This window comes from Kitasatospora sp. NPDC004531 (genome assembly GCF_053602195.1).
Window position 1 is genome coordinate 1 of the sequence record NZ_JBSGDD010000023.1, and the last position, 57671, is coordinate 57671.

Below are 57671 nucleotides of genomic sequence, written 5' to 3' on the forward strand. Positions count from 1 at the left end.
CTGGACACCGTCGACCTGTACCTGATCCACTGGCCCACCCCGGCCCGCGACCTGTACCTCGACTCCTGGCGGGCGATCGAGCGCCTCGCCGCCGAGGGCCGGATCCGCGCCGCGGGCGTCTCCAACTTCCAGCCCGCCCACCTCACCCGGCTGATCGACAACGGCGGCCTGGTGCCCGCCGTCAACCAGGTCGAGCTGCACCCCGGCCTCCAGCAGGCCGAACTGCGCGCCTTCCACGCGAAGCACGGCATCGCCACCGAGGCCTGGAGCCCGCTCGCCCAGGGCGCCGTCCTCGACGACCCGGCGATCACCGCGATCGCCGACCGCACCGGCAAGTCCCCCGCCCAGGTGGTGCTGCGCTGGCACCTGCAGCTCGGCAACCTGGTCATCCCCAAGTCCGTCACCCCGGCCCGGATCCGCCAGAACCTCGACGTCTTCGACTTCACCCTCACCGACGACGAGATGACCGCCGTCGCCGCCACCGACCGCGGCCTGCGCACCGGCCCGAACCCCGACGAGTTCAACGCAGCCTGACCGGCCCCGCATCTCCGGAAGCCCGCTGCCGGCCGGCCCTTCCCCGGCCGGCCCGCAGCGGGCTTCGTCCGTTCCACCGCTCCTGAGGACCGAATCACCCATGGCACCCCGTCACCCCGCCCTCGCCCGCCTCGCCCCCGGCGAAGGCCGGCTCACCCTCGGCCTGGAACTGCCCCTCGACAACGACTGGGGCCCCTCCCGGCAGACCGCCGACCGCGCCGCCGGCCGCCCCCACGGCGTCCCGGACCTCGCCGACCACGCGCGCCTCGCCCGGCTCGCCGACCGGCTCGGCTTCGCCGGCCTCTGGGTGCGCGACGTCCCGCTGTTCGACCCCGTCCGCTTCGGCGACGCCGGGACGGTCTTCGAGACCTTCACCCACCTCGGCCACCTCGCCGCCGTCACCGAGCGCGCCGTCCTCGGCACCGCGGCCGTCGTCCTGCCGCTGCGCGAACCGCTGCTCGTCGCCAAGGCCGCCGCCACCGTCGACGCGCTCTCCGGCGGCCGGATGCTGCTCGGCCTCGCCAGCGGCGACCGCCCCGTCGAGTACCCGCTCTTCGGACGGGACTTCGAGGCCCGCGGCACCGCCTTCCGCGAAGGCCTGCACACCCTGCGCGCCGCCTGGCGACCCGGCCCGCTGGAGCTGCCCGCGGCGGGGCTCGGCCCCGAGTTCCAGCTGGAGGTGCTGCCGAAGCCCGCGCAGCAGGGCATCCCGATCGCCGTCGCCGGCGGCGCCCAGCAGAAGCCCGAGTGGGTCGCCGAGCACGCCGACGCCTCGCTCAACTACCCGCGCGACCTGGGCGCGCTGCGCCTGCGGACCCGCCAGTGGCGCGAACTCGCGGGCGACAAGCCGTACTTGACCCCGATGGTGCTCGCCCTCCAGGAGGACCCGCAGGCCCCGGCCCGTCCGATCCGGCTCGGCCTCAGCACCGGCCGCGACGCCCTGATCGAGCACCTGGGAACGATGGCGCAGCTCGGGGTCTCGCACGTCTCCTTCAACCTGCGGCCCAACGACCGGCCGGTGGAGGAGGTCCTTCAGGAGCTCGCGGAGCACGTCCTGCCGCACTTCGCCGGGCCCGAGGCATAGCGCGTTTGCATTAGCCCGCGCATGCAACTATTGTCTAAGCATGTAAGGCGCGTTCGCATCTTCTGACTCCGTGCGTCGCGCACCCTCCGTTCGAAAAGGCACCGCCATGACCCTCAAGAACCTCCTCCCCGGCAAGCTCGGCTTCGGCACCGCCCCGCTGGGCAACATGTTCCGCGCGATCCCCGACGAGGAGGCCCGCGCCACCGTCGAGGCCGCCTGGGACCAGGGCATCCGCTACTACGACACCGCCCCGCTCTACGGCGCGGGCCTGGCCGAGGAGCGCCTCGGCGAGGTGCTCTCCGGCAAGCCGCGCGACGCGTACGTGCTGTCCACCAAGGTCGGCCGCGTCATCCTCGACGAGCACGAGAGCGACAACCGCGACCTCGGCGAGAAGGGCGGCCTGTTCGAGCACGGCAACCCCAACAAGATCCTCCACGAGTGGACCGCGGAGGCCACCGAGCGCTCCATCGAGGGCAGCCTCAAGCGCCTGGGCACCGACCGCCTGGACATCGTCTGGGTCCACGACATCGCCCAGGACTTCCACGGCGACGCCTGGCTGGCCAAGTTCGAGGAGGCCCGCACCGGCGCCTTCCGCGTCCTGTCCCGGCTGCGCGACGAGGGCGTCATCAAGGCCTGGGGCCTGGGCGTCAACAAGACCGAGCCGATCGAGCTCACCCTCGCCCTCGACGAGCCGCAGCCCGACGGCTTCCTGCTCGCCGGCCGCTACACCCTGCTCGACCACGAGCACGCCCTCCAGCGCCTGCTGCCGATGGCGCAGGAGCAGGGCGTCGACATGGTCGTCGGCGGCCCCTACAGCTCCGGAATCCTCGCCGGCGGCGCCCACTTCGAGTACCAGCAGGCCCCCGCGCACATCATCGAGCGCGTCACCCGGCTGAAGGGCCTGGCCGCCGACCACGGCGTCTCCATCAAGGCCGCCGCCCTGCAGTTCTCGCTCGCCCACCCCGTCTCCGCCGCCGCCGTCCCCGGCGCCACCCGGCCCAGCCGCATCGCCGAGGACGTCTCCGCACTGAACGAGACCGTCCCGGCCGCGTTCTGGCAGGAGCTGCGCGCCTCCGGCCTGGTCAGCCCGGCCGCCCCGCTGCCCGCCGGCGCCTGAACCGCAACCCCTTGATCCGAAAGGACCGACCATGGCTTCCACCTCCGTCAGCCGCACCGTCCCCGGCACCCCCGAGCAGGTCTGGGCCCTCATCGGCGGCTTCGACGCCCTGCCCGACTGGCTGCCCTACATCCCCGAGAGCGTCGCCGTCGAGGGCGGCCGCGTCCGGCAGTTGAAGAACCCCGAGGGCGAGGTGATCGTCGAGCGCCTCGTCGACTTCAACGAGACCGAACGGCAGTACAGCTACGCCATCCTGCAGGCCCCGTTCCCGGTCGACGGCTACGTCTCCACCATCCGCGTGGACGCCGTCCCCGGCCGCGACGACCTCGCCGAGGTCCAGTGGTCCGGCCGCTTCAACCCCGTGAACGCCACCGAGCAGGAGGTCGTCGACCTCTTCCACGGCATCTACGCCGACGGCCTCGACGCGCTGGACAAGACCCTCGCCGGCTGACGCCACGCCTCCACCCGCACGGCCCGGACACGCACCCACGTGGCCGGGCCGCGGCATGTCCGCAAGGACCGCTCACCGAGGTGACACCTTTCGGCGTGCCGACGCGTGGATCATTACGGGCCGGCCATCGGGGCCGGCGGGGAAAGGGGAAACGACATGCGACGGTGGACCACCGCGCTGGCTGCCGTGGTGCTCGCCGCGGGGGTGGCGGCGACCGCGGTCCCGACGGCCTCGGCCGTCACCGCCACCACCGGCTGCTCGACCGGCTGGGGGAGCCTCGACCGGCAGGACCGGAGCGTCCCGTACCAGCCGCAGGCGCTGACGAACGTCCGCACCGGCACCCACGAGTGCTTCGACCGCCTGGTGATCGACGTCCCGGGCACCTCGCCGACGAACCCGCTCGCCTACCGGGTGCACTACACGGACGGCAACACCGTCTACCAGGCCGGCTCCGGCAAGCCGATCCAGGTGGGCGGCGGCGCCGTCCTGGAGATCGTCGTCGGGGCGAGCAGCTACGATCCCGCCACCGGGCAGAGGGTCTACCCGGCCCGGTCGGGCGACCCGCTGCCGGGCGTCGACCTCACCGGCCACCGCACCTTCGTGGACGCCCGCTTCGCCGGCAGCATGGAGGGCGAGAGCCAGTTCGGCCTCGGCGTCCGGGCCCGCCTGCCGTTCGAGGTCTTCCAGCTCGACAACCGGCTCGTCATCGACGTCGCCCACAGCTGGAGCACCGCCGGCTGACCTCGGGGGGCGGCGCAGGATCGGCACCCGGGGGAGTGGACAATGGGGCGGTGCTGGAGATTCTGCCGGGGATCGGCGTCGCCCTGCCGGCCGGGGCCGGGACGCTCAGGTTCGGAACGGGCCCCGAGGAGGTCCGCGCGCTGCTGGCGGCCGCCACCCGGGTCCACCTGGAGCGGCAGTGCATGTCGCTGACGCGCGCCGGCTACCCGGAACTCCGGCACGCCCACGCCGCGTGGCTCTCCCGCATGCTCTTCGACCCCGCGTGGAACACCGCCGCCGCCTTCGGCGACGTCGTCCTGACCGTCGCGGGCGGCGGCCCCGGCCGCCCGGACCGCCTCACCCGGATCGCCGTGGACCGCAAGCGCACCGGGAGTGCCACTCCCGTGGTGTGGGACGGCGTCGACCTGTTCGAGAACCCCGCCCAGGACGTCCTGTCCGTGCTGCCGGGACCCGCCCGCCCGTCCGCGCCGCCGCCCTCGGAGGTGACGGTGGAGTCGCTCGGGCTGCGGCTCCACCTGCCGGCCTCGGGAGCCGGCGACCACTGGTCGCAGGCGGTGCTGTTCGGGGCGCCCGACGGGTGGGAGCGGTGCTGCACGGGCGCCTTCGCATGCGCCGAGGGCGGCGACCCGCTCGTCGGGATTTTCCGGTAGCGGGCAGCCGCTCCCGCCGGGAGACCCGGGTGAACCGCGCGGACGGCGCGGGCGGGAGCTCCGGAGGCGGGGCGCCGGCCGCCGTCCGGGTCAGCTCCTGCCGCTGCCGGGCAGGAACTCCTGCATCTTCGACTTGACGCCCTGGCGCACCACCGCGGTGCGGTCGCTGTCCCCCTTGAGGACGGACAGCGCGGCCGCCTTGATCTGGTCCCAGGTGGCGTGGGGCGGGATCGGCGGCACGGCCGGGTCGGTGCGGAAGTCGATGACGAACGGCCGCTGCGCCGCCAGCGCCCTGGTCCAGGCCGGTCCCACGTCCTCCGGCCGCTCGACCCGGACCCCGTCCAGCCCGAACGTCCGGGCGATGTCGGCGTACGGCACGTCCGGCAGGCTCTGCGACGGCTCGAACTGCGGCGCGCCCTGCATCGCGCGCATCTCCCAGGTGACCTGGTTCAGGTCGCGGTTGTTCAGCACCGCGACGACCAGGCGCGGGTCCGACCACTCCCGGCAGTACTTGGCGGCGGTGATCAGCTCGGCCAGGCCGTTCATCTGCATCGCCCCGTCGCCGACGATCGCGATCGCCGGCCGGTCCGGGTGGGCGAACTTCGCGCCGATCGCGTACGGCACCCCCGGCCCCATGGTGGCCAGCGTGCCCGACAGCGAACCCCGCATGCCGTCGCGGAAGCGCAGGTGGCGGGCGTACCAGTTGGCCGCCGACCCGGAGTCCGCGGTCACGATCGCGTCGTCCGGCAGCAGCGCGTCCAGCGAGTGGACGACGTACTCGGGGTTGACCGGGTCGGCGCCCACCTCGGCGCGGCGCTGCATGACCTCCCACCAGCGCGCGGCGTTGTCCTCCACCGTCTTTCGCCAGGAGCCGTCCGCCCTGGCCTCCAGCAGCGGGACGAGCCGGCGCAGCGACTGGGCGGCGTCGCCGACCAGATTGACCTCGAACGGGTAGCGCAGCCCGACCATGGCCGGGTCGAGGTCGATCTGCACCGCCCGGGCCTGGCCGAACTCGGGCAGGAACTGGCTGTACGGGAAGCTGGAGCCCACCACCAGGAGCGTGTCGCAGTCGCGCATCATCTCGTACGAGGCGCGGGTGCCGAGCAGGCCGATCGACCCGGTGACGTACGGCAGCGTGTCGGGCAGCGCGTCCTTGCCGAGCAGCGCCTTCGCCACGCCGGCGCCGAGCAGGTCCGCCACCCGCATCACCTCGGGCCGGGCGTGCCGCGCGCCCTGGCCGACCAGCATCGCGACCTTCTGCCCGGCGTTGAGGACCTCCGCCGCCCTCGCCAGCTCCGCGTCGGTCGGGATCGGCGCGTACTGCGGCACGCCGAGGCTGGACGGGACCTGCTTGAACGCGTGCGCGGGCGGCTCGTGGTCCAGCTCCTGCACGTCGCCGGGGATGATCAGGGCGGTGACCGTGCGCCGCGTCGCGGCGATCCGCATCGCCCGGTCGAGCACGTTCGGCAGCTGCGCGGGGACGGTGACCACCTCGCAGTACTCCGAGGCCACGTCCTTGTACAGCGCGGCCAGGTCGACCTCCTGCTGGTAGGAGCCGCCCATCGCGGTGCGGTCGGTCTGCCCGACGATCGCCACCACCGGGACGTGGTCGAGCTTCGCGTCGTACAGCCCGTTCAGCAGATGGATCGCGCCCGCGGAGAACTTCGCGTACCCGACGGCCTCGAAGGCGGCCATCTCCTCGTGCCGGGCCTGCACGAACCGGGGCCGGTCCCCGGCGCGGCCCCACGCGGCGAGCAGCCCGTTGATGCCGTCGCCCGGGTAGGCGAAGACGTACTCCACCTGCCACTCGCGCAGCCGTTCGAGAACGTAGTCGGAAACCTTCATCACCAGCTCCTCCGCAGCGCGGTTGCGACCCCCGAGGCCCGGCCGGCCCAGCCACGCGGCTAACCGCTCGCGCCCGCGCAAAACCACCGGCCCGGCCGGCCGACTCCGGCGACCCCCGCGGCCGGACGGCGGCAGGTGCCGGGTGGACGGATCCGACCAGGGCTAGCAGCGTGGAAGCCGGACGGACCACGCCCCCGGTGAAAGCTCTGGTGAATCCCCGTGGCCTTCGACCGAACACCCCCGGCCGCGCACCCCGCTCCGGCCCCCCGCGGGCCCGGGCCCCCGTGGCGGCGGCCGGGACCGGACGAGATCCGCAGGCGCGTCGACCGGGTCCTCGCGGAGTTCCTCGCCGCCAAGACGGCCCGGGCGCGCAGGGCGGGGCTGCCCGACGACGCGCCGACCGCGCTGGCCGACTTCGTCGCCGCCGGCGGCAAACGGATCCGGCCCGTGCTGTGCCTGCTGGGCTGGCAGGCCGCCGGCGGCACCGGCGAGCAGGGCCTGACGCGGGCCGTCCGGGTCGGCGCCGCGCTGGAGATGTTCCACGCCTTCTGCCTGGTCCACGACGACGTCATGGACCACTCCGACACCCGCCGCGGCCGGCCGACCGTGCACCGCGCCCTGGCCGCCCGCTACCGCGAAGGACGCACCCGCGAGCTCGCCGACGACATCGGCACCAGCGTCGCCGTCCTCACCGGCGACCTCGCCCTACTGTGGTCCGACGAACTCCTCCAGGAAGCGGCGGCCGGGCTCGCCGGGCACCGCCGCGCCGGGCTGCGCCCGCTGGTCGACGCCATGCGCGAGGAGGTGATGTACGGGCAGTGCCTCGACCTGGTCGCCACCGGCCGGCCCACCGCCGACACCGGGCCGGCGTGGACGGTGATCCGCTACAAGACCGCCCTGTACACCTGCGTGCGGCCCCTGCAGATCGGGGCAGCCCTCGCCGGGGCCGACCAGGCGCTCCACGAGCGGCTGAGCGCGTTCGGGACACCGCTGGGCGAGGCGTTCCAGCTCCGCGACGACCTCCTCGGAGCGTTCGGCCGCCCCGAGGAGACCGGCAAGAGCGCGCTGGACGACCTGCGCGAGGGCAAGCACACCGTCCTCGCCGCCCTCGCCCACCGCGGCGCGACCCCCGCCCAGGCGCCGCTGCTGCACGCCCTCTACGGCAACCCGCTGCTCGGCGACGCCGACGCCGAGACCCTGCGGGCGCTGCTGCGCGACACCGGCGCCGACCGGGAGGTCGAGCGGATGATCGCCGACCGGCACGAGCGGGCGACGGCCGCCCTGGCGGGCCTGCCGGCGCCCGACGAGGTGCGGGAACAGCTGCGGGCGCTGGCCGACCGGGTCGCCTGGCGGACGTCCTGACCTCGCCCGGTCGGGTTCAGCGGGTCGCGCGGATGCGGGTGGTGAACGCCTCGAAGCCGGCGGCGCGAAGAGCCCGGACGACGGCCTGCGGGGCATCGGGGGCGAGGGCGACGATCGCGCCGCCGCCTCCGGCGCCGGTCAGCTTCGCGCCCAGGGCCCCGGCTGCACGGGCGGCGGCCCGCGCGCGGTCGAGCGCGGGCGTGGACAGGCCCAGGCCGGCCAGCTGTGCGTGGGCCTCGTCCAGCAGCACGCCCAGCGCGGGCAGATCACCTGCGCGGAGGGTGTCGCGCCCGGCGGCGGCGAGGGCGCCGAGCCGGCGGAACGCGTGGCGCGCCGTGTCGGGCCTGTCGTTCTCGTAGCGGCGCACGCGCCGGATCTGGTCGGCGGTGGAGCGCCGGTCGCCGGTGGCCGCCACCACGAGGGCGAGGTCGCGTCCGACCGCCAGCGGCACGGCGCGGGGCCGGGCGGCCGGGTCGAACCAGACGGGCACGTCGAGGACGACCGCGGCGACGTCCAGGCCGGAGGACGTTCCGTGGAAGGCGGCCTCGACGGCGGTGGCGCGCTCCCACAACTCGTCCCGGCCCAGGCGCCGGCCGGTGAGGTCGGCCAGCGCCCGCAGCAGGGCGGTGCTGAGGGCGGCGGAGGAGCCGAGTCCGCAGCCGGCCGGGACCTCGGAGTCGACGTGCACCGCGACCTCGTCCGGATCGAGGCCGAAGCCGCCCGCGGCCAGGGCGATCGCGGCCCCGAGGCGCGGATCCGCCGGCGCCCCGGCCGTGCGGGCGCCGGCGGGGCAGTGGCGCAGGGTCGCGGTGAGAGCGAGCGTGCGGTCGAGGGGGACGGCGACGGCAGGACGGCCGCGGCCGACGGCGTGCTCGCCGAACAGGATCACCTTGCCCGGCGCGCTCGCCGTGGCGGCCCGCGCCGTCACGGTGCGGGGCCGCGGGTGCGGCGGTGCAGCGCCATGTGGCCCTGCTGGATGCCCTCGTCGGCCAGCGCGCGCAGCGCGGCGAGGTTCTGGGCGAGGCCCACGGCCGCCATCACGGCGGCGAGTTCCCGGGCGCCGGTGACGCCGAGCAGGCGCAGCGACAGGCCGGCGCGGGGGTTGCCGGTGATCCGGGCGCCGACGGTGCCGACGGCGAGGGGGAGCTCGATGCGGCCGGTGAGGTGGCCGTCGGTGTGGTGCCAGGTGGCGAGCGGCTGGTAGGCGCCGGTGCGGGCGGCGTAGGCGTGGGCGCCGGCCTCGATGGCCCGCCAGTCCTGGCCGGTGGCCAGTGCGAGGGAGTCGATGCCGTTCATGATGCCCTTGTTGTGGGTCACGGCCCGGTGGGGGCTCGCCGCCGCCAGGTCGCACGCCCGGGCGATCCGCCGGGCCACGTCGCGGCCCGGGCGCTCGCGGGTGTGCAGCAGTTCCTCGGGCAGGCAGGCGCGGGCGCGGGCGAGGCGCCGGTCGGCGAGGTTGGAGACGATGCGGATGTTGGCGGTGCCGCCGGTGACCTCCAAGAGGCGCGGGGCCATCTCCTCGACCAGGGCGTTGACGGCGTTGGCGCCCATGGCGTCGCCGACGTCGGTCTCCAGATGCACGAGCAGGCTGCCGTCGGGCAGGGCGGTGGCGGTGACCGCGCGGGCCCCGCAGCCGCGCGCCACCATGCGGGGCTGCAGTGCCCTGGCCTGCTCGACCAGGCGGCCGGCCGCCCGCTCGACCCGCTCCGCGGCCGCCCGGGCGTCCGCCAGGTCGATGACGTGGATCTGGCCCGTCATCAGCGAAGGCGCGGCCTCGGCCTCGATGCCGCCGGCCCGGCGGACCAGGCGTGCGGCGTTGGACGCGGCGGCGACCACGGACGGCTCCTCGGTGACCATCGGAACGAGGCGGTCACGGCCGTTCACCAGGAAGTTCACGGCGACGCCGTAGGGCAGCGCGAACACGCCGACCGCGTTCTCGATCAGCAGGTCGGCGTGCGGCGCATCGAGCGGGACGTCGCTCGCGAGTGCCTCCAGATCCGCCGGGCACAGCCCCGCGGCCTCGGCAAGGGCGTCTCGGCGTTCCTGCAGAGGCAGCCGGTGGAAGCCCGGCAGTCGGGACGTCATGGCAGGTCGTCTTCTTCCCCGGACGGCACCATAGCGGGCACATTTCATGCTAGGCCCGCCCGTGGAAGGGCGGAATCCGGGACGGGCAGCGCCCTTTTGCGGGGCCCCGCCCGGGGCGCGCACCATCGACGTATGGCAGGGTTCGCGCGAGCGCCGGCCCCGAGCGGCGCAGGGCGGCCGGCCGTGGTCCGGGCCCGGGCCCAGGCGAACGTCGCCCTGGTGAAGTACTGGGGAAAGGCGCCGGGGCCCGGCCACGGACCGGCCGGGCCGAGCCTGTCCCTGACCCTGGACGGCCTCTCCTCCTCCGCCCGCGTGGCGGAGCGCACCGGCAGGGCCCGGGTGGACCTCGCCCGCTGGGAGCCGCCCGCGCCGAACGGGGACCTCCTCCGGTTCGTCGCCGGCACCCGCGCCCGGCTGGGCATCGCACGCCCGGTGGAGGTCACCGTGACCTCCGACTTCCCGGTCGCCGCCGGCCTCGCCTCCTCCGCCTCCGCCTACGCGGCGCTCACCCACGCGCTCGCCGAACTCGCGCCGACCCGCCCGCCGCCGGACGAACTCGCGGCGCTCGCCCGGTACGGCTCCGGGTCGGCGTGCCGGTCGATGCTCGGCGGATTCGTCCAGTGGCAGCCCGGCGACGGCGGCGGCAGCGTCACCCAGGTCGCCCCCGCCGCGCACTGGCCGCTGACGGTCCTGGTCGCCGTGACCCGCACCGGCCCCAAACGCGTCCCGTCCCGCGAGGGCATGCACCGCACCAGGGAGACCTCGCCGTTCTACGACGCCTGGCTCACCGCGGGCGCGGGCGACCTCGACACCGTGCGGGAGGCCGTGCTCGCCCGCGACCTCGGCGCCCTCGGCCCGGCGGCGGAGCGCAACGCCCTGCGCATGCACGCCGCCATGCTCGGCGCCGACCCGCCACTGCTGTACTGGGAGCCCGCCACCGTTGCGGTGATCCGCGAAGTGTGGCGGCTGCGCGAGCGCGGCGTGCCCGCGTACTTCACCGTCGACGCCGGGCCGCAGGTGAAAGTGCTGTGCGAGGCCCCCGACGCCCGGCGCGTGCTGCGCGCACTCGCCCGCGTCCCCGGCGTCCTGCACGTCCTGCGCACCCGCCCCGGCGGGCCGCCCCGCACCCTCGCCGGGCCCCCGCCCCGGACCGCCCGCGGCACGGCGGGCCACCGGGGCGGTGCGCGGTGAACGACGTGGCGGTGTTCGCACCCGGCAGCCTGTACGTCATCGGCGAGTACGCCGTCCTGCACGGCGGCCGGGCCCTGCTCGCCGCCGTCGACTCCGGCATCGAATGCCGCACCGAGCCCAGCCGGCGCGGCTGGCGCCTCCACGCCCCCGACCTCCGCCTCGACGCCCCCCTGGACGAGGTGCCCGCAGGGACCGGCGGCGCGCTCCTCGCGGCGGCGGCCAGGGCCGGACGCACCGCATTCCCCGGCCCGGGCCCGCTGCGGATCACCGTCCGAGGCCGCGGCCGCCACGCCCACCGCAAAGTCGGCCTCGGCGGCAGCGCCGCCGCCACCGTCGCCGTGCTCGGCGCGCTCGCCGCCACCGCCGGCCACGACACCACCGCCCCCGCCCTGCGCCGCGCCCTGCTGCCGCTCGCCGTCGACGTCCACCGCGCCCACCAGCACGGACGCGGCAGCGGCGGCGACATCGCCGCCTCCCTCACCGGCGGCTGGACCGCCTACCGCACCGCCGGCCGGCACCCCCGGGCCGAAGCCGTCGACCTCCCGCCCCGGCTGCGCCTCACCGCCGCCTTCAGCGGCATCACCGTCGACACCCCCACCGGCATCGACCGCTTCCACCGCCTGGGAGAAGGCGCCGACGCGTTCCTCGCCGGCCTGCACGCGGAACTCGACCGGTTCTGGAGCGCCGCCCGCACCGGCGACTGGGACGCGCTGCGCCGCCCGATCCTCGCCTACGGCGTCCTGCTCGACCGCCTCGCGCACCGCATCGCCCCGCGCGAGGCCGCCGACCGCACGGCGCTGCTGACGGCGGCGGCCGCCCACCGCGGCGCTGCCGCCAAGACCTCCGGCGCGGTCGGCGGCGACTGCGTCATCGCGCTGGCCACCGACCACGCGCTCCTCGCCGACATCCGCGCCCGCTGGCGGCGCCTCGAAGCCGAGCCCCTGGACCTCGCGCCCGACACCGAAGGCCTGCGTCCCCTCACCGCCGTGCCGCCGGCCGGCGGAGCACGCGCGGCGGCGCCGGACCGGACGGAACAGCCGGGCGACCCGGGATGAGCGGGCCGCCCCGTCCGGCTGTCCCGGCCGTTTCGGCCGACGGTCAGCGGAACACGGCGCGGGTCTCGCGGTAGCGGGGGCTGCGGAGCTGCCACAGCCAGGTCGCCCGCAGGACGTCCTGGACGCCGTGGGTGAACTCCTCGATCCCGGAACGCGGTTCGCCCGGGGCGAGGCGGGCGGCGGCGGACCGCAGGGCGGCCGTCGCGGCCAGGAACTCGACGGTGTGGCGCCGGACGCGGGCCATGGTGGCGGCGATCGCCTCGACCAGGGTGAGCGAGGGGCGGACGAGGGCCTCCACGGCGACGGCGTTGGCGTCGCAGCCCTCGCGGAACTCGCGGGGGAAGGAGAACACGTCGTTGGACAGGCAACTGGCGGCGCAGATCCGGTGGGCGGCCCGGTCCAGCGGAGCGGCGGCGCCGCAGTCCTCGACGGCGCGGCGGCATGTCGAGGTGCTCCACCCACTGCCGGACGAACAGCTCGTACCACTGCGGCGTCGAGTCGGCCCGCAGCTCGTCGAGGACCAGGAGCATCGCCTCCTCCACGCCGTCGGTGGCGTCAACGGCCCCGCTGCCCGCGGCTGTTCGGCACAGCGCGACGATCCGCTCCCGGACGCGGGCGGCCGCCAGGCGCTCCGCCGGCGTCATGGCCGCGAACTTCTCGCGCTCGATGGTGTCGTCGAGGTACCAGTTGATCGCGTACAGCTCGTTCAGGACGGTGAGTCGCTCCCGGCTCGCCCCCGGGTAGAGGTACGCCGACATGTCGCAGACGTGCTCGCTGAGGCCCGGCAGCCAGACGCCCTGCCGCCGGGCGAAGCGTTCGGCCGCCGAACTGCTCGCCGCCGCATGCCGGTTGGGGGTGAGGCGGCGGCAGTAGGCGTCGATGGAGAACCCGTCGTGGTCGAACATGTCCCGCAGGGCGAGCGGCTGCCGCCCGCGTGCGGCCAGCAGCTCGCCGCACTCGTCGCGGAGCCGGGCGAAGCGTTCGGCGTGCACGGCCGTGTACGGGACGGCGCCGGTCATCTCGGACCCTCCTCCACCCGCGTCAGTCCAGCTCCCACCACCAGGACACCGCCGGGTAGGGGAGCGGGCGGTCGTCGGACGGCGGGGTGTCGGTGAACCCGTTCCACACCAGCTCGACGGTGTCGGGCCCGCAGCGGGTGTAGCGGGCGGCGCTCCGGCCCCAGTACAGGTCGTTGCAGACGACGGCGAGCGAGATGTCGATCATCGTGCGGGTGTCGCGGCTGAGCGGGCGCCGGGCGGTGCGCTCGGCCAGCCGGAACGCCCGGTGGGTCATCCGGTCGCGGATCGAGGCGAGCCGCCGCGCCGCCTCGTCGGCGCGCTCCGCGTGTTCGCGCATCAGGATCGGGACGGGGGCGGGCTCGGCGAGCGGGTCGCGGCCCGCCCGCCGGGCCGCCCACTCCTCCTTGGGAAAGGAGTACAGGTCGTTGTCCAGGGCGATCAGCAGACCGCAGGCCTGGGTGACGGCCCGGACCAGCGGATCGTGGCGTTCGTCCTCGGGCACCCGCAGCCCGGCCGCGATCTCGGCGCAGGTGAGGGTGCCGGGGCCCAGGCCGAGGTCCGGGCGGACGGTCAGGAAGGTGGCGAAGTCGGCGGGCCGGCCGGTGCCGCGGTACGCCGATTCGCACAGCGCGGAGAAGGCGGCGGCCTTGCTGTCGGTGAGCCAGCGCGACCAGAGCGCGGCCGTGGTGGCGGCCCTGATCCGGGCGGAGAGGTCGGCGACCGCCGGGTAGAACGGGTCGTCGGGAAGCGCACCGGTGTCCGTCGTGGTCGCGGCGTAGTTGAGCCCCTGGAACCACAGGCACAGGGCGGCCGTGTCGGCGGACACCGGGCCGGCATCGGTGCGCCGGTCGTCGAACGAGAACGCCAAGTAGGCCCATTCGACGCCGAGTTCGACGAGGTCCGTGGGGGCGTCCGGCGTCATCCGGCTCATCAGCTCGTGGGAGCGGGTGTCCGCGGCCCGCGCCCGGTCGGCCGCGTCGGCGAACAGCCCGGCCGCGTCCAGCCGGTCCAGGGCACGCCGCTCCAGCAGCGCCTCGTCCGGGTGCGGGCGGGGCGGCGGCAGCGGGCAGTACAGCGGCGGTACCTCGAACCGGGCGCTCACCGGACACCAACTCCCTCGATCGCCCCCGACCGCCGGACGACCGACCCGCCCGGGCCCGCGTCCCCAACCGCGGCCCGGCGCACGGACGGCGCCGGGCCGGCGCTCCTACACCGATGATGCGCGCCCCGAACAGGGCCGTGCAAAGCGGCGGGGGGCCGCGGCAGTGACCGGCCGCCGGTCGGCCCGGCGGGCGGCGCTCAGCGGTCGGGCCGGTCCGTGGCGGTCAGTCGGGCGACCAGTTCGCGTTTGAGGACCTTGCCGCTGGGGCCGAGGGGGAAGGCGTCCACGAACTCCACCCGGCGCGGGTACTTGTAGGGCGCCATCCGCTCGCGGCACCAGGCGGTGATCTCGGCGCCGAGGGCCGGGCCCGGCGTGGTGCCGGGGCGGGCGCGGACCACCGCGCAGACCTCCTCGCCGTGGACGGGGTGGGGGAGTCCGACGACGGCCGCCTGGGCGATCGCCGGGTGGTGGGCCAGGACGTCCTCCACCTCGCGCGGGTAGACGTTGTAGCCGCCGCGCAGCACCACGTCCTTCTTGCGGTCGACGATGGAGAGGTAGCCCTCGGCGTCCTTCACGCCGAGGTCGCCGGAGCGGAACCAGCCGTCCACGACGGCCTCGGCGGTCGCCTCCGGCCGGTTCAGGTAGCCGGCCATCACGTTGTGCCCCCGGATGACGATCTCCCCGGTCTCGCCGGCGGGCAGCAGCTCGATCCGGTCCGCCACCTCGGCCCGGGCGATCTCGACCTCGACGCCCCAGATCGGCCGGCCCACCGTGCCGGGCCTGAGCGGCCACGCCTTCTGGTTGTAGGCCACCACCGGGGACGTCTCGGTCAGCCCGTACCCTTCCAGGACGGGGCAGCCGAACGTCTCCCGGAAGGCGTCCAGGACCGCCACCGGCAGTGCGGCGCCGCCGGAGAACGCGCGGTCGAGCGCGGGCCTGCGCGGGTCGGCGCGGGCCGCCTCCAGGAGCGCCGTGTACATCGTGGGGACCCCCATGAACACGGTGCAGCCCTCGCGCACCATGAGGTCCAGCGCGCCCGGCCCGTCGAAGCGCGGCATCAGCACCATGGTGGCCCCCGCCCGGAAGCAGGTGTTCATGCCGCAGATCTGGCCGAAGGTGTGGAACAGCGGCAGGCAGCCGAGCAGGACGTCGTCCGCGGTGAAGTCGAACGGCGACAGCATGGTGGTGTCGACGTTCATCACCACGTTGAGGTGCGTGAGCTGGGCGCCCTTGGGCCGGCCGGTGGTGCCGGAGGTGTAGAGGACCAGCGCGACGTCCCCGGCCTCGCGCGGCACCTGGCGGTCGATCGGGGCGCTGCGCGCCGCGAGCGCGTCCAGCCGCCGATCGGGGTCGCCCCCCTCCTCGTCCTCCAGGACGGTGAGCAGGGGGGTGCCGACCGCCTGCGCCGCCGGGCCGCCCTCGGCCAGCAGCGGGGCGGCGCAGACCAGCGCCGCCGCCCCGGAGTCCCGCAGCACGTACGCGATCTCCTCCGCCCGGAGCAGGGCGTGCACCGGCACCGCGACCGCGCCGAGCGCGAGCACGCCGAAGTAGGCCAGCGGGAAGTGCGGGGTGTTGGGCAGCAGCAGCGCCACCTTGTCGTCGGGGCCGATGCCCCGCGCGCGCAGGGCCGCCGCGTACCGCCGCGCCCCGTCCCACAGCTCGCGGTAGCTGATCCGCCGGGCGCCGGAGACGATCGCCGGGTGCTCCGGCCGGCGCAGCGCGGACTCGGCGAGGACGGCCGCCACGGAGAGCGTCACCGGGGGCTCACCCGCTCGCTTCCGCGGCCAGCCGCGCCTTGTCGGGCTTGCCGACGCCGGTGAGCGGCAGCGCGGCGCGGACCCGGATCCGCGCGGGCACGTGCTTGGGCGAGACGGTGGCCCGGACGTGTTCCGCCAGTTCGTCGGGGCCGGCCGTGCCCCCGTCGCGCAGCACCACGGCGGCGTGCAGGTACTCGATCCGGTCCGCGTCCCGGACGCAGAAGGCCGCGGCCTGCACGACGTCCGGGTGGGCCAGCAGGGCGTTCTCCACCGTCACCGGATGGATCTTGATGCCGTTGGTCTTGATCACCTCGCCGAGCCGGCCGCGCAGGTGGAGGTAGCCGTCCGGGTCGACGAAGCCGAGGTCGCCGGTGTGCACCCAGCCGTCGCGCACCGTCCGGGCGGTGAGTTCGGGCTCGGCCACGTACGCGCTCATCGTGAACGGCGAGCGGACGACGACCTCGCCGGTCTCGCCGGGCGGCAGGTCGCGGTGGTCGTCCGGATCGGTGATCCGGACCCAGTCCGGCATCGGGCGGCCGACCGTGGCCCGCAGCCGGGCGTCGAGGTGCTCGGCGGGCGAGAGCATGCTGACGAAGCCCGCCTCGCTGGTCGCGTACACCTGGAGCAGCACGTCGCCGAAGACCTTGACCGCCTCGGCGAGCCGCTCGGGGGACGCGGGGGAGCCCAGGTAGGTGACCATCTGCAGGCTGGACAGGTCGGTCGCGCCGACCTCCGGGTGGTCCATCAGCAGGTACAGCTGCGGCGGGGAGAGCAGCATCCGGGTGACCCGGTGCCGCGCGACGGCCCGCAGCACGTCGCCCGGGTCGAAGCCGTCCTGCAGGACCACCGAGCCGCCGGACGCGAGCGAGTCGTCGGCCGTGGCGCCGCTGGAGTGGCTGAGCGGGAGGAAGGCCAGGTAGACGGACTTCCACCGCATCTGGAGACCGGCGGAGATGAAGCCGTTGCGGGCCCGGAAGTCGAAGGCGATGCCCTTCGGTTCGCCGGTCGTCCCGCTGGTGTACGTCACCACCGCGGGCCGGTCGGGCGCGATGTCGATGCCGGAGGTGTCCAGCGCGTCCGCGTCCCCGGCCGTCAGGTCCAGGACGTCGGGGCCGAGGTCGCCGAGCGCGACCAGGGTGAGCGGGGCGCCCAGCCGCTCGCGCAGTTCGCGGGCGGCCGCGAGGTTCTCCGCGTCGACGGCCAGGTGCGTCGCCCCGGTGTCCCGGAGGATCTTGAGCTTGGCGCCGGCGGCCAGGCGGTCCGCCGGGTCGACCGCGTTGGTGGTGTGCAGGTGGACCACCGTGGCCCCGACCAGGTTCGCGGCGTACCGCAGGACCAGCGTCGGCGCGGTGTTGGTGACGGTCAGCACGGCGACCACGGTGTCGGCGCCGCTCCCGCCGGCCTGCCGGTGCAGGGCCTGCGCGGCCGACCGGACCAGGGCGGTCAGCTCCGCCGCGGTGAGCGTCCGGTCGCGCCAGGACAGGACCACTTTCTCCGGGTCCGCGGAGATTACCTCAAGGATTTGGCTGACGTACGTTTCTTCCGACGGCATGGGAAACTCCAGTCGTGCCGGTCCGAGGAATTTCCGCACAGCGTACAACAGGCAATGCGGGCCCACCAGGGAGGGAATCGGTAAATCGAGAGGACATCGATTGTCGCAGCCCGCGCCATCGAAATGATATTTCGCCCTGAGACACTTTCCTCCGCCGGTCCGGGCCCCGCATCGGTGCAGCCTTCGGAGAAAAGGGTCGTCATGAACCAATACCTGGAGCTCTTCTCGCTGCGCATGACGGAAGGTGGAGCGCCGAACGCGAAACGGGAGTTCCTGGAGATCGGCCGGATCGCCGGGAAATTCCCGGCGGCCCGGAGCCTGCGGGACGGGGTCGCCGCCGAGATCAGCGTGTGGTGCAGCAACGACTACCTGGGAATGGGCCAGCACCCGCTGGTCCTGGCGGCGGCCCGGGAGGCCCTCGACGAGTACGGCGCTGGCTCGGGCGGCTCCAGGAACATCGCGGGGACCAACCACTACCACGTGCTGCTGGAGAACGAACTGGCGGACCTGCACGGCAAGGAGGACGCCCTCCTGTTCACCTCCGGCTACACCGCCAACGACGGCGCCCTCACCGTCCTCGCCGGCCGGCCGGGGGACTGCGTCGTCTTCTCCGACGAGATGAACCACGCCTCGATCATCGACGGACTCCGCCACAGCGGCGCCGAGAAGCACATCTTCCGGCACAACGACACGGCGCACCTGGAAGAGCTGATCGCCGCCGCCGACCCCGACCGGCCGAAGATGATCGTCGTGGAGTCGGTCTACTCGATGGGCGGCGACGTCGCCCCGCTCGCCGAGATCGCCCGGATCGCCCGGAAGTACGGCGCGATGACCTTCCTCGACGAGGTCCACGCGGTCGGGATGTACGGGCCGGAGGGCGCCGGCATCGCCGCGAGCCTGGGCATCGCGGACCAGTTCACCGTCATCATGGGCACGCTCGCCAAGGGATTCGGCACCACCGGCGGGTACATCGCCGGCCCCGCCGCGCTGGTCGACGCGGTGCGCGGCCTGTCCCGTCCCTTCATCTTCACCACCGCCCTGCCGCCCGCGGTGGTCGCGGGCGCGCTCGCCGCCGTCCGGCACCTGCGCACCTCGGACGAGGAGCGCGAGCGGCTCCACGCGAACGCGCGGCTGACGCACCGGCTGCTCACCGAGTACGGCATCCCGTTCGTCTCCGACGGCTCCCACATCGTCTCGATCTTCGTCGGCGACGACGCGCTCGCCCGGCGGATCTCCGCCCTGCTGCTGGAACGCCACGGCATCTACGTGCAGGCGATCAACGCGCCGAGCGTGCGCGCGGGCCAGGAGATCCTGCGCAGCGCGCCCGGCGCCGTCCACCAGCCCGCGCAGGTCGAGGCGTTCGTCGCGGCGCTGGACGGGATCTGGCGGGAGCTGGGCGTGCCGCGCGCCCAGGACCCGCGGCCCGGCCGAACGGACGGCTGACCCGCCCCCCCGGGGTGCGCGCGCGGCCCCTGCGGCCGCTGCGCGCCCCTTCCGCTCCCCCCTGCCCGCGCCGTGTCGCGGCCTGCGCTATCGGGCCGCTATGCGGCGTCGGAAAGATCGACGTCGCAGGTCCGGTGACGGTTCGCACCGGGCCTGACGAAGGCGTCCCGTTGCGAACCGTCACCGGACCCGCGAGTGCGGGGCGCGCGCCACGGTTCGGCGACCGGTGGTCCCGCTCGCCGTGAAGGAGTCCGAAGACACGATGGCGCACCCCGACGGTACGGAAGCACCGCTGCTGTGGACACTGGCCGGCAGCGGCAGGCAGTCGCTGGCGGCCGGCGCCCGCGCCCTGCACGGGTACCTGGCCGGTCGTGACGACTGGAGCCCCCAGGACGTCGCGACGGCCCTCGCGCGCACCGCCTCGGAGGGGAGCCGGCGGGCGGCGCTGGTGGCCGGCGACCGGGACGGGTTCCTGCGGCGGCTGGACGCGCTCGCCGACGGCCGGAGCATGCCCGGCCTGGCGGAGGGCACCGCCGGCCCGGACCGCCGGGTCGCCTTCGTGTTCCCCGGACAGGGCGCGCAGTGGCCCCGGATGGCGGTGGACCTGCTGGACGCCTCCGCGGTGTTCCGCGACCGGATGGACGCGTGCGCGCAGGCCCTGGAACCGTTCGTCGACTGGTCGCCGATCGACGTGCTCCGCGACCCCGACGCGCCGGGCGCGCCCGCCGCCGACCGGGCCGACGTGGTGCAGCCCCTGCTGTTCGCCGTGACGGTGTCGCTCGCCGAGCTGTGGCGCTCGCACGGCGTGGAACCGGCCGCCGTGCTCGGGCACAGCGTCGGCGAGGTCACCGCCGCCGCGGTCGGCGGCGCACTGTCCCTGGACGACTCCGCGCGGGTGGTCGCCCTGTGGAGCCAGGCCCAGGCGACCCTGGCCGGGCAGGGCGACATGGTCTCCGTCCTCGCCCCGGCCGACGAGATCGAACCGCGGCTGCGCCGCTGGGACGGCCGCCTCGTCGTCGCCGCGCACAACGGCCCGCGGTCCGTGATCGTCTCCGGCGACCGCGACGCCGCGGCCGAACTCCTCGCCGACCTGGCCGCGGACGGCGTGCACGCCCGGCGGATCGCGGTGGGCCTGGCCGCCCACTCGCCCCACATCGACGCGATCGTCCCCCGGATGCGCGCCGACCTCGCCCCGATCCGGCCCCGCACCCCGCAGGTGCCCTACTACTCCGGACTGACCGGCGGACGACTGGACGCCCCGGTCCTGGACGCCGACTACTGGTGCCGCAACCTGCGCAACACCGTCAGGTTCCACCAGGCGGCCGACGCCCTGCTGCGCGACGGGTACGACGTCCTGCTGGAGGTCAGCCCGCACACCGTGCTGACCTCCGCCCTCACGGACTGCGCGGAGGGACACGGCGCGCGGGCCGCCGTCCTCGGCACGCTGCGCCGGGACCAGGGCGGCCCGGGCCGGTTCCTGGCCTCGCTCGGCGACCTGTACGTGTGCGGCGCCGCCCCGGAGCGGGAAGCGCCGTCCGCCGGGCCGCACACCCGGGCACCGGAACTGCCGGCGGCCGTCCTGGCCGCACTCGCCGAGCCCGCCCCGGCGGACCCGGACGGGCCGGACGGAGCCGGCGGCAGCCCGGACGCGGGCAGCGCGTACCGCGCGGAGCTGGCCGCCCTGGACGCCACCGAGCGGCTCGCCGCGCTGACCCGGCTGGTGGACGAGGAGATCGCCGCCGTGACCGGGCGCTCCGAACCGGTCCCCGCCGACGCGGCCTTCCTCGACCTGGGCTTCGACTCCGTCACCGCCGTGGAGCTGCGCAACCGGCTGAGCGCGGCGGTGGCGCTGCGCATCCCGGCGACGGCCGTCTTCGACTGCCCGACGCCGGCGACGCTCGCCGCCTACCTGTCCGCCCGGATCGGCGGCGACCGGCCCGACGGGAGCACGGGCGCGGAGCAGCCGGTGCGGCGGGCCGCGGACGACGACCCCGTGGTGATCGTCGGCATGGGCTGCCGCTACCCCGGCGGGGTCGGCAGCCCCGACGAGCTGTGGGAGCTGGTGTCGGCGGGCGTCGACGCCGTCTCCGCGCTGCCCGACGACCGCGGCTGGGACACCGCCGGACGGTACGACCCCGCGCCCGGCACACCGGGCCGGTACTACCAGCGGGAGGCGGGCTCGCTCGCCGGCGCGGCCGAGTTCGACGCCGAGTTCTTCGGCATCTCGCCGCGCGAGGCCCTCGCCATGGACCCGCAGCAGCGCCTGCTGCTGGAGACCACCTGGGAGGCCCTGGAGCGGGCCGGGATCGACCCGGCCACCCTGCGGCGGACGCCGACCGGCGTCTACGTGGGCGCGATGACCATGGACTACGGCCCCTCCCTCGAACAGGGCGCCGACGAGGGCGGCCACCTGCTGACCGGCAACACCGGCAGCGTCGCGTCGGGCCGCCTGGCCTACACCCTCGGCCTGGAGGGGGCGGCGGTGACCGTGGACACGGCCTGCTCGTCCTCGCTGGTGGCCCTGCACCTCGCGGTCGGGGCGCTGCGCTCCGGCGAGTGCTCGCTGGCGCTGGCCGGCGGCGCGACCGTGATGTCCACGGTCGGCATGCTGGTGGAGTTCAGCCGGCAGGGCGGCCTGGCCCCGGACGGCCGCTGCAAGGCGTTCGCGGCGGCCGCCGACGGCTTCGGCCTGGCCGAGGGCGTCGGCATGCTGCTGCTGGAGCGGCTGTCGGACGCGCGGCGCAACGGGCACCCGGTGCTGGCCGTGATCCGCGGCTCGGCGATCAACCAGGACGGCGCCAGCAACGGCCTGACCGCGCCGAACGGGCCCTCCCAGCAGCGGGTGATCCGGGCCGCCCTGGCGGACGCGGGCCTGACCGCGTCGGACGTGGACGTGGTGGAGGCGCACGGCACCGGGACGCGCCTGGGCGACCCGATCGAGGCGCAGGCCCTGCTGGCCACGTACGGGCAGGACCGGCCGGCGGACCGTCCGGTGTGGATCGGCTCGCTGAAGTCGAACATCGGCCACGCGCAGGCCGCGGCGGGCGTCGCGGGCGTCATCAAGTCGGTGCTGGCGATGCGGCACGGCGTGATGCCCCGGACGCTGCACGTGGACGGACCGACGCCCGAGGTGGACTGGTCGGCGGGCGCGGGGCGGCTGCTGACGGAGGCCCGGGAGTGGGACGACACGGGGCGTCCGCGCCGGGTCGGCGTGTCCGCGTTCGGCATCAGCGGGACCAACGCGCACATGATCCTGGAGTCCGTGCCGGCCGAGGCAGTGGAAGCCGCCGCTCCGCGCACCGGGACGGTGGTGTGGCCGGTGTCGGCGCGCAGCGCCGAGGCCCTGCGCGCGCAGGCGGCGGCGCTCGCGGCGCGGGTGGCGGCGGAGCCCGGGCTCGACGTGGCGGACGTGGGCCACTCGCTGGCGGTGGGTCGCGCGTCCTTCGAGCACCGTGCGGTGGTCGTGGGCGGGGACCGGAGCGAACTGCTCGACGGCGTACGGGCGTTGGCGCAGGGTGCCGCGGTGTCCGGCGGCGGGCTGGTGTCCGGTCGGGTGGCGCTGGTGTTCCCCGGCCAGGGGTCGCAGTGGGTCGGGATGGCCGTGGAGTTGCTGGCCGGGTCGCAGGTGTTCGCCGCGCGGATGGCGGAGTGCGAGCGGGCTCTGGCGCCTTACGTGGACTGGTCGTTGGCGCAGGCGCTGGGCTCCGAGGAGCTGCTGGCTCGCGTCGACGTGGTGCAGCCCGTGCTGTGGGCCGTGATGGTGTCGCTGGCGGAGGTGTGGCGCTCGTTCGGTGTGGTGCCGGGCGCGGTGGTGGGCCACTCGCAGGGCGAGGTCGCGGCCGCGTGCGTGGCGGGCGGGCTGAGCCTGGAGGACGGGGCGCGGGTGGTCGCGCTGCGCTCGCGCGCGGTGGGTTCGCTGGCGGGGCGCGGCGGGATGGCGTCGGTGCCGCTGCCGGTGGACGTGGTGCGGGAGCGCCTGGGGGCACTGTCGGTAGCGGCGGTCAACGGCCCGTCGTCCACGGTGGTGTCGGGCGACGCGGACGCGGTCGCCGCGCTGGTGGAAGAGCTCGTCGAGGAAGGCGTGCGGGCGCGGCTGATCGAGGTCGACTACGCGTCGCACTCCGCGCACGTGGAGGAGGTCCGCGAGCGCCTGCTCGCCGACCTGGACGGCATCGTGCCGCTGTCCGGCACGGTGCCGTTCTATTCGAGCGTGACCGGCGGCCTGGTGGACACGAAGGAGCTGGACGCCGAGTACTGGTACCGCAACCTCCGGGAGACCGTCGAGTTCGAGCAGGCGACCCGCGCGCTCCTCGCGGCCGGGCACCGCGTCTTCATCGAGTCCAGCCCGCACCCGGTGCTGGCGGTGGCGGTGGGGGAGTCGGTCGAGGCCGCAGGCGTGGACGCGGCCGTGCTGGGGACCTTGCGTCGCGGGGAGGGCGGCCCGGCGCAGGTGCTGCGCGCGGTGGGCCGCGGCTGGGAGCGCGGGCTCCAGGTGGACTGGTCGGGGGTGTTCCCGGGCGCGCGGCGGGTCGACCTGCCGACGTACGCCTTCCAGCGCACCCGCTACTGGCTGACGGCGCCCGCTGCCGCCCCGGCCGCCTCCGCCGAGGACCGCTGGGACGAGCCGGAACTGCAGGACCCCGCCCGGCTCGCCGACGTGCTCGGGGTCGACCGGGCCGCCCTGGACGAAGTCCTGCCCGCGCTGGCCACCTGGCGCACCGCCAGGAAGCGTGAGCGGACGGCCGATTCCTGGCGCTACCACGTCGCCTGGGCGCCGCTGTCGGTCACGCCGGCGGACGGCCTGCCCGGTCGCTGGCTCGCCCTGCGCCCCGAGGGCGGCGACGCGGCGGCCGTCCTGGACGCCCTCGGCGCGGCCGGGGCCGACCTGCTGCCGTGCGTCGTCGCCGATCCGGGCGCGACCCGCGCACAGCTGGCCGCCCTGCTCACGGAGACCGCCGGGGAGCAGCCGATCGCCGGCGTGCTGTCCCTGCTGTCCTGGGAGGAGCGCCCCCACCCCGAACACCCCGACCTGCCCGGCGGTCCGGCGCTGACCCTCGCCCTGGCCCAGGCGGTCGAGGATGCGGGCATCGCGGCCCGGCTCTGGATCCTGACGAAGGGAACGGCGGTCCTGGGCGGGGCGGAGCGGCCCGGACACGTCGGCCAGGCCGCCTCCGCCGCCCTGGGCCGGACGCTGGCCCTGGAGCACCCGCACCGCCGGGGCGGCCTGGTCGACCTGCCCGAGCTGCTGGACGCCCGCGCCGCCCGCCGGCTGTGCGCGGTGCTCGCGGGAGCCGCCGCCGACGAGGAGCAGGTGGCGGTGCGCTCCACCGGCGTCCACGGCCGCCGGCTCCGGCCCGCGCCGCCCGTGCCGCCGAAGGACCGCGCGGCCGGCCCGGACGCCCGGTGGCGGGGCACGGTCCTCGTCACCGGCGGCACCGGCGGCGTCGGCTCGCACACGGCGCGCTGGCTCGCGGGCCGGGGCGCGGAGCGGCTGCTGCTGGTCAGTCGGCGCGGCGCCGACGCCCCCGGCACGGACGAGCTGCGGACGGAACTCACGGCGCTGGGCGCCGAAGTCGCCTTCGCGGCCTGCGACGTCGCCGACCCGGCCGCCCTGGCGGCGCTGATCGCGGACATCCCGGCGCGGTGCCCGCTGACCGCCGTCGTCCACGCGGCGGGCGTCCTCGACGACGGCGTGCTCGACGCGCTGGACCCGGCGCGCCTCGCCGTGGTGCTGCGCGCCAAGCTGACCGCCGCCCGGAACCTGCACGACGCCACCGCGGGCCTCGACCTGTCGGCCTTCGTGGTGTTCTCGTCGCTGATGGGCGTCGTGGGCAACGCCGGGCAGGGCAACTACGCGGCCGCCAACGCGGCCGTCGACGCGCTCGTCGCCGAACGCCGGGCCGCCGGGCTGCCCGGCACGTCCGTGGCCTGGGGCGCCTGGGCCGGACCGGGCATGCTGGCGGACCAGGTCGCCGGCCGGCTGCGGGACCTCGGCCTGCCGGTGATGGAGCCCGAGACGGCCGTCACCGCGATCGGCCGGGCACTGGAGGCCGACGACACCCTGGTCGTCGTCGCCGACGTCGACTGGAAGCGCTTCACCGAGGGCATCGGCCTGCGCTCCGCCGCCCTGCTCGACGGGATGCCGGACCCGGCCGCCGCCCGGCCCGCCCCGGACGCCGCCGCACCCCCGGCGGCCCGGGACGGCGACGGCGCCGCCGACACCCTGCGGCAGCGGATCGCCGCACTGCCGCGCCACGAGGACCGGGTCGCGGCCCTCACCGAACTGGTGCGCACCCACGCGGCGACGGTCCTGCGCCACCCCGACGTCGACACCGTCCAGCCCGGAAGGGCGTTCTCCGCCCTCGGCTTCGACTCCCTGATGGCGGTGGAACTTCGCAACCGGCTCGCCGCCGCCACCGGGCTGGCCCTGCCCGCCACCGTCCTCTTCGACCACCCCACCCCGTCGGCGCTGGCCGGCCGGCTGCTCGCCGAACTGGACCTGGCCGAGGAGCTGCCGGAGCTGCCGGACGCGGCGGGCGGCGCCGCCGAGTCCGCCGACCCCCTCGGCAACGAGCCGATCGCGATCGTCGGCATGGGCTGCCGCTTCCCCGGCGGGGTCGCCCGGCCCGAGGACTTCTGGCAGCTGCTCGCCGAGGGCACCGACGCCGTCGGCGACTGGCCGTCGAACCGGGGCTGGGACACCGAGGCGCTGTACGACCCGGACCCCGAGCACCCCGGCACCACCTACACCCGGCAGGGCGGCTTCCTGCACGACGCGGCCGACTTCGACGCCGAGTTCTTCGGCATCTCCCCGCGCGAGGCCCTCGCCATGGACCCGCAGCAGCGGCTGCTGCTGGAGACCGCCTGGGAGGCGGTCGAGGGCGCCGGGCAGGACCCGACCGCGCTCAAGGACCGGCAGGTCGGCGTCTACATCGGCACCAACGGCCAGGACTACTCCGCGCTGCTGGAAGGCGCCGAAGGAGTCTCCGAGGGCCACCTGCTGACCGGGAACACCGCCAGCGTGCTGTCGGGCCGGCTGTCCTACGTCCTCGGCCTCCAGGGGCCCTCGCTCACCGTCGACACCGCGTGCTCCTCGTCGCTGGTCGCGCTGCACCTGGCCGTGCAGGCCCTGCGGCGCGGCGACTGCGAGCAGGCCCTCGCGGGCGGCGTGACCGTGATGAGCACCCCCCGGCTGTTCGTGCAGTTCAGCCGCCAGCGCGGGCTCGCCGCCGACGGACGGTGCAAGGCGTTCTCCGCGGACGCGGACGGCACCGGCTGGGGCGAGGGCGCCGGCGTGCTGCTGCTGGAGCGCCACAGCGACGCCCTGCGCCACGGCCACCCGGTGCTCGCGCTGATCAGCGGCACCGCCGTGAACCAGGACGGCGCCAGCAACGGGCTCGCCGCCCCCAACGGCCCCTCCCAGCAGCAGGTCATCCGCGCCGCCCTGGCCGACGCCGCGCTGCGCCCCGACCAGATCGACGCGATCGAGGCCCACGGCACCGGCACCCGGCTCGGCGACCCGATCGAGGCGCAGGCGCTCCAGGCCGTCCATGGGCCGGAGCGCCCGGCGGACCGTCCGCTGTGGCTCGGCTCGGTGAAGTCGAACATCGGGCACACCCAGGCGGCGGCCGGGGTGGCCGGGGTGATGAAGATGGTGCTGGCCATCCGCCACGGCGAACTGCCCGGAACCCTGCACGCCGGGACGCCGAACCCGCACGTCGACTGGTCGGACGGCGGCCTCCGGCTGCTCACCGCGCACACCCCGTGGCCGCAGACCGGGAGCCCGCGCCGGGCCGGCGTGTCCTCGTTCGGCATCAGCGGCACCAACGTGCACGTGATCGTCGAGCAGGCGCCCGCCATCGCCGTCGTGCCCGCCCTCGACCGGACCGACAGCCCGGCCGGGCCCGCCACGGCGACCGCCACCGTCCCCGCCACGATGGCCCTCGCCGCGGACACCGCCACCCCCACCGCCCGCCGTACCGGCCCGCCGGTGCCGCTGCTGCTCTCGGCCAGGACGCCGGAGGCGCTGCGGGCCCAGGCCGACCGGCTGGTGGGCCGGCTCGACGCCGACCCGGACGTCGAACTGGTGGACGTCGCCTACTCGCTCGCCGCCGGACGGGCCCCGCTCGAACACCGCGCCGCCGTGCTGGGACGGGACCGGGCGTCCGTCCGGCGCTCGCTCACCGCGCTCGCGCGCGGCACGACGGCCGGCGGACTGCTCACCGGCGGCGCCGTGCGCTCCGGCCGCACCGCCTTCCTCTTCCCCGGACAGGGCAGCCAGCGGGCCGGCGCCGGTGCGGAGCTCTACTACCGGGACCCGGTGTTCGCCGACGCCCTCGACGAGGTGCTGACCGGCCTGGACCCGCACCTCGACCTGAACCTGCGGGACGTCCTGTTCGCCGAGCCCGGCACCCCCGACGCGGAACTGATCGACCGCACCCGGTACACCCAGCCCGCGCTGTTCGCCCTGGAGACGGCGCTGTTCCGGCTGGTCCGGCACTGGGGCGTGCGCCCTGACCTGCTGATGGGGCACTCCGTCGGCGAACTCGCCGCCGCCCACGCGGCGGGCGTGCTGGACCTGCCCGACGCCTGCGCGCTGGTGACCGCCCGCGGCCGGCTGATGGACGACCTGCCCGGCGGCGGGGCGATGGTGGCGGTGGAGGCCGGCGAGGAGGAAGTGCGCCGCGCCCTGGCGGACGAGGACCGGGACGCGGTGGACATCGCCGCCGTCAACGGGCCCGACTCCGTGGTGCTGTCCGGCGACGAGGACGCGGTGCTGCGCGTGGCCGGAACGTTCCGCTCGCGCGGCCGCCGCACCCGGCGCCTGAGCGTCAGCCACGCCTTCCACTCCGCCCGGATGGACGGCATGCTCGACGCCTTCCGGGACGTGGCCGAGTCGCTGACCTACCACGCGCCCGGCATCGAGATCGTCTCCAACCTCACCGGGCGCACGGCCACCGCCGCCGAACTCCGCTCACCCGACCACTGGGTGCGGCACGCCCGCGGCACCGTGCGCTTCCTGGAAGGGGCCCGCCGCCTGCGGGCCGAGGGCGCGACGAGCTACCTCGAACTCGGACCGGGCGGCGTGCTGTCCGGCATGCTCCACGCCTGCCTGCACGAACCCGACGCCGACGCCGCCCCCGGCGGCCCCGGCGCGGTGCCGCTGCTGCGCGGCGACCGCGGCGAGTCGGACGCGGTCCGCACCGCGCTCGCCTCGCTGCACCTGCGCGGGGTGCCGGTGGACTGGTCGGCGGGCTGGCGCGGCGCCGACGTGCGGCGGGTCGACCTGCCCACCTACGCCTTCCAGCACCGGCGCTTCTGGCCGGACGCCGCCGCGGACCCGGCCCCCGTCGCCCGGCGCGCCCGCCCGGCGGCCGAGACGCCCGCCGACCCGCACCGCTACCGCATCGCGTGGCAGCCGCTCGCCGTCCCCGACGAGCCCCGCCTCTCCGGCCGCTGGCTGCTGGTCGTCCCGGACGCACCCGGCGCCGAGGACACCGCGCTCGCCTGCGAACAGGCCCTCGCCGGACACGGCGCCGACGTGCTGGTGATCCGGGTCGCAGCCGCCGTCGAACGCGCCGAACTGGCCCTGCTGCTGCCGGAGTTCGGCGACCTGGAGGGCGTCCTGTCGCTGCTCGCCCTGGCCGAGGGGCCCCGCCCGGGCCTGCCGGCGCTCGACGCCGGAGTGACCGGGACGCTGCTGCTGCTCCAGGCCCTGGGCGAGAGCGGGGTCGACGCACCCCTGTGGTGCGCCACCCGCGGCGCGGTGGCGGCCGACGGCACCGAGCAGCTCCGCCCCGAGCAGGCCCAGGTGTGGGGCCTGGGCCGGGTGGCGGCCCTGGAACACCCGGAGCGCTGGGGCGGCCTGGTCGACCTGCCGGAACTGCTGGACGGGCCCGCGCCGGCCGCCCTGTGCGCGGTGCTGGCCGGAGCGGACGGCGAGGACCAGGTGGCCGTGCGCACGCCCGTCCCGCTGGGCCGCCGACTCGTCCCCGCGCCGGAGCCCGCGGCCCCCGCGCCCGCGCCGTGGACGCCGCGCGGCACCGTCCTGATCACCGGCGGCACCGGCGGCCTCGGCGCCCAGGTGGCGCGCCGGCTCGCGGAGCGCGGCGCGGAGCACCTGGTGCTGCTCGGCCGGCGGGGCCCCGACGCCCCGGGGGCCGAGGCGCTGGCCGACGCCCTGGCGGCGCTCGGCGCCCGCAGCACGCTGCTGGCCTGCGACGTCGCCGACCGCACCGCACTGGAGGGGGTCCTGGAACGGCTGCACGCCGAGGGCGACACCGTCCGGGCCGTGGTGCACACCGCGGGGCTCACCTCCGACACCCCGCTGATGGACTGCACGCCGGAGGAACTGGCCCGGCTGACGGCCGCCAAGACGCGCGGCGCGGCCCACCTCGACGCCCTGTTCGAGGGCCGTCCGCTGGACGCGTTCGTGCTGTTCTCGTCGATCTCGGGCACCTGGGGCAGCGGCGGCCAGGGCGCGTACGCGGCGGCCAACGCCTACCTGGACGGCCTCGCCGCGGCGCGGCGCGGCCGGGGCCTGCCGGCCACCTCGGTGGCCTGGGGCCCCTGGGCCGGCGCGGGCATGGCCGAGGGCGCCGTCGGCGACGGCCTGCGCCGCCACGGGCTGGTGCCGATGGACCCCGCGGCGGCACTCGCCGCGCTCGACCTGGCGCTCACCCTGGACGAGGGCGAGACGGTCGTCGCCGCACTGGACTGGGGCCGCTTCGCACCCCTCTTCGGCTCGGCCCGGGAGAGCGCGCTGCTGCGCGACCTGCCCGCCGCCGCCGAACACCGGGCGGCGGACGGCGACCCCGCCGAGCCTGGGCCCGGCACCGGCGGCGACCCGTCGTGGGCGGACCGGCTGCGCAGGCTGACCGGGCCCGAGGGCCGCAGGCTGCTGACCGAACTGGTTCGGAGCGAGGCGGCGGCCGTGCTGGGCCACGAGTCGGCCGTCGGCCTCCCGCCCGACCGCCCGTTCCGCGAGGCGGGCTTCGACTCGCTCACCGCCGTCGAACTCCGCAACCGGCTGGTCGCGGCCACCTCCCTGCCGCTCGCGCTCACCGCCGTCTTCGACCACCCGACGGCGGCCGACCTCGCCGCGCACCTGCTCACCGAACTGGGCAGCGGCACGGAACCGCACGCCGCCGACGCCGCCGACACGACCGGCCCGGCCGTGCCCGCGGCGGCCGACGAACCGCTGGCGATCGTCTCGATGGCCTGCCGGTTCCCGGGCGGCGTCCGCTCGCCCGAGGACCTGTGGCGGCTGGTGGCCGACGGAGTGGACGCGGTCGCCCCGCTGCCCGCCGACCGCGGCTGGCCGCTGGAGGACCTCTACGACCCGGACCCGCTGCACCCCGGCACCTTCTACACCACCGGCGGCGGATTCCTGGACGGGGCGGCCGAGTTCGACGCGGAGTTCTTCGGCATCTCCCCGCGCGAGGCGCTCGCCATGGACCCGCAGCAGCGGCTGCTGCTCGAAACCAGCTGGGAGGCCCTGGAACGGGCCGGACTCGACCCCGCTTCGGTACGCGGCAGCGAGGGCGGCGTCTACGTCGGCGTCGCCTCGCAGGGCTACGGCACCGGCCCGCAGAACCCGTCCGACGAGGTCGAGGGACACCTGCTCAGCGGCACCGTCACCAGCGTCGCCTCCGGCCGGATCGCCTACACCCTCGGCCTCGGCGGCCCCGCCGTGACCGTGGAGACGGCCTGCTCGTCCTCGCTGGTGGCCCTGCACCTGGCCGGCCAGGCGCTGCGCGCCGGCGACTGCTCGTTCGCCCTGGTCGGCGGCGCGGCGGTGATGGCGAGCCCGGACGTCTTCGTCGAGTTCAGCCGCCAGCAGGGCCTGTCGCCCGACGGCCGCTGCCGCTCCTTCGCCGAAGGGGCGAACGGCACCGGGTGGGGCGAAGGCGTGGGCGTCCTGCTGGTGGAACGCCTCTCCGACGCGCGCCGCCTCGGGCACCCGGTGCTCGCCCTGATCCGGAGCACCGCCGTGAACCAGGACGGCGCCAGCAACGGCCTCACCGCCCCGAGCGGCCCCGCGCAACAGCGGGTGATCCGGGCCGCGCTGGCCACGGCCGGACTCACCGGCGCCGAGGTCGACCTGGTCGAGGCGCACGGCACCGGCACCGTGCTCGGCGACCCGATCGAGGCGCAGGCCCTGCTGGCCACCTACGGCCAGGACCGGCCCGCCGACCGCCCGCTCTGGCTCGGCTCGCTGAAGTCCAACATCGGGCACACCCAGGCCGCCGCCGGTGTCGCCGGCGTCATCAAGACCGTCCTCGCCCTGCGCAACGGCGTGCTGCCGCGCACCCTGCACGCCCAGCAGGCGTCCAGCCGGGTGGACTGGTCGGCCGGCGCGGTCCGGCTGCTCGCGGACGCCCGCCCCTGGGAGGCCCCCGACGGGGGCCGGCCGCGCCGGGCCGGCGTCTCCGCGTTCGGCATGAGCGGCACCAACGCCCACGCCGTCCTGGAGGAGGCCCCCGCCGCCGACCACCGCCCGCCGGCCGACGAGCCCGGGACCACCGTCCCCTGGCTGCTCTCCGCCACGACCCCCGCCGCCCTGCGCCGCCAGGCGCGCCGACTGGGCGAGCACCTGCGGGCCGACCCCGGCACGGGCGCCGCCGCGGCCGCCCGGGCGCTCGCCACCACCCGCCCCGCGCTGCCCTTCCGGGCAGCCGCCACCGGCCGCGACCGCGAGGCGCTGCTCGGCTGGCTGGACGCCCTCGCGGCCGGGGAACCCGCCCCCGACGCCGTGCAGGACCGGGCGCGCGGCGGCCGCACCGTCTTCGTCTTCCCCGGCCAGGGCTCGCAGTGGGCCGGCATGGCCGCGGCGGCGCTCGACGCCTCCGAGGCGTTCGCCGCCGCCGTCGCCGACTGCGAACGGGCGCTCGCCCCGCACACCGACTGGTCGCTGACCGAGGTGCTGCGCGGCGCGCCCGGCGCACCGACGCTCGACCGCGTGGACGTCGTCCAGCCGGTGCTGTTCGCCGTGATGGTCGCGCTGGCCGCGCACTGGCGCGACACCGGGGTCACCCCGGACGCGGTCGTCGGGCACAGCCAGGGCGAGATCGCCGCCGCCTGCGTCGCCGGAGCGCTGACGCTCGACGACGCGGCCCTGGTGGTGGCGCTGCGCAGCCGGGCCCTGCTACGGCTGGCGGGCCGCGGCGGCATGGTGTCGGTCGCCGCCTCCGCCGGGCGGACCAGCGGCCTGCTGCCCGCCGGCGGGAGCGCCTGCGTGGCCGCCGTGAACGGCCCCGAGGCCGTGGTCGTCGCCGGGGAGCCCGAGGAACTGGCCGCCCTGCTCGCGGCCTGCGAGCGGGAAGGCGTCCGGGCCAGGGCGATCCCGGTGGACTACGCGGCCCACTCGGCGCAGGTCGCCGAGGTCGAGGACGAACTGCGCGAAGCCCTCGCCGGGATCCGCCCCCGCGCCTCGGCCGTCCCGCTCTACTCGACGGTGACCGGCGAACCCGTCGCCGGAGAGTCGCTCGACGCCGCCTACTGGTACCGCAACCTGCGCGAACCGGTCGACTTCGCCGGAGCGACCCGCACCCTGCTGGACGCGGGCCACACCCTGCTCGTCGAGGTCAGCCCGCACCCGGTGCTGCTCGCCGGGATCGAGGCGGTCGCGGCGGAGGCCGGCCGGGAGGTGAGCGCGGTCGGCACGCTGCGGCGCGGCGACGGCGGCCGGGACCGGCTGCTGGCCTCGCTCACCGAGGCGTGGGCGGCCGGTGCCGGCCCGGTGGACTGGACGCCGTGGACCGGAACCCCCGGCCAGGCCCCCGTCCTGCTGCCCACGTACCCGTTCCAGCGCGACCGGTACTGGCTGGCCACCCCGGGCCGGACGGCCGCCGCCACCACGGCGGCGCCGACCGAGGAAGCTCCCGCCGCGGCCGTGGCCGACGACGACGAGACCCCCGCCGTACGGCTGGCCGCCCGGCTGGCCCCGCTGGACCCGCGGGCCCGCCGCCAGGCGGTGCTCGACCTGGTCGTCCGGCACGCCGCCGCGGTCCTCGGCCATCCCGGGACCGGACCGGTGCGCCCGGAACGCGCCTTCGCCGAAGTCGGCTTCGACTCGATGCTCGCGATGCGGTTCAGGAACGCGCTGTGCGAGGCGACCGGGCTGGCCGTCCCGCCGACGGCCGTCTTCGACCACCCGACACCCGAGGCGCTCGCCGCCTACCTGGACGCGGAGCTGTCCGCCGCGCCCGAACCGCCCTCGCCGCTGCTGGCCGAGCTGGACCGGCTGGCCGCGCTCCTCACGGCCGCCCCGCCGGGAGCGGCCGACCGCGACGGGGTCGGCGACCGACTCGACGAACTGCTGTGCGGCTGGCGCCGGCGCGCCGGCGAGGCACCGCCGCCGCGACCGGTGGACGACACCGCCACCGCGATGGAGACGGCGACAGCGGACGAGCTGTTCGCCCTGCTCGACAACGACTTCGGAAACGCCTGAAAGAGAGCTGGCCCTGATGTCCGACGACAAGAAGCTGCTCGACTACCTCAGGCGCGCCACCGCGGACCTCGGTGACGCCCGGAGGCAGCTGCGCGAGGCCGAGCAGGCCCGCCACGAACCGATCGCCATCGTCTCGATGGCCTGCCGCTACCCCGGTGGCGCCGACACGCCCGAACTGCTCTGGGAGCTGGTGTCCGGCGGCACCGACGCGATCTCCGCCTGGCCGGTCAACCGCGGCTGGGACCTGGAGGGCCTCTACGACCCGGACCCCGAGCACCCCGGCACCTCGTACACCCGGCAGGGCGGCTTCCTGCACGACGCGGCCGACTTCGACGCCGAGTTCTTCGGCATCTCGCCGCGCGAGGCACTGGCCACCGACCCCCAGCAGCGGCTGGCCCTGGAGACCGCCTGGGAGGCGGTCGAGCGGGCCGCGATCGACCCCCGCACGCTGCGGCGCACCGCCACCGGCGTCTTCCTCGGGGCGATCGGCAACGGCTACGGCGAGGGCTCGCGCCACCTCCCCGAGGTCCAGGGCCTGCTGGACACCGGGACCGCGACCAGCGTGGTCTCCGGCCGGATCGCCTACACGCTGGGCCTTGAGGGCCCCGCGGTGAGCGTGGACACGGCCTGCTCGTCCTCGCTGGTCGCCCTGCACCTGGCGATCCGGGCGCTGCGGGCGGGCGACTGCACGCTGGCCCTGGCCGGCGGCGTCGCCGTAATGGCGACCCCCGACCCGTTCGTGGCGTTCAGCCGCCAGCGCGCGCTGTCGGCCGACGGCCGCTGCAAGGCGTTCGGGGCCGACGCGGACGGCACCGGCTGGTCCGAGGGCGCCGGCGTCCTGCTGCTGGAGCGGCTGTCGGACGCCCGCCGCAACGGGCACCCGGTGCTGGCCGTGATCCGTGGCTCGGCGACGAACCAGGACGGCGCCAGCAACGGCCTGACCGCGCCCAGCGGCCCGGCGCAGCAGCGGGTGATCCGGGCGGCGCTGGCGGACGCCGGGCTGACGGCGTCCGAGGTGGACGCGGTGGAGGCGCACGGCACCGGCACCACCCTCGGCGACCCGATCGAGGCGCAGGCCCTGCTGGCCACCTACGGGCAGGACCGGCCCGCCGAACGGCCGCTGTGGCTCGGCTCGTTGAAGTCCAACATCGGCCACACCTCGGCGGCGGCCGGCGTCGGCGGCGTCATCAAGATGGTGCTGGCGATCGGGCACGGCGAACTGCCCAAAACCCTGCACGCGGACCGGCCGACCCCCATGGTCGACTGGTCGTCGGGCGCGGTGGAGGTCCTCTCCGAGGCCCGCGCCTGGGACGACACCGGACGCCCGCGCCGGGCCGGCGTGTCCGCCTTCGGCGTCAGCGGCACCAACGCCCACCTGATCCTGGAACAGGCCCCCGCGGAGGAACCCGAACCGGCGGCCGACGGAGACGACTACCCGCTGCCCTGGGTGCTGTCGGGGCGCACCGACGAGGCGCTGCGCGCCCAGGCGGCCCGGCTGCTGGCCCACCTGGGCGCCGGACCCCTGCGGGCCGGCGACACCGGCCGCGCCCTCGCCCTCACCCGCACCGCCTTCGAGCGGCGGGCCGTGGTGGTGGGCACCGACCCGGAGCAACTGCTCGACGGCGTGCGGGCGCTGGCGGAGGGGCGCACGGTGCCGGGCCTGGTGCTGGGCGACGGCGTGTCCTCCGGTCGGGTGGCGCTGGTGTTCCCGGGTCAGGGCTCGCAGTGGGTCGGGATGGCGGTGGAGCTGCTGGCCGGGTCGGAGGTGTTCGCGGCGCGGATGGCGGAGTGCGAGCGGGCGCTCGCGCCGTATGTCGACTGGTCGTTGGCCGAGGCGCTGGGCTCGGAGGAGCTGCTGGTTCGCGTCGATGTCGTGCAGCCCGTGCTGTGGGCCGTGATGGTGTCGCTGGCCGAGCTGTGGCGCTCGTTCGGTGTGGTGCCGGACGCCGTCGTCGGCCACTCCCAGGGCGAGATCGCGGCCGCCTGCGTGGCAGGAGGGCTGAGCCTGGAGGACGGGGCGCGGGTGGTCGCGCTGCGGTCCCTGGCGATCCGCGCGTTGGCCGGTCGTGGCGGTATGGCGTCGGTGCCGTTGCCGGTGGACGTGGTGCGGGAGCGCCTGGGCCGGCTGTCGGTGGCGGCGGTCAACGGCCCGTCGTCGACCGTGGTGTCGGGCGACGCGGACGCGGTGCGGGAGTTCGTCGACGCGTTGGTCGAGGAGGGCGTGCGGGCGCGGCTGATCGAGGTCGACTACGCGTCGCACTCCGCCCACGTGGAGGAGGTCCGCGAGCGCCTGCTCGCCGACCTGGAGGGCGTCACCCCGCTCGCGGGTTCGGTGCCGTTCTTCTCGACGGTGACCGGTGACTGGCTGGAGACGGAGTCGCTGGACGCCGCGTACTGGTACCGGAACCTGCGCGAGACCGTCGAGTTCGGCCGGGCCACGGAGGTGCTGCTGGAGGAGGGCTTCCGGTTCTTCGTCGAGTCCAGCCCGCACCCCGTGCTCACCTTCGGCGTCCAGCAGACCGCCGACGCGGCCGACACCGCCGGCTCCGCGCAGGGCCCCGCCGTGGTCGTGGGCACGCTGCGGCGCGGCGAGAGCGGCCTCGACCGCGTCCTGACGTCCCTGGCGGAGGCCCACGTCGGCGGCCTGCTGCCCGACTGGGACCGGGTGTTCGCCGGGCACCGCTCGGGCGGCATCTCCCTGCCCACCTACGCCTTCCGGTGTCGCCCGTACTGGCTGGAGGACACCGCCGGCCCGTCCGGGACGTCCGCCGAGGGCGACGACTTCTGGGAGGCCCTGGGCGGGGGCGACCTGGACCGGTTCACCACCGCCGTCGGGGTCGCGCCCGAGGACCCGCTGAACGTGGTGCTCCCCGCGCTCGCCACCTGGCGCGCCGCGCGCACCGAGCGTTCGGTGGTCGACTCCTGGCGCTACCGCGTGACCTGGCGGGCCCTGCCCGAGGGCCCGGCGGCCGCCCTGGACGGCAGCTGGCTCGTGCTGTCGTCGGACGGCCAGGACGAGGACGGGCAGCGCCGGGCGGCGGAGACCGTCCGCGCCATGGAGCAGGCCGGGGCCACGGTGGTCCACGTCCGGATCACCGAGGAGGCGGCCGACCGCGCCGTGCTCGCCGACCGCGTGCGCGCGTCCCTCGACGCGCTGCCCGGCCCGGTGGCGGGAGTGCTGTCGCTGCTGGGCCTCGACGAGCGCCCGCACCCCGCGCACCCGTCCCTGCCGCTGGGCACCGCGCTCAACCTGGCCCTGGTGCAGGCACTCGGCGACGCCGGGATCGGCGCGCCCCTGTGGTGGGCCACCCGGGGCGCGGTGGCGGTCGGCGGCACGGACACCGGGAGCGGCGTGAGCGCCGCGCAGAGCCTGCTCTGGGGCCTGGGCCGGGTCGCCGCGCTGGAGTTCCCGCAGCGCTGGGGCGGCCTGGTCGACCTCCCGGAGGTCCTGGACGCGGACACCGCCGCGCGGCTGTGCCGGGTGCTGGCGGGCAGGGCCGGGGACGAGGACCAGGTGGCCGTCCGGGCCACCGGCTGCCACGGCCGGCGGCTGGTCCGCTCCGCGCTGGGCGACACCGCGCCGCCGCGCAGCTGGCGGCCCGGGGGCACCGTGCTGATCACCGGCGGCACCGGCGGGATCGGCGCGCAGATCGCGCGCTGGCTGGCCCGGCGGGGCGCCGCGCACCTGGTGCTGGCCGGCCGGCGCGGTCCGGATGCACCCGGTGCGCCGGAGCTCGCCGAGGAACTGGCCGCGCTCGGCGCCCGGGTCACCCTGGCCTCGTGCGACGTCGCCGACCTGGCGGCCCTGCGCGCGCTGAAGGACGGCCTCGAACAGGACGGCCACCGGATCAGCACCGTCTTCCACGCCGCCGGGGCCGGGCTGCTGGTGCCGCTGCCCGACACCGACGCGGCCGGGTTCGCCGACACCCTGCACGCCAAGGTCGGCGGGGCCCGGAACCTCGACCTGCTGTTCGACCGGGACACCCTCGACGCCTTCGTGCTGTTCTCCTCGATCTCCGCCGTGTGGGGCAGCGCCGTCCACGGCGCCTACGCCGCCGCCAACGCCTACCTCGACGGCCTCGCCGAGGACCGCCGCAGCCGCGGCCTCGCCGCGACCTCCGTGGTGTGGGGCATCTGGAGCCCCGCGGACGGGGCCGGCGGGATGGCGGCCGAACTGGCCGAGGACACCCTGCGCGGCCACGGCGTGCTCTTCATGCCGCCCGCGGTCGCGATCACCGGGCTCCAGCAGGTCCTGGACCACGACGAGACGGTGGTCGTGGTCGCCGACATCGACTGGGACCGCTTCGCGACGGTCTTCACCTCGGCCCGCCCCAGTCCGCTGATCGGCGAACTCCCCGAGGTGCGCGCCGCGCTGGCCGCCGGGGCGGACACCGAGGAGGCCGGCGCCGGGGGAGCGCCGTCGGCGCTGCGCGAGCGCCTGGAGCCGCTCCCGGCGGCCGAGCGCACCCGGGTCCTGGTCGAGCTGGTGCGGACCCACGCGGCCGCCGTCCTCGGCCACGACTCGCCGGACGCGATCGCCCCCGGCCGCGCCTTCCGCGAGCTGGGCTTCGACTCCCTGACCGCCGTCGACATGCGCAACCGGCTGAACACCGCCACCGGCCTGCGGCTCCCCGTCACCGTCGTCTTCGACTACTCGTCGGCGGCCGCGCTCGCCGGCCGCCTGGAGACCGGACTGCTGGGCGCCGCCGGGCAGCCCGCCGCCGTCCGGCAGCGCCCGACGGCGGGGCCCGCCACCGACGACGACCCCGTGGTGATCGTCGCCATGAGCTGCCGCTACCCCGGCGGCGTCCGCACCCCCGAGGACCTGTGGCGGCTGGTCGCCGACGGGCACGACGCCGTCTCCGGGCTGCCCTCCGACCGGGGCTGGGACCTCGACGCGCTGTACGACGCGGACCCCGACCGGCCCGGCCGGAGCTACGCCGCCGCGGGCGGATTCGTCCGCGACGCGGACCGCTTCGACCCCGGGTTCTTCGGGATCTCCCCGCGCGAGGCGCTCGCCATGGACCCGCAGCAGCGGCTGCTGCTGGAAACCTCCTGGGAGGCGATCGAGCGCGCCGGCATCGACCCGTCCACCCTGCGCGGCACCCCGACCGGCGTCTTCGCCGGCGCCTCCTACCAGGGCTACGGCGGCAGTCTGCGCGACATCCCCGAGGAACTGGAGGGCCTGTTCATCGCGGGCATCTCCACCAGCGTGCTGTCCGGGCGCATCGCCTACCAGCTCGGCCTCCAGGGGCCCGCCGTGACCGTCGACACGGCCTGCTCCTCGTCCCTGGTCGCGGTCCACCTCGCCGCCCAGTCGCTGCGCTCGGGCGAGTGCACGCTGGCCCTGGCCGGCGGCGCCACGGTGATGGGCACCCCGCTGTCGTTCACCGGCTTCAGCCGGCAGCGCGGGCTCGCCGAGGACGGGCGCTGCAAGTCCTTCGCCGCCGCGGCGGACGGCTTCGGCATGGCCGAGGGCGTCGGCCTGCTGCTGCTGGAACGCCTCTCCGACGCCCGCCGCAACGGCCACCCGGTGCTCGCGGTGCTGCGCGGCTCGGCGATCAACCAGGACGGCGCGAGCAACGGCCTGACCGCGCCCAGCGGCCTGGCCCAGCAGCGGGTGATCCGCGACGCGCTGGCCAACGCCGGGCTGTCGGCCGCCGACGTGGACGCCGTCGAGGCGCACGGCACCGGCACCCGGCTGGGCGACCCGATCGAGGCCGACGCGCTGCTCGCCACCTACGGCCAGGACCGGCCCGCCGACCGGCCGGTGTGGCTCGGCTCGCTGAAGTCGAACATCGGGCACACCCAGGCCGCCGCCGGCGTCGGCGGCATCATCAAGATGGTGCTGGCCATGGGCCACGGCGAACTGCCCCGCACCCTGCACATCGACGCGCCGACCCCGAACGTCGACTGGACGGCGGGCGCCGTCGCCCTGCTGACCGAGGCCACCCCGTGGCCGGAGACCGGCCGCCCGCGCCGGGCCGGCGTGTCCTCGTTCGGCCTGAGCGGCACCAACGCGCACGTCGTCGTCGAGCAGCCGCCCGCCGAGCCCGAGCCCGTCGCGCCCGCCGCCGAGCCGCCGGCCGTCCCGTGGGTGCTGTCCGGGCGGACCGCCGAGGCCGTGAAGGAGCAGGCGGCGCGGCTGCACGCGCACCTGACGGAGCACCCGGAGCTGTCGCCCGTCGACGTCGGCCACTCGCTGGCCGCCACCAGGACTGCCTTCGAGCACCGCGCGGCCGTCGTCGGCGCCGACCGGGAGACCCTGCTGGGCGGCCTGGCCGCGCTGGCCGGAGGAACGCAGGCGCCCGGCCTGGCCCGGGGCGCCGTCGCCCGGTCCGCCAGGACCGTCTTCGTCTTCCCCGGCCAGGGCTCCCAGTGGGCCGGCATGGCCCGGGAACTGCTCGACCACGCCCCGGCCTTCGCCGACCGGATTGCCGCCTGCGAACGCGCCCTCGCCCCGTACCTGGACTGGTCGCTGCTGGCGGTGCTGCGCGACGAGCCCGACGCGCCCCCGCTGGAGCGGGTGGACGTGGTGCAGCCGGTGCTGTGGGCGGTGATGGTGTCGCTGGCCGAGCTGTGGCGGGCGCACGGCATCGTCCCCGACGCCGTCGTCGGCCACTCCCAGGGCGAGATCGCCGCCGCCTGCGTGGCGGGAGGCCTGAGCCTGGAGGACGGGGCCCGGATCGTCGCGCTGCGCAGCCGGGCCCTGCCGGCGCTGACCGGACGCGGCGGCATGCTGTTCGTGCCGCAGCCCGTCGAGGCCGTGCGCGAGGCGCTGTCCGCCCACGCCGGGGCGCTCGACGTCGCCGCGGTCAACGGGCCGACCTCGGTGACGGTCTCCGGCGACCCGGCGGCCCTGGAACGGCTGCGCGAGCAGTACGCCGACGCGGGCGTCCTGGCCTGGCCCGTCCCCGGCGTGGACTTCGCCGGACACTCGCCCCAGGTGGAGCAGCTCCGCGAGGAACTGCTCGGCCTCCTCGACGGCATCGCGCCGCGCACCTCCGCCGTCCCGTTCTACTCGACCGTCACCGGCGGCCCCGTGGACACCCGGGGCCTGGACGCCGCGTACTGGTACGAGAACCTGCGCCGGCCGGTGGAGTTCGGCCGGGCGCTCGACGCGCTCCTCGCCGACGGGCACCACACCTTCGTCGAGTGCAGCACCCACCCCGCGCTGACCGTCTGGATCCAGGAGGCCGTCGAAGCGGCCGGGATCGGCGACGGGGCCGTCGTCGGCACGCTGCGCCGCACCGAGGGCGGCCCCGGCCGCTTCCTCGCCGCGCTCACCGAGGTCCACGTCCGCGGCCTGCCGGTGGACTGGGACGCGGTGTTCGCCGGAACCGGCGCGCGCAAGCGGGCCCTGCCCACCTACGCCTTCCAGGAGCAGCGCTACTGGCTGGACGACACCCCCGCCCGGCCCGTCGAGACCCTCACCGGCACCGGCGCCGGCCCGGCCGACTCCGGCTTCTGGGCGGCGGTCGACCGCGGCGACCTGGACGCCCTCGCCACCACCCTGCGGGTCGAGGACGGCGAACTGCGGGCCTCCCTCGCCTCCCTGGTGCCCACCCTCGCCGCGTGGGCGCGCGGCCGGGCCGACGACCGCACCGCCGACAGCTGGCGCTACCGGGTCGCCTGGAAGCCCCTGCCGGCGCCCGAGCGGCCCCGGCTCACCGGCAGCTGGCTGCTCGTCGCCCCGGCCGGCGCCGCCGACGACCCGGCCGTCGCGTTCGCCGCGGACGCCCTGCGCGGACACGGCGCCACCCCCGTCCTGGTCGAGGCCGGCCCCGACGCGACCGACCGGAGCAGGTTCGCCGCACTGCTCCGCGACGCCCACGACCGCCTCGACGGGCCGCCCGCCGGCATCCTGTCGCTGCTCGCCCTGGCCGAGCAGCCGCACGGCGACGGCTCGGCACTGCCCGTCGGCCTCACCCTGACCGTCGCGCTCCTCCAGGCCCTGGGCGAGCTCGGCACCGACGCCCCGCTGTGGAGCGCCACCCGGGGCGCGGTGTCGACCGGCCGCTCCGACCGGCTCGACAGCCCGCTCCAGGCCCTGGCCTGGGGCCTCGGCGGGGTCGCCGGCGTCGAGTACCCGCAGCGCTGGGCCGGCCTGGTCGACCTGCCGCGACGCCTCGACGAGCGGGCCGCGACCCGGCTCGCCGAAGCCCTCGCCAACCCCGACGGCGAGGACCAGCTGGCGGTGCGCGCCACCGGCCTGTACGGCCGCCGGGTCGTGCACGCCGGGCTCGGCGACACCGCCCCCGCCCGCGACTGGACACCCGAGGGCACCGTCCTGATCACCGGCGGCACCGGCGGCCTCGGCGCGCAGATCGCCCGCTGGCTGGCCCGCACCGGCACCGCGCACCTGCTGCTCACCAGCCGGCGCGGCGCACAGGCCCCCGGGGCCGACGCCCTGCTCGCCGAACTGCGCGCGCTCGGCGCCGACGCCACCGCGGCGGCCTGCGACGTCGCGGACCGCGACGCCCTCGCGGACCTGCTCGCCGGCATCCCGGCCGAGCGCCCGCTGCGCGCCGTCCTGCACACCGCCGGCGTCCTCGACGACGGCGTGATCGACTCGATCACCCCCGAACGCGCCGCCGGCGTCCTGCGCCCCAAGCTCGACGGCGCCCGCAACCTCGACGCGCTCACCCGCGACCTCGACCTGACCGCCTTCGTGCTGTTCTCCTCGCTCGCCGGCACCCTCGGCGGCACCGGCCAGGGCAGCTACGCCGCCGCCAACGCCTACCTCGACGCCCTGGCCCGGCAGCGCCGCGACCTCGGCCTGCCCGGCACCTCGGTGGCCTGGGGCCTGTGGGGCGGCGAGAGCCTCGCCTCCGGGGCGGTCGCCGAACGGCTGATCCGCGACGGCCTGCCCGCCATGGACCCCGCCGCGGCCACCACCGCGCTGCGCCGGGCCCTCGACCACGACGACACGGCCGTCATCGTCGCCGACTTCGCCTGGGACCGCTTCACCCGGGCGTACACCGCGCTCCGGCCCAGCGCCGCGCTCGGCGACCTGCCCGAGGTGCAGGGCGCGCTCGCCGCCGCGGCCGGCCCCCGGGGCGCCGCCGACGGCGCCGAGCCGGAGGCGCTGCGGCTGGCCGCACTGCCCCCGGCGGAACGCGACCGGGCGCTGCTGGAGCTGGTCCGCCGCGAGGTCGCCGTCGTGCTCGGCCACCCCGGGCCCGAGGCGGTGGAACCCGACCAGGCGTTCAAGGACATCGGCTTCGACTCGCTGACCGCCGTCGAACTGCGCAACCGGCTCGCCGCGGCCACCGGCCTGCGCCTGTCGGTGACCCTGGCCTTCGACTACCCCACGGCCACCGCCCTGGTCGGCCACCTGCGCGCCGAACTGCCGGGGGCGCCCGCCGCCGAGGCCCCCGACGCCCCCGGACGGGCGACGTCCGCCGCGGACGACGACCCGATCGTGATCGTCGGCATGAGCTGCCGCTACCCCGGCGGCGTCAGCACCCCCGAGGAGCTGTGGGAGCTCGTCGCGGGCGGCGGGGACGCGATCACCGCCTTCCCCACCGGCCGCGGCTGGGACCTGGACGGCCTCTACGACCCGGACCCGGACCGGACCGGCAGCACCTACGCGCGCGAAGGCGGCTTCCTGCACGACGCCGACCGCTTCGACGCGGCGTTCTTCGGGATCTCCCCGCGCGAGGCGCTGACCATCGACCCCCAGCAGCGGCTGCTGCTGGAACTCTCCTGGGAGGCGTTCGAGCGGGCCGGCATCGACCCGCTCTCCCTCAAAGGCAGCGCGAGCGGCGTCTTCGTCGGCTGCAGCCACCACGACTACGGGTCGCGGGTCACCGAGCCCTCCGAGGAGTTCGAGGGCTACCTCGGCATCGGCAGCGCGGGCAGCGTGGCGTCCGGGCGGATCTCCTACAGCCTCGGCCTCGAAGGGCCCGCGGTGACCATCGACACGGCGTGCTCCTCGTCGCTGGTCGCGGTCCACCTCGCCGCCCGGTCGCTGCGGGCCGGCGAATGCTCGCTGGCGCTGGCCGGCGGCGTGACCGTGATGTCGACGCCGGGCGCGTTCGTCGAGTTCAGCCGGCAGCGGGTGCTCGCCGAGGACGGCCGCTGCAAGCCGTTCGCCGCCGCCGCCGACGGCACCTCCTGGGCCGAGGGCGCCGGGCTGCTCGTCCTGGAACGCCTCTCCGACGCCCGCCGCAACGGCCACCCGGTGCTCGCCGTGGTCCGCGGCTCCGCCGTCAACCAGGACGGCGCCAGCAACGGCCTGACCGCCCCCAACGGGCCGTCCCAGCAGCGGGTCGTCCGGGCGGCCCTCGCCGACGCCGGACTGACCGCCGCCGAGGTCGACGCGGTGGAGGCGCACGGCACCGGCACCAAGCTCGGCGACCCGATCGAGGCCCAGGCGCTGCTGGCCACCTACGGCCGGGAGCGCGACGGGCAGGAGCCGCTGCTGCTCGGGTCGCTGAAGTCGAACATCGGGCACAGCCAGGCCGCCGCCGGCGTCGCCGGCATCATCAAGATGGTGCAGGCCATGCGGCACGGGATGCTGCCGCGCACCCTGCACGTCGACGCGCCGACCCCGCACGTCGACTGGTCGGCCGGCGCGGTGCGGCTGCTCACCGACGACACCCCGTGGCCGGAGACCGGCCGCCCCCGGCGGGCCGCGGTGTCCTCGTTCGGGGTCAGCGGCACCAACGCCCACACCATCCTCGAACAGCCCGCCGAACCGGCCCCGGCCCCGGCCGCCGTCGCCGGGCCGTCCGACGCGCCCGCCCTGCCCTGGCTGCTCTCCGCCCGCAGCGCGGACGCGCTGCGCGAGCAGGCCGCCCGGCTGCTCCGGCACGCCGAGCAGGACCCGGCCCCCGCCGTCGCGGAGCTGGGCCGCTCGCTGGCGCTGAACCGCAGCGCCTTCGAGCACCGGGCCGCCCTCACCGGCACCGACCGGCAGTCCCTGCTCCAGGGGCTCGCCGCGCTCGCCGCCGGCGAGCCGTCGGCGGACCTGGTGCGCGGCGTCACCGGCCCGGCCGCGAGGACCGCCTTCCTGTTCCCCGGCCAGGGCAGCCAGCGCACCGGCATGGGCGCCGGCCTGTACGCGCGGTTCCCGGTCTTCGCCGACGCCTTCGACGCGGTCTGCGCGGAACTCGACCCGCTGCTCGACCGCCCGCTGCGGGAGGTGATCGACGCGGCCCCCGGCGACCCGTGCGACGGCCTGCTGGACCGCACCGAGTACGCCCAGCCCGCCCTGTTCGCGCTCGGCGTCGCGCTGTACCGCCTCGTCGAGCACTGGGGCGTGCGCCCCGACCGGCTGCTCGGCCACTCCGTGGGAGAGCTCGCCGCCGCCCACGTCGCCGGGGTGTTCACACTGCCCGACGCCGCCGCCCTGGTGGTCGCGCGGGGACGGCTGATGCAGGCCCTCCCGGCGGGCGGCGCGATGGTCGCCGTCACCGCCGCCGAGGAGGAGGTGCTGCCGCTGCTCGCCGGCCGCGAGGGCGAGGTCGGCCTCGCCGCCGTCAACGGCCCGGCCTCGACCGTGGTCTCCGGCGACGCCGCGGCGGTGGCGGAGATCGCCGCCGAGCTCGCCGCGCGCGGCCGCAAGACCCGGCGGCTGCGGGTCTCGCACGCCTTCCACTCGCCCCTGATGGAACCGATGGTCGCCGAGTTCCGCGAGGTCGTGGCCCGGATCGCCCCCGGGGAGGCCGCCGTCCCGGTGATCTCCGACCTGACGGGCGAGCCGGCCACCGCCGAGCAGCTCGGCTCGCCGGACTACTGGGTGGAGCACGTGCGCGGCACCGTCCGCTTCCAGGACGGCGTGCGCCACCTGGAACGCGACGGCGTCACCGCGTTCCTCGAACTCGGACCCGACGGCGCGCTCACCGCGATGGGCCAGGACTGCCTGACCGGCGCCGCCGGCGGACCGGTGCTGGTGCCCCTGCTGCGCAAGGACCGGCCCGAAGCGCCCGCCGCGACGGCCGCCCTGGCCCGGCTGCACGTCACGGGCGTGCCGGTGGACTGGGAGGCCGTGCACGGCGGCGACCCGGCCCGCCCCGCCGCCGACCTGCCGACCTACGCCTTCCAGCGCGGCAGCTACTGGCTGCCGGCCGGACCGGCCGCGGCCGGACTGCCCGCCGCCGGACTCCAGGCCGTCGACCACCCGCTGCTCGGCGCCGGAACGGAACTCGCGGACTCCGACGGCTACCTCTTCACCAGCCGGTTCTCGGTCCGCAGCCACCCCTGGCTGGCCGACCACGGCGTCTACGAGGGCGTGCTGTTCCCCGCCACCGCGTTCCTGGAACTCGCGGTCCGCGCCGCCGACCAGGTCGGCTGCGACCAGGTCGAGGAACTCACCCTGGAGGCGCCGCTGGTGCTCCCGGCGGGCGGAGCCGTCGCGCTCCAGCTCACCGTCGGCAGCCCGGACGCCGCGGGCACCCGCCCGCTGAGCGTCCACGCCCGGGCCGTCGACGACGGCCCCGACGCCCCCTGGACCCGGCACGCGAGCGGCCTGCTCGGCACCGCCGCGGCCGCGGACCCGGCCGCTCCGGCGGACCCCGAGGCCTGGCCGCCGCCCGGCGCCGTCCCGCTCGACACCGAGGGCCTGTACGAGCGCTTCGCGGGCGGCGGGTTCGCCTACGGCCCCGCGTTCCAGGGCCTGCGCGCGGCCTGGCGGCTCGGCGACGAGGTGTACGCCCTGGCGGGCCTGCCGGACGAGCAGCGGCCGGACGCCGCCGCGTTCGGCCTGCACCCGGCGCTGCTCGACGCCGCCCTGCACTCGCTGGTGTTCGACGTCCTGGAGGGCCCCGCGCAGGGCTGGCTGCCGTTCTCCTGGAACGGGGTGCGCCTGCACGCCTCCGGGGCCGCCGAACTCCGGCTGCGGCTGACTCCCACCGGCCGGGACGCCGTCGCCGTCACGGCCACCGACACCGGCGGGCGGCCGGTGCTCTCGGCCCGCTCCCTGGTCCTGCGGCCGGTCTCGCCGGACCGCTTCAAGGCCACCCGCGCCGGGCACCACGAGGAACTGTTCCGCCCCGAGTGGCCGGCCCTGCCCGGGCGCGCCGCGGCGGCCGCCGCCGCCCCCGACCCGGAGAACTGGACGGTGCTCGGCGGCGCGCCGCTGCCCGGCCGTCCGGTCGCCGACCTCGCCGCGCTGTCCGCCCTGCTCGACGCGGGCGCCCCGGCACCCGCGCTGGTGCTGGCCGCCTGCCCGCCCGCGGCGGCAGGCGACCTCCGCGACGCGGTCCACGACGGCCTCGGCACGCTACTGGCCCTGCTGCGCGACTGGCTGGCCGAGGAGCGCCTGACCGGCGCCAGGCTCGTCCTGGTCACCTCCGGCGCCGTCCCCGTGACCGGGGAGGACGTCCCGGACCCGGCCCTGGCCGCGCTCTGGGGCCTGGTCCGCTCGGCGCAGACCGAGAACCCCGACCGCTTCGTGCTGCTGGACCTCGACACCCGGGAGAACCCGCCCGCGCTGCTCGCCGAAGCCCTCGCGTCCGGGGAACCCCAGCTCGCGATCCGGGCCGGAGCCGTCCACGCCGCCCGGCTGGCCCGGGTGCCGCTGGCCGCCACCGGGCGCACCCCCGGCTGGGACGGCGAAGGAACCGTCCTGATCACCGGCGGCACCGGCGCCATCGGCGCCCACGTCGCCCGCCACCTGGCCGCCGAACACGGCGTCCGGCACCTGCTGCTGACCAGCCGCAGCGGCCCCGACGCGGCCGGCGCGGCGGAACTGCGCGCCGAACTCGCCGCGCTCGGCGCGCACGCCGAGATCGCCGCCTGCGACGCCGCCGACCGCGACGCCCTCGCGGCCCTGCTGGCCGCCGTGCCCCCCGCGCACCCGCTGACCGGCGTGGTGCACGCCGCGGGCGTCCTCGCCGACGGCGTCGTCGCCACCATGACGCCCGGGCAGCTGGACCGCGTCCTGCGCCCCAAGGTGGACGCGGCGCTCAACCTGCACGAACTCACCGCCGGCCTGGAGCTGACCGAGTTCGTCCTGTTCTCGTCCATCGCCGGCGTCTTCGGCGGCATGGGCCAGGGCAACTACGCCGCCGCCAACGCCTTCCTGGACGCGCTCGCCCACCGGCGCCGCGCCGACGGGCTGCCCGGCCGCTCGCTCGCCTGGGGCCTGTGGGCCAACAGCACCGGCATGACCGGCGGACTCACCGAGGCCGACCTGCGACGCATCGCCCGCGGCGGGATCGTCGCCTTCGGCCCCGCCGAGGGGCTGGCGCTGTTCGACACGGCCGGCGCCCTCGACGAGCCGGTCGTGCTCCCGCTGCGGCTCGACACCGCCGCCGTCCGCGCCCAGGCCGGCGCCGGCGGCGTCCCCGCCCTGCTGCGCGGCCTGGTGCGCCCCGCCGCCCGGCGCGGCGCCGCCCTCCCCGCGGCCGGCACCGGCGACGACGGGCCCGAGGCCCTCAAGCAGCGCCTCGCCTCGTTGGGCGAGACCCAGCGCGGCCGGGTGCTGCTCGACCTGGTCCGCTCGCACGCCGCCCTGGTGCTCGGCCACAGCGGCCCGGCCGCGGTCGAGCCCGGACGCGGCCTGCTGGAGGTCGGCTTCGACTCGCTGACCGCGGTGGAGCTGCGCAATCGGCTGCGCGCCGCCACTGGCCACCCGCTGCCGGCCACCCTGCTCTTCGACCACCCCACCCCGGCCGCGATCGCCGAACACCTCGCCGCCGAACTGCTCCCCGACGCCGGACCCGGCCCGCTCCCCGGCCCCGCCGAGGCGGACCTGCCGGCGGGCGTCCCCGACGGCATCCCCGACGACCCGGCGGACCGCGAACGGCTGGCCGGCCGCCTCCGGGAGCTGCTGCGCAGCCTCGACGCGGCGGCCGCCGCCGACGGCACGGCCACCGCCTCCATCGAGGACCGGATGGACAGCGCCAGCGACGACGAACTCTTCGACCTCATCGACAACGAACTCGGCCTGTCATGACACCGACCCGACACCCGAACCAGGACGGCGAATCCCGATGGTGAACGACGACAAGCTGAGGGACTACCTCAAGCGCGTGACGGCGGACCTGCACCACACCCGCCGGCGCCTGACCGAGGCCGAGGAGGCGAGCCGCGAACCGATCGCGATCGTCGCGATGAGCTGCCGCTACCCCGGCGGCGTGCGGTCCCCCGAGGACCTGTGGCGCCTGGTCAGCGACGGCACCGACGCCATCACCGGCTTCCCCGCCGACCGGGGCTGGGACCTGGACCACCTGGACGACCCGCAGCAGCTGCGCGAGGGCACCAGCCACACCGCCCTCGGCGGCTTCCTCGACGACGTCGGGCACTTCGACCCCGGATTCTTCGGGATCTCCCCGCGCGAGGCGCTCGCCATGGACCCGCAGCAGCGGCTGCTGCTGGAGACCACCTGGGAGTCGTTCGAACGGGCCGGCATCGACCCCGCGACCCTGCGGGGCAGCCGCACCGGCGTCTTCGCCGGAGTGATGTACCAGGACTACGCGGTCCGGCTGCGCCACGTCCCCGACGACGTGGCCGGCTACCTCGGCAACGGCAGCTCCGACAGCGTCGCCTCGGGCCGCATCGCCTACACCTTCGGCCTGGAGGGCCCGGCGGTCAGCATCGACACCGCCTGCTCCTCCTCGCTGGTCGCCATCCACCTCGCCGCCCAGGCCCTGCGCGGCGGCGACTGCGCACTGGCGCTGGCCGGCGGCGCGATGGTCATGTCGACACCCGTCCCGTTCGTCGAGATGAGCCGCCAGGGCGGCCTGGCCCGGGACGGCCGCTGCAAGTCCTTCGCCGCCGCCGCCGACGGCACCGGCTGGGGCGAGGGCGTCGGCATGCTCCTGCTGGAACGCCTCTCCGACGCCCGCCGCAACGGCCACCCCGTCCTCGCCCTGGTCCGCGGCACCGCCGTCAACCAGGACGGCGCCAGCAGCCGGCTCACCGCCCCCAACGGCCCCGCCCAGCAGCGCGTCATCCGGCACGCCCTGGCCAACGCCGGACTCACCCCCGCCGACGTGGACGTGGTCGAGGCGCACGGCACCGGCACCCCGCTCGGCGACCCGATCGAGGCCCAGGCCCTGCTGGCCACCTACGGGCAGGGCCGCGCGGACGGGCAGCCGCTGCTGCTCGGCTCGCTGAAGTCGAACATCGGGCACACCCAGGCGGCGGCCGGCGTCGGCGGCGTCATCAAGGCCGTCCTCGCCATGCGGCACGGCACCGTCCCGCCCACCCTGCACGCGCAGGACCCGTCGCCGCAGATCGACTGGACCGCCGGCGCGGTGCGCCTGGTCACCGAGAACACCCCCTGGCCCGAGACCGGGCACCCGCGCCGGGCCGCGGTGTCCTCCTTCGGCGTCAGCGGCACCAACGGGCACGTCGTCCTGGAACAGGCCGACGAACCCGCCCCGGAGGAGGCCGGCGAACCCGCCGCCCCCGCCGTGCTGCCCTGGGTGCTCTCCGGGCGCACCGCCCCGGCGCTGCGCGCCCAGGCCGCCCGGCTGCGCGACCACCTCGACGCCCACCCCGGAGCGGGCCCCGCCGAGGTCGGCCACGCCCTCGCGACGACCCGCGCCGCGCACGAGCACCGGGCGGTCCTGATCGGCGCCCGCCCCGAGGAGTTCCGGGCCGGCCTGGACGCCCTCGCGGCCGGCCACGACGCCCCCGGCCTGGTCCTCGGCACCGCCGGAACCGGCGGCGAAGTCGCCCTGGTGTTCCCCGGACAGGGCTCCCAGTGGGCCGGCATGGCCGTCGAACTCCTTGACACCGCCCCCGCCTTCGCCGCCCGCATCGCGGACTGCGAGCGCGCCCTGGCCCCCTTCGTCGACTGGTCGCTGGAAGCCGTCCTGCGCGGCGCCCCCGGCACCCCGCCGGCCGAACGCGTCGACGTGGTGCAGCCGGCGCTGTGGGCCGTCATGGTCTCGCTGGCCGCACTGTGGCGCGCCCACGGCATCACCCCCGGCGCCGTCGTCGGCCACTCCCAGGGCGAGATCGCCGCCGCCGTGGTGGCGGGCGCGCTGAGCCTGGAGGACGGGGCGAAGGTCGTCGCCCTGCGCAGCCGGGCGATCCGCGCGCTGTCCGGCCGCGGCGGCATGGCCTCGGTGGCGCTGCCCGCCGACCAGGTCGCCGACCACCTCGCCCCCTGGGACGGCCGGCTGTCCGTCGCCGCCGTCAACGGACCCGACTCCACCGTGGTCTCCGGCGACACCGACGCGCTCGACGCGTTCCTCGACCGGACGGAGACCCTGGGCGTCCGCAGCCGGCGCATCCCCGTCGACTACGCCTCGCACAGCGCCCACGTCGAGGACATCCGCACCGACCTGCTCGACCTGCTCGACGGACTGACCCCCCGCCCCGCCGCCGTGCCCTTCTACTCCACCCTCACCGGCGGCCCGCTGGCGGACACCACCGTCCTCGACGCCGACTACTGGTACCGCAACCTCCGCGGCACCGTCCGCTTCGAACAGGCGACCCGCGCCCTGCTCGCCGACGGCTACCAGGTGCTGCTGGAGAGCAGCCCGCACCCCGTCCTCACCGTCGGCGTCCTGGAGACCGCCGAGGACGCGGGCGCCGACGCCACCGCCGTGGGCACCCTGCGCCGCGACGACGGCGGCCTGCGCCGGTTCACCGAGTCGCTGGCCGAACTGCACCTGCGCGGAGTCGCCCCGGACTGGGACGCCGTCTTCGCCGGCCGCCGCCCCGGCCGGGTGGAACTGCCCACCTACGCCTTCCAGCGCGACCACTACTGGCTGGAGGACGGCGCCGCACCCGACGCCGACGTCGCCTCCGCCGGACTCACCCCCGCGGACCACCCGCTGCTCGGCGCCGTCGTGCACCTCGCCGACAGCGACGGCCTGCTCCTCACCGGCCGCCTGTCGGCCCGCACCCACCCGTGGCTCGCCGACCACGCCGTCGGCGGCCGGGCCCTGCTCCCCGGCACCGCCTTCCTGGAACTCGCCCTCCAGGCCGGAGCCCGGATCGGCTGTCCCCGGGTCGAGGAACTCACCCTCCAGGCCCCCCTGGTGCTGCCCGAACACGGCGGCACCGTGCTGCGCCTCACCGTCGGCGCCCCCGACTCCCGGGGCCACCGCCCGCTCGGCCTGCACTCCCGGCCGGACACGGCCGCCGACGGCGACCCCGACGGTGCCCTCGACGACGAGTGGACCAGGCACGCCGAAGGCACCCTGGCCCCGGACGCCGCCGCGGCCGACAGCTCGACGCCCTGGCCGCCGCCCGGCGCCGAACCCCTCGCCCTCGACGGCCTGTACGACCGCTTCGCGGCGGGCGGGTTCGCCTACGGCCCCGCCTTCCAGGGCCTGCGCGCGGCCTGGCGGCGCGGCGACGAACTGTTCGCGGAGGCCGTCCTGCCCGCCGGCCCCGCACCCGAGGCCGGCCGCTTCGGCCTGCACCCGGCGCTGCTGGACGCGGCCCTGCACGCCACCGGCGTCCCCGGCGCCCCCGGCGTGGACGCCCACCCCGAGGGACGGCTGCCGTTCTCCTGGAACGGCGTGACCCTGCACGCCACCGGCGCCGGGCTGATCCGCGTCCGCCTCACCCCCGCCGGACCCGACGCGGTGGCGCTCGCCGTCGCCGACGCCACCGGCGCGCCCGTGGCGACCGTCGACGCGCTGGTGCTGCGGCCCGCCGGCCCCGTCGCCGCCCCGCGCGGCCGCCACCACCGGGACCTCTACGCCACGGAGTGGATCGCCGCACCCCCGCACGGCAGCGCCGCACCCGCCCACCGCACCGCGGACCTGGCCGCGCTGCTGGCCGCCGTCGACGCCGGCGCGCCGGTGCCCGACACGGTCCTGCTCGTCCGCCCGGAGACCGTCGACCCGGACGGGGAGGCCGCGGCCGTCCGCGCGGCCGTCCACCAGGCCCTCGCCGACATCCGGACCTGGCTCGCCGACGACCGCTTCGCCGGCTCGCGCCTGGTGTTCGCCACCCGGGGCGCGGTCGCCGCCCGGGACGGCGAGGACATCCGCAACCCCGCGCACAGCGCGCTCTGGGGGCTGATCCGCTCGGCCGACTCCGAACACCCCGGCCGCTTCGCCCTGCTCGACCTCGACGCCGATGCCGCCGAGCACGGTGTCTCGGCCGCCCTCGCCACCGGGGAACCGCAGACCGCGGTCCGCGGCGGCGACGTCCTCGTCCCCCGACTGGTCCGCGTCCCCCGGAACGACGACCGGGCCGAGCCGCTCCGCGCCTTCGACCCGGACGGCACCGTCCTCGTCACCGGCGGCACCGGCCTGCTCGGCTCCCACGTCGCCCGCCGCCTGGTCACCGGGCACGGCGTCCGGCACCTGCTGCTGCTCTCCCGCAGCGGCCCGGCCGCCGCCGGCGCCGAGGAACTGCGCGCCGAACTCGCCGCGCTGGGCGCCGAGGCCGCCGTCGTCGCCTGCGACGCCGCCGACCGGGACGCCCTGGCCGCCGTCCTCGCGGACCTGCCGCCCGCGCACCCGCTGACCGCCGTGATCCACACCGCCGGCGCCCTCGACGACGGCGTCGTCACCACCCTCACCCCCGAGCGGGTGGACGCCGTGCTGCGCCCCAAGGTCGACGCCGCCCTGCACCTGCACGAACTGACCCGCGGCCACGACCTCACGCACTTCGTGCTGTTCTCCTCGGCCGCCGGCACCTTCGGCGGCCCCGGACAGGCCAACTACGCCGCCGCCAACGCCCACCTCGACGCCCTGGCCGCCCGGCGCCGGGCGGCGGGCCTGGCCGGCCAGGCCCTGGCCTGGACCCTGTGGGAACAGCCCAGCGCCCTCACCGGCCACCTCGACCAGGACGACCTGCGCCGACTCGCCCGGTCCGGCATGCCGCCGCTGTCCACCGAGCGGGGACTCGCGCTCTTCGACACCGCCCTCACCGTGGACCGGGCCGCCCTGGTCCCGATGCGCCTCGACACCGCCGCGCTGCGCGCCGCCGCGGCCGACGGCACCCTACCCCCGCTGCTGCGCGGCCTGGTGCGCACCCCGCCGCGCCGGGCGGCCGAGGCCACCGCGGCGGACACCGACGACAACGCGCTGCGCCTGCGCCTCGCGACCCTCGACGGCACCGGCCGGACCCGGCTGCTCGTCGAACTCGTCCGCACCCACGCCGCGGCCGTCCTCGGCCACGCCTCCCCGGACACCCTCGACGCCGGACGGGCGTTCCGCGAACTGGGCTTCGACTCGCTGGCCTCGGTGCAACTGCGCAACCGCCTGAACGCCGCCACCGGCCTGCGGCTCCCCGCCAGCCTGGTGTTCGACCACCCGACCCCGGCCGCGCTCGCCGCCTTCCTGGGCGCCGGCCTCACCGAGGCGACCACCACCGTCACGCCCGCCGCACCGGCGCGGCCCGCCGACCCGGAGCGGGACGCGGACGACGACCGGATCGCGATCGTCGCCGCGGCCTGCCGCCTCCCCGGCGGCGTCCGCTCGCCCGAGGACCTGTGGCGGATGCTGGCCGAGGGCCGCGACGGCGTCTCCGGGTTCCCCACCGACCGCGGCTGGGACGTCGAAGCGCTCTACGACCCCGACCCCGACCGCGTCGGCACCTCCATCACCCGCGACGGCGGCTTCCTGTACGACGCCGCCGAGTTCGACGCCGAGTTCTTCGGCATCTCGCCGCGCGAGGCCCTCGCCATGGACCCGCAGCAGCGACTGCTGCTGGAGACCACCTGGGAACTCTTCGAACGCGCGGCCATCGACCCGTCCACCCTGCGCGGCGCGCCGGTCGGCACGTACGTCGGCCTGATGCAGCAGGACTACGCGGCCCGGCTGCTGCCCTACATCCCCGAGGACGTCGAAGGATTCCTCGGCACCGGCAACTCGGGAAGCATCGTCTCCGGACGCCTGGCCTACTTCTTCGGCCTGGAGGGCCCCGCCGTCACCGTGGACACGGCCTGCTCGTCCTCGCTGGTGTCGCTGCACCTCGCGGTCCGGGCGCTGCGCTCCGGCGAGTGCTCGCTCGCGCTGGCCGGCGGCGTCAACGTGATGTGCAGCCCCGAACTGTTCGTCGAGTTCAGCCGGCAGGGCGGACTCGCCCCGGACGGCCGCTGCAAGTCCTTCGCCGCGGCCGCCGACGGCACCGCCTTCGGCGAGGGCGTCGGCATGCTGCTGGTGGAGCGGCTGTCGGACGCGCGGCGCAACGGGCACCCGGTGCTGGCGGTGATCCGCGGCTCGGCAGTGAACCAGGACGGTGCGAGCAATGGCCTGACCGCGCCGAACGGTCCCTCGCAGCAGCGGGTGATCCGGGCCGCGCTGGCGGACGCCGGGCTGACGGTGTCGGACGTGGACGTGGTGGAGGCGCACGGCACCGGGACGCGGCTGGGCGACCCGATCGAGGCGCAGGCGCTGCTGGCGACGTACGGGCAGGAGCGGCCGGCGGACCGTCCGGTGTGGATCGGCTCGCTGAAGTCCAACATCGGACACACCTCGGCCGCCGCCGGCGTGGCGGCGGTCATCAAGTCGGTGCTCGCCCTGCGGCACGGCGTGATGCCGCGCACCCTGCACGTGGACGGCCCCACACCCGAGGTGGACTGGTCGGCGGGCGCGGGCCGGCTGCTGACGGAGGCCCGGGAGTGGGACGACACAGGCCGCCCGCGCCGGGCCGGCGTGTCCTCCTTCGGCGTCAGCGGCACCAACGCCCACGTCATCCTCGAACAGGCCCCGGTCGAGCCGCTCGCCGACGAGCCCGGGACACCGGAGACCGTCCCGCTGCTGCTCTCGGCGCGCACCCCCGAGGCACTGCACGCCCAGGCCGCCGCGCTGTCGGCCCGGCTCGGCGACGGGTCCGGCGTCCGCGCGGCCGACGTGGCCTTCTCGCTGGCCACCGGCCGCAGCGCGCTGGCACACCGCGCGGTGCTGGTCGGCACGGAGGAGGACCTCGCCGAGCACCTGACCGTGCTGTCGCAGGGCGCTGCGGTGTCCGGCGGCGGGCTGGTGTCCGGTCGGGTGGCGCTGGTGTTCCCCGGCCAGGGGTCGCAGTGGGTCGGGATGGCCGTGGAGCTGCTGTCCGGGTCGGAGGTTTTTGCGGCGCAGATGGCGGAGTGCGAGCGGGCTCTAGCGCCTTACGTGGACTGGTCGTTGGCGCAGGCGCTGGGCTCCGAGGAGCTGCTGGCGCGGGTCGATGTGGTGCAGCCGGTGCTGTGGGCCGTGATGGTGTCGCTGGCGGAGGTGTGGCGGTCGTTCGGTGTGGTTCCGGACGCGGTGGTGGGCCACTCCCAGGGTGAGATCGCGGCCGCGTGCGTGGCGGGGGGGCTGAGCCTGGAGGACGGGGCGAAGGTCGTCGCGCTGCGCTCCCTGGCGATCCGCGCGTTGGCCGGTCGTGGCGGGATGGCGTCCGTGCCGCTGCCGGTGGACGTGGTGCGGGAGCGCATTTCGGACCGCCTCTCGGTGGCTGCCGTCAACGGCCCGTCGTCGACGGTGGTGTCGGGTGACGCGGCCGCCGTGGCGGAGTTCGTCGATGCGTTGGTCGAGGAAGGTGTGCGGGCGCGGCTGATCGAGGTGGACTACGCGTCGCACTCCGCCCATGTGGAGGAGATCCGCGAGCGGCTGCTGTCGGACCTGGACGGCATCGCCCCTGTCGCCGGTTCGGTGCCGTTCTTCTCGACCGTGACCGGCGGCTGGCTGGAGACGGAGGAGCTGGACGCCGAGTACTGGTACCGCAACCTCCGGGAGACGGTGGAGTTCGCGAACGCCACGGAGGCGTTGCTGGGCGAGGGTTTCCGGTTCTTCGTCGAGTCCAGCCCGCACGCGGTGCTGGGTGTGGCGGTGGGGGAGTCGGTGGAGTCCGCGGGCGTGGACGCGGCCGTGCTGGGGACGTTGCGTCGCGGGGAGGGCGGCTTGGCGCAGGTGCTGCGCGCGGTGGGCCGCGGCTGGGAGCGCGGGCTGGAGGTGGATTGGTCGTCGGCGTTCCCGGGCGCGCGGCGGGTGGACCTGCCGACGTACGCCTTCCAGCGCACCCGCTACTGGCTCGACGTGCCGACCACGAGCTGGGACGTCGCCTCGGCGGGGCTCGCCACCACCGGGCACCCGATGCTCGGTGCGGCGATGCAGGTCGCGGACTCGGGTGAGCTGCTGCTCAGCGGCCGGATCTCGCTGCGCACCCACCCCTGGCTGGCCGACCACGCCGTGTCGGGCGTCGTGCTCCTCCCGGGCACGGCGTTCCTCGAACTCGCGCTGCGCGCCGGGGCCGAGGCGGACTGCCCGGTGGTCGAGGAGCTCACCCTCGGCTCGGCGCTCGTGCTGCCGAACGAGGACGCTACCCACCTGCAGCTCCGGGTCGGCGGGCCCGACGGCGACGGCCGGCGCAGGCTCAGCGTGTTCGCCCGGACGGCGCGGGACGCCGACGCGCCCTGGACCGAGCACGCCACCGGCACCCTGGCACCCCGGCCCGCCGGCGATCCGGCCGCAGCGGCGGCCGGTCTGCTGAGCTGGCCGCCGTCCGGTGCCGAACCCGTGGACACCGACGACCTCTACGAGCGCTTCGCCGAGGTCGGCTACCACTACGGCCCCGCCTTCCGGGGCATCCGGGCCGCGTGGCTGCGCGGTGGCGAGGTGTTCGCCGAGGTGGTGCTGCCGGAGCAGCAGCACGCCGACGCCGCCGGCTGCGTGCTGCACCCCGCGCTGCTGGACGCGGCGCTGCAGAGCGCCGCGCTGCTGCCCGACCAGGACGGCACGGCCCGGCTGCCGTTCAGCTGGAACGGGGTGACCGGCGGGGTCACCGGGGCCACCACGCTGCGCGTGCGGCTCGCCGCCGACGCGCCGGACACCGTGCGCCTGCACGCCCACGACCTGTCCGGACGGCAGGTGATCGGCGTCCAGGGCCTGCTGCTGCGGCCGCCGACCGCGAACGGGCCGCTGGCCGGGGCCGCTCACGCCGACCTGCTGTACCGCCTCGACTGGACCCCGGCCGCCGATCCGGCCGACGCCGCCGTGCCGGGCTGGGCCGCGCTCGGCGACGCCGTCCCCGGTGCCGCCGTGTCCTGGCCGGACCTGGACGCGCTGGCGGCCGCCCTCGACACGGGCGCCGCCCTCCCCGAGGTGGTCGTGGCGTCCGTGGCCACCGCCGACCTGCCCGATGCCGCCGACCGGGTCCGCGCCACCGCGCACCGGGGCCTCGCCCTCGTGCAGCAGTGGCTGGCCGACGAGCGGTTCGCCGAGGCGAAGCTGGCCCTGCTCACCAGGGACGCCGTCCGCACCGGGCCGCTCGACCGCCTTGTCGATCCCGCCCAGGCCGCCCTGTGGGGCCTGGTGCGCAGCGCGCGGGCCGAGCACCCCGGGCGCTTCGTCCTGGTCGACGCGGCCGGGAGCGCCG

Annotated in this window: 20 protein-coding genes (1 of these 20 running past the window's edge); 13 read left to right on the top strand and 7 right to left on the bottom strand. The window is 76.6% G+C overall.

Features of this window, described 5'->3' with window-relative positions; genetic code table 11:
* The 6 genes from ACWEMJ_RS12785 to ACWEMJ_RS12810 all read left to right on the top strand — a co-directional run.
* The coding region (locus ACWEMJ_RS12785; RefSeq protein ID WP_452137029.1) for an aldo/keto reductase at positions 1-534 on the top strand (534 nt) is incomplete at its 5' end.
* Between the two features lie 100 nt (positions 535-634).
* Entirely contained in the window at positions 635-1618 is a 984-nt protein-coding gene (locus ACWEMJ_RS12790; RefSeq protein WP_452137030.1) for a TIGR03571 family LLM class oxidoreductase, read from the top strand.
* Between the two features lie 106 nt (positions 1619-1724).
* Complete coding sequence (locus ACWEMJ_RS12795) at positions 1725-2735, top strand: aldo/keto reductase (RefSeq protein WP_452137031.1); 1011 nt, start codon at positions 1725-1727, stop codon at positions 2733-2735.
* A 31-nt stretch (positions 2736-2766) separates the two neighbouring features.
* Positions 2767-3186: an SRPBCC family protein gene (locus ACWEMJ_RS12800; protein WP_452137032.1), complete on the top strand. Its 420-nt coding sequence runs from the start codon at positions 2767-2769 to the stop codon at positions 3184-3186.
* A gap of 156 nt (positions 3187-3342) precedes the next feature.
* On the top strand, positions 3343-3927 hold the full coding sequence (locus ACWEMJ_RS12805; RefSeq protein ID WP_452137033.1) for an AMIN-like domain-containing (lipo)protein: 585 nt from the start codon (positions 3343-3345) through the stop codon (positions 3925-3927).
* A 50-nt stretch (positions 3928-3977) separates the two neighbouring features.
* Positions 3978-4577, top strand: coding sequence for a hypothetical protein (locus ACWEMJ_RS12810; protein WP_452137034.1), 600 nt, complete (start codon positions 3978-3980; stop codon positions 4575-4577).
* A 90-nt stretch (positions 4578-4667) separates the two neighbouring features.
* Here ACWEMJ_RS12810 and ACWEMJ_RS12815 read toward each other — a convergent pair whose 3' ends face one another.
* On the bottom strand, positions 4668-6422 hold the full coding sequence (locus tag ACWEMJ_RS12815) for a thiamine pyrophosphate-requiring protein (protein ID WP_452137035.1): 1755 nt from the start codon (positions 6420-6422) through the stop codon (positions 4668-4670).
* Positions 6423-6641: 219 nt separating this feature from the next.
* Between ACWEMJ_RS12815 and ACWEMJ_RS12820 the strand changes: the two genes are divergently transcribed.
* Entirely contained in the window at positions 6642-7784 is a 1143-nt protein-coding gene (locus tag ACWEMJ_RS12820; RefSeq protein ID WP_452137036.1) for a polyprenyl synthetase family protein, read from the top strand.
* Positions 7785-7800: 16 nt separating this feature from the next.
* Here ACWEMJ_RS12820 and mvk read toward each other — a convergent pair whose 3' ends face one another.
* On the bottom strand, positions 7801-8712 hold the full coding sequence (mvk, locus tag ACWEMJ_RS12825; RefSeq protein ID WP_452137037.1) for a mevalonate kinase: 912 nt from the start codon (positions 8710-8712) through the stop codon (positions 7801-7803).
* Positions 8709-9995 carry a hydroxymethylglutaryl-CoA reductase, degradative gene (locus ACWEMJ_RS12830; RefSeq protein WP_452137038.1) on the bottom strand — a complete coding sequence of 429 codons (1287 nt, stop codon included), beginning with the start codon at positions 9993-9995 and terminating at the stop codon, positions 8709-8711. Before ACWEMJ_RS12830 ends, mvk begins: the two co-directional genes overlap by 4 nt.
* Positions 9996-10001: 6 nt before the next feature.
* On the opposite strand from ACWEMJ_RS12830, the gene mvaD reads away from it, so the two are divergent.
* A complete protein-coding gene (gene mvaD, locus ACWEMJ_RS12835) occupies positions 10002-11060 on the top strand; it encodes a diphosphomevalonate decarboxylase (RefSeq protein WP_452137039.1) in 1059 nt (352 codons plus the stop codon).
* Between the two features lie 5 nt (positions 11061-11065).
* The gene (locus ACWEMJ_RS12840; protein WP_452137040.1) at positions 11066-12115 is read left to right on the top strand and encodes a mevalonate kinase family protein; all 1050 of its coding nucleotides are present in this window, start codon (positions 11066-11068) and stop codon (positions 12113-12115) included.
* A 43-nt stretch (positions 12116-12158) separates the two neighbouring features.
* Here ACWEMJ_RS12840 and ACWEMJ_RS12845 read toward each other — a convergent pair whose 3' ends face one another.
* The 4 genes from ACWEMJ_RS12845 to ACWEMJ_RS12860 form a co-directional block, all read right to left on the bottom strand.
* Positions 12159-12467: a hypothetical protein gene (locus ACWEMJ_RS12845; protein ID WP_452137041.1), complete on the bottom strand. Its 309-nt coding sequence runs from the start codon at positions 12465-12467 to the stop codon at positions 12159-12161.
* A 689-nt stretch (positions 12468-13156) separates the two neighbouring features.
* A complete protein-coding gene (locus ACWEMJ_RS12850; RefSeq protein ID WP_452137042.1) occupies positions 13157-14236 on the bottom strand; it encodes a terpene synthase family protein in 1080 nt (359 codons plus the stop codon).
* Positions 14237-14433: 197 nt separating this feature from the next.
* Positions 14434-15993, bottom strand: a complete 1560-nt coding sequence (locus tag ACWEMJ_RS12855) for a long-chain-fatty-acid--CoA ligase (RefSeq protein WP_452137043.1) — start codon at positions 15991-15993, stop codon at positions 14434-14436.
* Between the two features lie 7 nt (positions 15994-16000).
* A complete protein-coding gene (locus ACWEMJ_RS12860; RefSeq protein ID WP_452137044.1) occupies positions 16001-17545 on the bottom strand; it encodes a class I adenylate-forming enzyme family protein in 1545 nt (514 codons plus the stop codon).
* Positions 17546-17746: 201 nt separating this feature from the next.
* Between ACWEMJ_RS12860 and hemA the strand changes: the two genes are divergently transcribed.
* The 4 genes from hemA to ACWEMJ_RS12880 form a co-directional block, all read left to right on the top strand.
* The gene (gene hemA / locus ACWEMJ_RS12865; RefSeq protein WP_452137045.1) at positions 17747-18988 is read left to right on the top strand and encodes a 5-aminolevulinate synthase; all 1242 of its coding nucleotides are present in this window, start codon (positions 17747-17749) and stop codon (positions 18986-18988) included.
* Between the two features lie 262 nt (positions 18989-19250).
* Positions 19251-33440, top strand: coding sequence for a type I polyketide synthase (locus tag ACWEMJ_RS12870; RefSeq protein ID WP_452137046.1), 14190 nt, complete (start codon positions 19251-19253; stop codon positions 33438-33440).
* A 16-nt stretch (positions 33441-33456) separates the two neighbouring features.
* Positions 33457-48345 carry a type I polyketide synthase gene (locus ACWEMJ_RS12875; protein ID WP_452137047.1) on the top strand — a complete coding sequence of 4963 codons (14889 nt, stop codon included), beginning with the start codon at positions 33457-33459 and terminating at the stop codon, positions 48343-48345.
* Positions 48346-48382: 37 nt separating this feature from the next.
* Positions 48383-57671: the 5' portion of an SDR family NAD(P)-dependent oxidoreductase gene (locus ACWEMJ_RS12880; RefSeq protein ID WP_452137048.1), read on the top strand. It continues 2429 nt past the right edge of the window; the window shows 9289 of its 11718 coding nt (coding positions 1-9289); it begins with the start codon at positions 48383-48385; the stop codon falls past the right edge of the window.

Excerpts from the sequence above, each read along its gene's own strand:
- ACWEMJ_RS12805 (WP_452137033.1), top strand. The coding sequence starts at position 3,343 with ATGCGACGGTGGACCACCGCGCTGGCTGCCGTGGTGCTCGCCGCGGGG.
- hemA (WP_452137045.1), top strand. The coding sequence starts at position 17,747 with ATGAACCAATACCTGGAGCTCTTCTCGCTGCGCATGACGGAAGGTGGA.
- ACWEMJ_RS12800 (WP_452137032.1), top strand. The coding sequence starts at position 2,767 with ATGGCTTCCACCTCCGTCAGCCGCACCGTCCCCGGCACCCCCGAGCAG.
- ACWEMJ_RS12795 (WP_452137031.1), top strand. The coding sequence starts at position 1,725 with ATGACCCTCAAGAACCTCCTCCCCGGCAAGCTCGGCTTCGGCACCGCC.
- ACWEMJ_RS12815 (WP_452137035.1), bottom strand. The coding sequence starts at position 6,422 with ATGAAGGTTTCCGACTACGTTCTCGAACGGCTGCGCGAGTGGCAGGTG.
- ACWEMJ_RS12860 (WP_452137044.1), bottom strand. The coding sequence starts at position 17,545 with ATGCCGTCGGAAGAAACGTACGTCAGCCAAATCCTTGAGGTAATCTCC.
- ACWEMJ_RS12830 (WP_452137038.1), bottom strand. The coding sequence starts at position 9,995 with ATGGTGCGCGCCCCGGGCGGGGCCCCGCAAAAGGGCGCTGCCCGTCCC.
- mvaD (WP_452137039.1), top strand. The coding sequence starts at position 10,002 with ATGGCAGGGTTCGCGCGAGCGCCGGCCCCGAGCGGCGCAGGGCGGCCG.
- ACWEMJ_RS12870 (WP_452137046.1), top strand. The coding sequence starts at position 19,251 with ATGGCGCACCCCGACGGTACGGAAGCACCGCTGCTGTGGACACTGGCC.
- ACWEMJ_RS12790 (WP_452137030.1), top strand. The coding sequence starts at position 635 with ATGGCACCCCGTCACCCCGCCCTCGCCCGCCTCGCCCCCGGCGAAGGC.
- ACWEMJ_RS12875 (WP_452137047.1), top strand. The coding sequence starts at position 33,457 with ATGTCCGACGACAAGAAGCTGCTCGACTACCTCAGGCGCGCCACCGCG.